Below are 57,671 nucleotides of genomic sequence, written 5' to 3' on the forward strand. Positions count from 1 at the left end.
ACAAATTAAACAATAAATAGATATTTGAATTTACAGCAATAAAACATTAGTAATAAAAAAGAGGCTGATCATGATTTATGATACAGCCTCTTTCTTTTTGAGCACTTATAAACACACTGTTTTTCAAGATAAATAGCAAAAAACATGTAACGCTTTTAAATATCAGGTGTCTTTAATGCAGATAATGACCATGAAAAATAAAAACTTATATAGTGTACTGCTCCTTATGCTCAATATAGCTGCTTACGGACAAAATCCAGTTCAAAAGCGCCTCGACTCGATTATGCAACTCGCCCATACGCGCGGCATCTTCAACGGGAATGTGCTTGTTGCGCAAAATGGTCGGATTGTTTACGAACGGTCGTTTGGCTATGCCGATGGCAGCAAAACCAAACTGTTAACATCCGCTTATAAATTCGATATTGGCTCGGTCAGTAAAGAATTTAATGGTGCAGCCATTCTGTTATTGAAACAGCGTGGGGAGCTTAGCCTTGATGACCCGATCAGCAAGTTTTTGACAGACCTGCCCGAATGGTCAGCTAAAGTCAAAATCCGGCACCTGCTAACTTATACCAGCGGCATCCCAACGTATGATCCGATATCTTCAGAAGGCGATAGCGTGATACTGGCGAATCTAAAACAATTGAAATCGCTTAAGTTTGAACCGGGCACAGCATATCTTTATAACCATTACAACGTTTACCTGCAAATGCGGATTGTGGAAAAAGTAAGCGGCCAATCTTACGCAGGCTTTCTCAACAGCAATATATTTAAACCCTGCGGAATGAATGGCGCTGTAGTAGACTTGCCGGTGAGCAGCCCCGATATCGCTAAAGCATTTGACCAGGATTTTCACCCCACGCCTTATTTCCAAACGGTTAGCGGTTGGGTGAGACTGACGGCAAAAGATCTGTATCTATGGTCTGAGTGCCTGCACCAAAATAAGATACTGAATAAAAGTTCATTTGCCGAACTCGCGGCGGGTTTTCCAAATGGGGAAAGCAGCATCGGTACAACTGGCTTTTCGGGCGATACCCTCAGCTGGCACCGGCACCAGGGCTCTAACAGTAATTACGAAGCCTTGCTTTACAGTGACTTGAAGCAGGGGCTTACCGTAGTGATGATGACCAATAACCAGCAGATGAAGGTGGACGGCATAAAAAATGCTTTATTCGCTGCACTGTCCAAAGAGCCTGCAACGGTGCCTAAAAAGTCATTTTATCTGGAGATCCGGGAAAAGACGCTGGCTAATGTCGACCAAGGGCTAAAATACTACCAGGAATTAAAAGCTAACCAACAGGACACTTACGACTTCAGTTTCGAGATCGGCGACCTGATCAGTACAGGCAAATATTTACTGCGCCGCAACAAATTTGATGATGCCATTAAGGTATTTCAAACCGCGGTTGCACTGAAGGCAAAACCTGCAGATATTGCCTACAGCTATGAATTGATGGGTGAATGTTATCTCAAAAAAGGGGACAAAACCAATGCGCAAATCAATTACCGGCAGGCGCTGACCTTAAATCCGAACAACAAGAATGCCGCAGGAATGTTACAGCAGATCGATAAGTCATAAGCTTTAAATTACATCTTTACTGCTTTATTATACCATCAAACGTCATCTTAATCTGACGTGTTTTTTTTGTAGTTGCAGACCTCTCGAATTACACTTAATATACCTTCCAAATGTTCAAATGGGGCACCTCCTTCTCTGCAAATGTTCGCAAATAGCATGGTACGTTGCGAACGTTTTTTGTTTATTTTAATATCAATCTTCAAAAAAAGATATTCTGTCTTGACGAATATTTATGGTAATTTTTCTAATCGAATATCCGCGGGTTCGGGCCTTATCTATGATCATCATCTATAGCTATTTCCGGACGGGTCATTCCGTTAAATGTGATGTAGGTCACACAGCCTCCTGAATTTTCCTGCCGTACTTTGCTGTATAATTTTTAACAAACAAAAACAAACAACATGAAACGTACAGCAAATGCTCATTGGAATGGTAACCTTAAAGAAGGCAAGGGAGAAATATCTTCTCAAAGCACCATCCTTAATCAAACTCCCTATTCGTTCAAAACACGATTCGAATCAGGGATTGGTACCAATCCCGAAGAATTGATAGCCGCTGCACACGCGGGCTGTTTTACCATGTCGGTAAGTGCAACCCTGGAGCGCGCAGGCTTTTTAGCTAACGACTTGAACACCGAAGCCATTCTGGATGTGGATTTGACTGCCCTTAAGATCACCGGCATTCATTTGAGTTTGAAAGCATCGTTGATTAGCGGTGTATCCGCCGAGGCATTCCAGGAAATTGCAGAAGGCGCTAAAGCGAATTGTATCGTATCCAAAGCACTCAATGTGCCTATTACTTTAAATGTTTCCTATCAATAATGATGGGCGTTAACGCTCGTTGCCATTTTTATTCCCTGTGATTGTATCGCCAGTGATGGATGGCTGTTGCTTAGGAAGCCGGTATGCTCTAAGAAATATCAGATAGTTGCATAGCTGCAATTGTAACTATCTGATATGTTGTGGCAGAAACAGAAATAGAACAGCGTATCAGGATAAAGCGTTACAAAAAACAATAATGTTCAGGTATGAAAACAGAACCGGCCATAATGCTAAGAAATCCTGCTGACGGAGAATTGGGTTTCAGGATAATACACTTTGACGATGATAAACATTTTAACGAGGTGCAAAGGGTCCCCTGTTTTTCAATTATCCTGATATCAGAAGGAGACGGTGTATTAAAAGCAGACTTCACTGATTATCAAATTTCTAAAGGGGCAATATTGTTCTTTTCACCATATCAGCCATTTATGATAGATGGCGCAATGCTAAAAGGAATAATAATTAATTTCCACCCTGATTTCTTCTGTATTTTCAGGCATCAAAATGAGGTTGCGTGCGACGGTATACTTTTTAACAACCCCAATAATCCACCCTTTTTTAATATACCTGAAAATGAAAGCCATTCAATTTACAGCATCATAGAACACATAACAGCCGAAATGTCATTTGCGGGCCTTGCTCAGCATGATCTTTTGATCGCATATCTTAAAATATTATTGATCAGGGCTATTAGAATAAAGCTTCTAAAAAGTACAACATCTTTACCGCTTGATCAGTGTCCAACCGAAGCGGCACTTTTGCGCCAGCTTAACAGAATGATAGAGTTACATTTCAAGACCAAACATAGTGTAAGCGAATATGCAGAACTATTGAATATTCCAATAAAAACACTTGGCAGACTTGTCAAAAATCACTTCCAAAGAACCCTCACCGAAATAATAGCCGAAAGGATTATTATGGAAGCCAAAAGGGAGCTTAACTTCACGTCTAAGACTTTAAAAGAAATTGCTTATGACCTGGGTTTTAATGATGAATATCACTTTAGCCGGTACTTTAAAAATAAGATAAAGATTTCTCCCCAATCATTTAGGAATTCGTTAAGGAATATGTACGATTCTTCGCCAATGCCAGTCACATTGCCAAAAACCTGAATAGCAGATATTCCTTGTTTTTTAGAATTTTCATCGGCTGGCTCCTAATTATTTAAGCCGCTATCCCCAGGGAAAATCATCCATCATTTTGGGAAGTTTAGCCATTATAATGGCCGTTTTTTAAGGATAATTTCGTCTATTATTAATTCATAGTAAAATATAAAAAATGAAAATCGTATCTATTAAAAACAGCTCGTTAAATAAATATTTAATTGCAGCATTCGTTATTTTTAGCGGCCTGCTTATACGGGTTAACCCGGTAGCAGCGCAAAGCCATCCGATAAAAAACATCGTGATTGTACACGGCGCATTTGGAGATGGCTCTGGCTGGAGGGCCGTTTACAATATACTCACAAAGAAGGGCTATCATGTTACCATTGTTCAAAATCCACTGACATCATTAAACGATGATGTTGAAGCAACCAACCGTATACTTGCCCAGCAAGATGGACCGGTAGTACTCGTAGGCCATTCATGGGCCGGTGTAGTAATTACCCAGGCAGGTGTTGATACCAAAGTTGCGGCGCTGGTTTACGTAGCCGCCTTTGAGCCCGATAAAGGTGAAACTGCAAATCAATGGTCGGTTACCCAGCCAAAGGCACCTTCAATGCGGGTTACAGCTGATCCGAAAGGAGTTGTATTTTTTGACAGGACAACATTCCATGAGGGTTATTGCGCCGATCTTCCTAAGGCTTTGGCCGATTTCATGAACGCTTCGCAACAACCCATTGTGGGAGCATGTTTTGGCACTCCTGTTACCGAAGCAGCATGGAAAGATAAACCAAGCTTCGGCATAGTAGCTACCGAAGACCATGCTATCAACCCTACGATAGAGCGCAATATGTACAAACGTGCACATACTAAAATCACTGAGATCAAAGGCAGCCATGCGGTGTTCATCTCGCAACCAGAGGCAGTAGCCCAGGTGATTATCAACGCGGCTCAAAAGAAGTAAAAGATTGATGCCTTTTAATCAAAAGCCCGGGCTCCATTAAAAAAGGCCCCGGGTATTACACATCGTATGATATGAAACGATTTTTTTTAAATGTTGCCGGAATATTATTATTTGCCGGTGCTGCCAATGGGCAAACAGTGGGTGGCGCTAATGATTTTACCCCATTACCAAAACCTAAGGCAGAGGAAGCAGTGGCTACTTTTGGTGGTGGCTGTTTTTGGAGCATGAGCGAGGCTATGTATGAATTAAAGGGTGTAAACAGGGTAATATCAGGCTATGCAGGCGGAACGACTAAAAATCCAACTTATGACCAGGTGGCAACACAAACTACCGGGCACGCTGAATGTTCGCAAATTTATTATGATCCAAAGGTAATCAGTTTTACTACTTTGGCCAACGCCTTCTTTTTTGCCCATGACCCCACAGAGCTTAACCGGCAGGGACCTGACGAAGGTACCGACTATCGCTCCGTTGCCTTTTACCGAACGCCGGCAGAGAAAAATATTTTATTGGGGTTGAAAAAAAAGATCAACCAAACAAAGCATTATCCCAAAGCAATAGTTACCCAGGTTGTCCCATTTACTACATTTTATGCCGCCGAAAATTATCATCAGGATTATTACAGGCTCAATGGCGATAAACGATACATCGTACAGGTTTCAAAACCCAAAGTAATGAAATTCAGAAAGGTGATGAATGCCGAACTAAAACCGGAGTTTCAAAAATAATAGCAAAAATCCCTCTCTTAAAATGACAATATAATAATGAAAACAACAAATAGATTACTCAAAATTGCGGTAATGCTCATTGCATTTACTTTTAACTCTTACACCTCATTTTCAAGAAATGTTATTGACCAGGCTACAATAACTAACGTTACAAAACCAGCATTGCCGCCCAAAGGCTTTTCCAATCAATACGCCGTGGTAAACGGCGTCAAAATACATTACGTGATTGGTGGCCATGGAACCCCACTTATGCTGGTACATGGGTTCCCCCAAAATTGGTATATGTGGAACAGGCTACTTCCGGAACTGTCAAAGCATTTTACCATAATTGCTCCGGATTTGCGCGGCGTTGGTGAGTCTGGCAAACCACAGGGTGGTTATGACAAAAAAAATATGGCTATCGACTTGCACGAACTTGTAAAAAAGCTTGGGTATAAGAAGATTGACATAGCCGGACATGATATCGGTATGATGGTTGCTTATGCATACGCGGCGCAATTTCCTGAGGAGGTTAATAAACTCGCTTTATTAGATGCATTGATAGCCGGTGTTGAACCGGTTTGGAGCCAGGTTAAAGCCCAGGCATGGTGGTTCGGATTTTTTAGTCAGCCACATTCAGGAGAAGTTGCAGACGGAAGAATGAATTTAATTTTGGATGACTTTTTTCCGGCAGTAAGTTTTGTGAAGAATTCATTTACGCGCCAGGAAAAAGCTGAATTTACACGGGCGTATTCGGTAAAAGGCGCGGCGACAACTTCGTTTCTTTGGTTTGCATTTGAGCAAGACATTAAAGACAATCAGGAATTTAGTAAAAATAAGTTGGCGATGCCTGTATTGGCAATGGGATCAGACCATTTTGCGCCATTTTTGGGGGCACATGTCCGTTTGGTTGCTTCCAATGTAAAAGACTGTATAATTACAGGTTCGGGACATTGGATTGTCCAGGAACAACCTGGCCAGGTACAAAAGGGCCTGTTGGATTTTTTCATGGAAAAGTAAGTCCAGTTAATAATAGTATACCGACAAAGGATTGAAGTTTATATTTCTAAATCCTGTTGAGCTTTTTCAATGCAGCTATCAAATCGGTTAGCGAATTAATTTTCGCTTTTATAATTCCTGTTGATTTGGGGCATTTGAATTGGCGGTGGTTTTTAAATTACACCAACACCGTTTCAATAGCAATAGAATGGGTTAGTATTTTATGAACAGGGCAAGCATTAGCAACTGCCAATAGCCTGGCACGCTGTACTTCGTCAAGCTTGCCTGTAAGCTGCAGCTTCCTGACAAATTTAGTTTGCCCTGTTTCTTCAATAAGTTCGATAGCTGCATCTACGCTTTCAAGGTCCCAGCCTTTATGGTCGGCATACATCCGCAGCGTAGCACAGGTGCATGCGCCCAAAGCTGATACCAACAATTCTTTAGGCGAAAACCCTTTATCCTGCCCACCTTTTTCAATGGGTTCATCAGCGATGACCAGGTTGCCCGTTGGCGATTTAATTTCGATCCGGTATTGCTCATTGCCAATACTTGCTTTAATTGCTGCCATGTTGTTATTTTTTATTGAATGATGGATAAGGAACAAACTCTGTTTCATCCCCCTTTATTTTATCAAATGTTTGGGCTATCCATTTTTGCTTAGCTGCATTGATCAGCTCCTTATCTGTAGCAACAAAATTCCAGTCTATAAATCGTTCTTCGGCAAAAGGCTCTCCGCCAAAAATGTAGATTGTGCTGTTTGCTTCAATGGTGAATTTACACAAGGCGCTTTCTTTGGCTACCAATAATTGTTTAGGATGATAAATATTGCCTTCGCTTTCGATATTGCCTTCAAGTATATACAAGCCTGCTTCGCCATAAAGTTCATGACCAATATTAACTACCTGCCTGCTGGTGCTCTTTATTTCTATCATAAAAAGTTTGCTGTAAACCGGTACGGCAGATTTGTGGCCAAAGGCTTCGCCTGCCACTAATTTAAATTGCAGGTCGCCGTCTGTCCATGTTGGTAATTGCGCTCCGTCAATATGAAAAAACTCAGGCTCCATTTGTTCCAACTCTTTTGGTAAGGCTACCCATATCTGCAAACCATGCATTATTTGATCAATATGATGTATATATTCTGGTATACGTTCCGAGTGGACTATTCCTTTCCCGGCTGTCATCCAGTTTACAGCGCCCGGTTTTATTTCAACAACGTTACCCAAAGTATCGCGGTGCATAATGCTCCCTTCAAATAAAAAGGTAAGCGTAGAAAGGCCGATGTGCGGATGTGGCAATACATCAAAACTTTGGCGCTCATTCAATTTTACCGGCCCCATGTGATCAATAAAGATAAAAGGGCCAACCATTCTTTTTTCCCTGAATGGCAGCAGGCGGCCAACCATAAAGTTGCCAATGCTGGCAGCTCTTTCCTCAATAATAAGATTGATATTTGACATAACAGTATTATTTTATTGCTTCAATTTTAAGTGCCCCGTTTGTTTTACCATTTTTATGACTATAGTGAGCCAGGTGGCCAATACAAAGGGAAACGTTAAAGCGGGCAGGTTCATATGCCGCATTTGAACCATTATAAGAACGGACAATATCACAGATATTAACGCCATTATAATATCCGCCGCCTTGTTTCCTGCAAAGGTAATGGCACATAACACGGCGTTATAACTCAGTAATCCCAGGTAAATATCATTTGCCGGTTCTTTTAGCTGGCAGGCTATAATACTGCTTACAGCAATGCTAACGATAGCATAAATTGCAGCAATTGGGCGATTAATAAAAATACCTATCATAAAAAGTATGCCCGCCCAGATATTGCTTTGAAAAATTACCTGTCCAAAACCGTGTGAGAATAATACAGGATAATCATTTGAGGTAATACCGGCCAAAGCAGGCCGGGGCTGCACTAAAGCTGGGCAATAGCGAAAAACAAATAAAAATAACCAGGTGACCAGGATAAACGGAAATGTAAAAGCAGGGATTCCTTTTGCAATAAACAAGTGTTGTATAATGGTTGCCAGGGCCGAGCCGGCAACAATAGCAATCCAGATAATAATAGTTGATTGAAAGAAACAAATTAAAGCAATGCCAACCAGTGCTGCACTGAATCCATAAAGCCCGCTGCTGATTTCACCGTCGTCATATTTTAACAGCATTGCAGTAAATGTTCCTGTCATTACAGCTATCACGGCTGCAAGCCCCATTATTAACGAACCACAGCATATACCTGCCAAAAAAAACATCCCTGTCCAGGGGTTATTTTGCAGCATAATTTGCCCAATTCCTTTCAGAAAAGAGGTTAGGTGTGTTAAAAAGTTTTGCTTTTGATTTGCCATAGGTTCGGCCTTGTCATGTTAGACCAATAATAAACAATATAAGGCATTTTTGAAGACATTTTTAAACCATCAAAAAAAGCCAGAAATGGTATGCGGTGTTCAATTGTATCAAAGGAAATCGCTTTTAATTGCCCGTAAGATAGATTATAGCTAATTTCAGGATTTTTTTCAATCACATTTAAATTTGTGCTACAGGGCAAACGCATCTAATTGGGTTAACATAACTTAACACTTTTCAAATATGATACCTTATAAGTATATGATAATCAATATTTTATATTTTAACAGGGTTAACACTAAACTGGTGTATAACGCAATTTAGGTGTATCCAAATATTTGTGCCTGTTGTTTGCCAATACAAGTCCTTTGATACCTGGATCATACGAATTCATTACTGTGGGTAAAAGCGATTCCCTGCAATTGTATCCCTTCTCTCCGTACAATCAATTAAGATTGGCTACTTTAAGCATGTATGAAGTAGCTTTTTTTATAATACGGAAAAGGTAAAATACGCTAATGAACCTGTTAAATCAACCGGCCTTTAACATCCTGAGAACCTGTATCGCGGTCTCGTTTATCTTTCACGGTTTGCTTACCAAAGTTATAGGTAAGCGCTAAGGCAACACTTCGGGTATCGTTGTAATAGTTGTCCCGGATATGTAATTCGCCAAGTGTATAATTGTACCTATCCTGGTTGCTCTTTAAAAGATCCTGGGCAGATAAAGTAATATTGAACGGGCCTGCTTTTTTTCGCAATCTTATTTCAGTATCCAGCCGGTTGCCAATGCGGGTATTGACAATTGTTCCCGGAAACGAATTATTAATAATTAACGTACTGCTTAAACCTGCTTTTTTTGAGATAGTGAACGTTTGGTTAGTGGAGAGGATAAGCTGTAAAGTATTATTATTAATCAAAATGTTATTCGCGTATTCGCCCCTGCTGGCCACATATCCGGTTACAACCGTTCCTGAGAAACGCCACCACGTATTGAGCTGATTATTGTAACTGGCCGTTGCAGAGTAGCTATATTTGTTACCATAATTGGTTTTTCTGTTTATAATGGTATCACCTGAACTATACGGAAGGGCATAAATTTCACCTATAGTCTGGCTTGCGGCTAATTGCAGGGTTAATGATCCCAATTTGCCATTCAAGCTATGACTTAGTTCCTGCCGATAGTATTTTACGGGGTTCAGATATGGATTCCCGGTAAAATATGCCTGATCGGTAGTATAAGTACGGAAAGGGTTTAAATCCCAATAACCGGGCCGCGTGATCCTGCTGGTTACAGCCAGTACATATGAGCCCTTCTTTTTGGTGGTCATCTTCACAAAAGCTGTCGGAAAAATATTGGTATAATTCCTGTTAACCACCTGTTGCTCTTCCAGCCAACCTTTGGCTACCGTGTTTTCTAAGCGAACACCTAACTGGTAGGACCAAACTGTACTCATCTTATAGCTAAAATTCCCGTACATGGAATTTATATTTTCCTGGTAGCGGAAATTATTACTCTTATCCGGGTCGGCTATCCAAACGTTGTCCGGAGCCTGGTTTTCAAAAAGGAAGGTATTCCGGATCTTTGAAAAAGACGATTTTGCACCAAAGCCCAGGTTGCCTTTTTTGCTAACGGGCCAGTCAAAATCTGCTTTTATAGATTGGTTATTGATATTTTGAGGCGACGCGGTCCTGAAAGTGCTAACGTTATATAGTGGTTCGCCTGTTAAAGCATCCAGCTCTGTTGTGTAGCTGTTAGAATTATATTTTGACCGGTAAGCTAACGCATCATAATCCACACTTAGCGTTTTCCCTGAAGAATCAAGCTTTCCCTGGTAGTTAACATTCAGGGCATAGGTTTGGGAATTGACATTATCCTTATTATTAGTTTTTGACAGAGAATCTAAGCCGGTATAAAAATCACGACTGGTTGCGTTTCGGGTTTCTTTATGCCAATCGCCCGAGTAATCAAACAGCAAACCGATAACATTTTTCTTATTAACCTGGTAATCTGCCCCTACACTGGCCCCGGGATAAAGTTCCTGATACTGGTTATCAGAATGTATACTGCGCCGAATAATTGAGGTTGAAGATTCTACCGGAAAAAAAATATCCCGGTCGGTTACCGGCTTTCTGCTGCGATTGCCCATGTAAACCGTTGAATAAACATTCCAGTTTCCAGATCGTTCATTCAGATAAATGCTCCCGGCCTCAGAATTGACGGCAGTTTGCCGTGTGCTAAGTGAAACATTGCCAATCAATCCTTCTTCCTTGTTTTTCTTAGTTACAATATTGATGATGCCTGCCCCTCCCTCGGCTTCATATTGACTGGAGGGCGTCGTGATCACCTCTATGGCTTCAAGGTTATCAGAAGGCAAACCGCTGAGGTATGATTTCAATGCGGTGCCGGTAAGCACTTTCTTCTTGTTGTTAATGTATACAATAGCGCCCGTTGTACCGCTGATTTGTACTGAACCATCTTCTGACGTGGTAACCAAGGGTGTCTTTTCCAGTACATCCCATATATTATTACCGATAGCCAAATCTGTTTCAGCAACGTTAAACCGAAACCGATCCAGCTCCCGTTGAAAAATAGGCTTTTTAGCCTTTATCACAACCTCCGACAGCATTTGAGCGGATTTCAGCTGCACATTAATTGAGGTATCGGCATGAATCGAAACCTTAAAAAAAGTATCCCGGTAGGCTACAAATTTATAATTCAAGGTATATATACCCGCTTTTACATTCCTGAACTGGTAATTGCCATTACTATCAGAAACCGCATTATTTATCCTGCTGTTGTTTTGCAGTAAACCAATAGTTGCATACGGCAAAGGCTTTTGAATATGATCTGTAATTTTACCGCTGATGGTTATCTGAGCATTTGTAATTTGAGAAACAACCAACAGAATGGCAGTTAGAGGTAGTTTAATCATATGTATAATTTACCTTAAATATGGCCAAAAGGTTCCAACAATCAGCAACTGTTTAAAAACGATTTCGTAAAAATATTATGGCACAAAAGTAACCGTCATTGCGAGACAAGAAGCAATCCCCAGCTTACAGGGCGAATGTGCAAGCGCACCTGCTTATTGGGGATTGCTTCGTTCCTTATAATGACGCCCATGTAAGTTATTGATTATCAAATATGTTTTTTTTTGTAGAGACGCAATATTTTGCGTCTCTAGCTATACAGAGCGGATTTGCGTGGTGCATTTGCACGCGGGAGACGCAAAATGTTGCGTCTCTACACAAGCGCGTTAACGATGTCATCACTGTTTTTTTCAGGTGCGCCTGATGGTTACCCGCAATGACGATTCTTTTTGAAAACCATTTTTAAACAGCTTTTCACTATCAATCAGGGTTTATTTTTTACCCAACAGTTCTATGCTGTAACTGAAAGCAGTAGTTTTTGCAGGTACCCGATACTGCTCCAGAGGGCGCGGACCGCAACCATATGAGCCTACGCCTAATGTTTGATGGCTTATGCACAAAACAGTCCCTTTACTTTTTGGCAGATCTATTTTGTATTCCACATCCGTCATTTCTTCATCGCTGTAAGGCAATGCGGTTACCTGGAACAGGTCACCTTCTTTTTTAACAGATAAGCCTGATCCTTTTGCAGAAGTTACATTGGCCCATCTTACATCCTCGTGGTTACCGCAATCCATCGGTTTTTCATATGGCGTAAGCTGTTGGGCTATGCTGCTAAAGTAATGGCCTACATCAAAACCGCTTTTTCTATCGGCATAGTTTTCCATCGGGCCGCGGCCAAAGTATTCAAACTGATTAAGATCTTCCTTTAAAAACATCCTTACACCCAACCTGGCTAATACCAATTTAGCATCAGCATTAAAGCTTACATTGTTATCAACCTTAATAACGCCGTTACCGTTGATGGTATACACCACCTGGTGGTGTACAACAAAGCCGTTTTTGCCGGTGCCGGTAAGGTTTGCTTTTATCTCCACATTGCCGGTGGCAAGTTGCGCGGCTTTCACGTCGTCGGTTTTCCAGGCTATTTCTTTTAAGCCATACTTAACCCAATCGTCATAAGCCCACATATCATCTTTACGGTGTGGGGCACGCCACAGGTGCAGCATTGGGCCGCCATTGTCCCTTAAAACGTTCTCGCCATCTTTTTCCATTTTTGAAAAAGTGCCTTTCTCTTTATCAAACTCCAAACTAAAGCCCGGGCCTTTTACCTTGATATCGTCTTTTGAATCAGATAAGGTTAGTTTACCGGCTACCGGTTGTGCCGCAGCGGCAGCAACACTGATGGGTAATTCTAATTGCTGAGCGGCAACTTCAAATCCTTTTTTAGCCCAAAGCTTATCAGTTGCCAAATCAAATGATACCCTTAAAAAGTATTCGGCCCCTGGTTTTGGTGTAATGCTATACGGGATCTTTACATCCTGCTCCTGTCCTGGTTTAATTTCCTTTAAGGCTAAATTGCCCGATGATATGGCAGTTCCATTTTCGGTTACTTCCCATTTAGCCGTTAAACCATTAAGGTTGATGAACTGGTAACGGTTTTTAATAGTAACGACACCGTTTTTCAGGTCTTTTGGTTTGATGCTGATCCATTGATAAGCATGCTTCAACTCAGGATAGTGGGGTTTTAAAGAACGATCTGAAAACACAACACCTTTATGAATAAAGTATTGATCATTTGGATACTCACCAAAGCCACCCCCAAAAGCGGTTATGGGGTGTTTAGGGTCGCGGTTGTTGTAAATGCCCTGATCCTGCCACTCCCAGATTGCACCGCCTAATAGCTGCGGATATTTATCAAACAAATCATTGTAAATATCTACCGAACCCATGGAGTTAAACATGGCGTGCGCGTATTCGCACAAGTAAAAAGGCTTGGTGAGTGTTTTGTCGTTGGCATTTTTTTCCAGGTTTTCTACATCGGTATACATTTCGCTGTCCATATCGGCAGGATTATCTTTACCAATACCAAAACCCTGGTAATGCCTTGGGCGGGTTGGGTCAATATCTTTGATCACTTTTAATATCGCACGGAAATTTGATCCGCCGCTGCCACACTCATTTCCCAACGACCAGATGATCACCGATGGATGGTTTTTAAAATTCTGCACATTGGCCACGTTACGGTCAATCAACGCGGCTTTGATCCTTGGCTCTTCGTTAAACTCATCCCAGGCACCGTGGCTTTCCAGGTTAGCTTCTGCAACCAGGTAAATGCCATATTGGTCGCACAGTTCGTACCAACGCGGATCATCAGAATAATGACAGGTGCGCACATGGTTACAATTGGCTTGTTTAATCAACACAATATCCCGTATCATTTGCTCTTCGGTAACCGCATGGCCATCGTTGGGCCAGTTTTCGTGCCGGTTAACGCCTTTTAGTTTGATAGGCACACCATTCACCAAAAACAAACGCCCCCTGATCTCGATGTTCCTGAAACCGGTACGTGATGATATGGTTTCTACCGTTTGGCTTCCGTCGGCTATTTTTACAACTGTTGTATAAAGTTTGGGTGTTTCCGCGGTCCACTTTTGTGGGTTATTTACATGGAAGGTAGCCTCAACCACCGCTTCCTCACCAGGTTTTAAAGCCGGGATAGCTTTTTGGGTGGTAGCCCCTGGCACAGGTACCAACCCATTGTATAAAGCCACATCCAACAACCTGGCTTTAACCGCCGTGGTGCCGTAGTTTTTTACTTTGGCTGATATTACCACATCTGCATCCTTGTATTGTTTATCTAAATTAGTTTTTACAAAGTAATCCCTGATGTGTTCCTGCGGCGTGCTCCAAAGCGTTACATTCCTGAAGATGCCGCTCAAACGCCACATATCCTGATCTTCCAGGTAGCTGCCGGTGGTAAAACGGTAAACTTCAACAGCTAAGACGTTTTTGCCTGGTTTAATGTATTTGGTTAAATCAAACTCGGCAGCGTTACGGCTGTTTACGCTGTAGCCTACCTTTTTACCGTTTACCCAAATAAAGAAACCGGCATCCACCCCATCAAAGGTGATAAAGATGTGACGCCCGGCCCAGTCCGCGGGTACGGTAAAATCACGGCGATAACTGCCTACCGGGTTGCGCTCTTTGTAGGCCGTATATTTTTCGGGCGGGGTGCTCATCACCCTCGGAAAATCCTTTTGAAAAATATAAGTAAAGTTGCTGTAATATGGTGTACCATAACCTTCAACCTGCCAGTTTGAAGGCACTTTGATATCTTTCCAGCCCGATACATCGTAATCGGTTTTGTAAAAGTTAACAGGGCGTTTTTGAGGCCAGTCTACCCAGTTAAATTTCCACAAGCCGTTTAGGCTACGACTAAACGACGATGCATGGCGGTTTGCCGCCAGCGCTTCTTTTAAAGATGCATAAGGCATTAGCGTGGCATGACTGGCTTCTTTGTTGATGCCGATATTTTCGGGGTCTTCAATTTCTTTGGGTACAAACGCGGTATCAGATTTGGAGAGCCCGGTACTTTGTTGTTGCTGAAAACCGGCGCTCATTTTATAACTAAAAATAAAAACGGCGACCAGCAAAAGTTTAGCAAATTGTTTACTAAAAAAAGGGTTAATCATAGGTGTTTATGGTAAATTGTAATTGGTTGCAAAGATGAATGTTTAATTAAACAAAGAAATAGTTTTGAACCCGTAAATTGTCATTATAGGTAACTAATGGCGGGCACAAATTAGCAATAAGTATTCAAACAAGTGGCTGTCCGGGCGCTCCAAATTTTGTAAATTTTGGACAGAATACTGTAACAAGCGCGGCAAGCAGCGGTGGTAAATTTGTATCATAAAACAAATCCCCATGCAATCCACCACACAAACGCTCACATTCCCCGTTACCGGCATGACCTGTGCGGCTTGCGCCATGAGTGTAGAATCTATCATTGGCGCGCAAAAAGGTGTAGATAAAGCAGAGGTAAACTACGCCAGCCAATCCGTTAAAGTAGCCTTTCATCCCGATAGCATCCAACCCGCTAACCTTCAAAAAGCAGTACAATCAATTGGATATGACCTCATTTTAGATATCAAAAATGGCAAAGCTTTACAGGACGAAGCGCACCGTATTAGCTACCACCTATTAAAAACAAACATCATTTGGGCTGCAGCATTAACTATCCCGGTTGTTATGATCGGTATGTTTGGGATGGAGCTCCCTTACGCCAATTATCTCATGATGGCGTTGACGGCCCCTGTGCTATTCCTGTTTGGGCGCGGCTTTTTTACCGGGGCCTGGAAACAAGCCGCTCATGGCAAAGCCAATATGGATACCCTGGTTGCCTTATCTACAGGCATCGCCTTTCTATTCAGCGTATTTAACACTTTAAACCCCGATTTTTGGCACAGGCGCGGGCTGCATCCCCATGTATATTTTGAAGCAGCCGCGGTAGTAATCGTTTTTATTATGCTGGGTAAACTGCTGGAAGAACGGGCCAAATCAAACACCTCATCGGCAATTAAAAAGCTGATGAGCCTGCAACCCAATACAGTGTTGTTAATTACTGCAGAGGGAGAAAAAGAAACCGCGGTTTCCGCCGTTCAGGTTGACGATCAAATCCTGGTACGGTCTGGCGAAAAGATACCTGTTGATGGTGTTGTATATAGCGGCTGGTCTTTTATTGACGAAAGCATGATCTCGGGCGAACCGGTGCCTGTAGAAAAAAAAGAGGGTAGTTTGGTATTTGCCGGCACCATTAACCAAAAAGGCAGCTTTAAGTTTAAAGCACAAAAAGTAGGCAGCAATACCTTGCTGGCGCAAATCATCAGGCGGGTACAGGACGCGCAGGATTCAAAAGCGCCGCTTCAAAAACTGGTTGACAAAATTGCCGGGATTTTTGTACCTGTGGTTATGGGCGTTGCTTTGTTAACTTTGGGTACCTGGCTGTTTTTGGGTGGTCAATACGGGCTATCATACGGCTTATTGGCTATGGTAACGGTATTGGTTATAGCCTGCCCTTGTGCTTTGGGGCTGGCCACTCCCACCGCCATCATGGTTGGCATGGGTAAGGGTGCAGAAAATGGAATACTCATTAAAGACGCGGAGGCGCTTGAACTTGGGCATAAGGTGAATGCCATTATATTAGATAAAACCGGAACGCTAACAGAAGGCCACCCCCAGGTAACAGATTTCTTCTGGTCGCCCACGGCAACCAACCGGCAGCAATTGCATGCGGTGTTCCTGGAAATGGAGAAACAATCGGAGCACCCTTTGGCAGCAGCTATTGTAGCTTACCTGCAAAAGGATCAACCTATAACTATTCAAATTGATGGCTTTGAAAGTTTAACAGGCATGGGTGTTAGGGCCAGGTTCGCGGCAAACAGTTACCAGGCTGGCAGTCATAAATTGGTGGATCAAAATCAACTCACCATACCTACCGCTTTAAACAACAATATTGAAGAGTTACTAAAGCAGGCCAAAACGGTAATCTATTTTGGGAATGAAAAAGAGGTATTGGCTATAGCAGGCATTACCGACCGGATTAAAGAAAACTCTGCCAAAGCCGTAAAAGCTTTAAAAGATGAGGGCATTCAAGTTTACATGCTTACCGGCGACAACAAAGTAACAGCCGCGGCTATAGCTGCACAGGCAGGAATTGAGCATTACCAGGCGGATGTACTTCCCTCGGCAAAAGCCGATTTTGTAAAACAGCTCCAGCAGCAGGGCAAAGTAGTTGCCATGATTGGCGATGGCATTAATGACAGCCAGGCATTGGCACAGGCCGATGTTTCCATAGCAATGGGCAAAGGCTCAGATATAGCAATGGATGTGGCGAAGATAACCATCGTATCTTCCGATCTGTTACAGGTACCCAAGGCATTGAGGCTTTCTAAGCTAACAGTACAAACCATCCGTCAAAATTTGTTCTGGGCATTTATTTATAACCTTATTGGCATTCCACTTGCCGCCGGCATTCTTTATCCCATAAACGGCTTTTTACTAAACCCAATGATAGCAGGGGCGGCTATGGCGCTTAGTTCAGTATCGGTTGTTGGTAACAGCCTGCGCTTAAAACTGGCAAAACTCAGTTAACAATTTATTCATCAATTTCAATTATGGAAACTTTAAAGTTCAAAACCAATATTAAGTGTGGCGGCTGTATAGCCGCGGTAACACCTATATTAAATGCATTAAAAAACGTAAAACACTGGGAGGTAGATACCAACAATCCCGATAAGATCCTGACCATAGATGCCGAAAGCGGCCTTAATGAAACAGACATTGTAGATGCGTTAAACAGCAAAGGTTACATGGCTGCCAAAATATAAGAAGCTGTTTAAAAATGATTTCACAGAATATTATAGCACAAAAATAAGGCGACTTTGCGAGTTTTAAAATCCGGAGGACTCTGAAAGTGGGAATGACGTTAATAAAAAGGGTGTCATGAGTGATAAAATCCGGCGGACTCTGAAGGTGGAGGTGACAATCGCCTTTAACCCACTGTCATGCCGAACTTGTTTCGGCACCCCACTCGCTAAGTATACATCATGCGGATTACCTGTCCTGTGGGGTCCCGAAACAAGTTACCCATGACAAGTCCACCATGTCATTGCGAGGCACGAAGCAATCGCATGCTCTACAGGGCGGATCTGCATAGTCCGCGATTGCTTCGTTCCTTATAATGACGTCCATGTAAGTTATTGATTATCAAATATGTTTTTTTTGTAGAGACGCAATATTTTGCGTCTTTAGCTATACAGAGCGGATTTGCGTGGTGCATTTGCACGCGGGAGACGCAAAATGTTGCGTCTCTACACAAGCGCGTTAACGATGTCATCACTGTTTTTTCAGGTTACCCTGATGGATACTCGCAATGACATAGCTTTATATTGTCATTTCACCTTCAGAATTTCGCGAAATTTTATAACTCAGAATGACTTCCTTTTTTATAACTTGTCATGCTGATCAATGTACTAACAGAAACTTTTATCGGCATTGCATGTTGACAGCATTAAGGTTGTTTCTCTGACTAACCGCAGCGACAAAACCGGGCCCCGAAAAAGAGGCCTTTAAATTATATAACAAATTTACAGAATTCTGTAAAAAGGCAACTTACAGAATATAGTATATTTGTGTAGCAATGAAAAGAGCAGCAATTATCAGCATGGCAGCATTTTACCTGTTACTTACAACAGGGATGTTTGTTTGTATTGTTCATTGCAGCGCTCAAAGCCTTGTTGCAACGCCGCATATGGCCAAAACACATGCAGGTATGGATATGCACGGTGGCAAAAAGCATTGCGATGGAAACAAAGATTGCGGCTGCTGCAAAAAGCATGGCAATTACGTTATTAAAGAAAACATTAAGCCGGGTTTTGAAGTGCAGTTTGCACAAACGGCCAGCCCTGTTGTGCAACCGGTTACCCTTTACTACTATCCCAACCTGCCTGCTATCAGCACCACTTCGTGGACCGAAGGCAAAGCCCCACCAGGGAAAACGGGCAGGCTCATTTCTATTCAATACCACTCACTCCAAATTTGATCCAGGCAGGCCATAATTTTTGGCAGGGACAACTATTGTCTGATTTTTATTGCTTGAATCAAAAAACATGAAATTACATATCAAAAATATGGTTTGCGACCGTTGCATTATGGTGGTACACCAACAGTTACAACAGCTGAATTTACAGGTAGATGAAATTACTTTGGGAAAGGCTTCTGTAAGCCCCGATCCGGATGAGAGCCAGTTATTGGCCATTGCAGCATCTTTAAAATTGATGGGATTTGAACTGATTGACAATGAGAAACAACAGCTTATTGAACGGATCAAAAACATCGTTATACAACAGGTCCATCATACCGATCTATCAAAAAACCACATCAATTTTTCGGACTTAATTGCTGCCCAGCTTTTTAAAGATTATGCTTATTTAAGCCGGCTGTTTTCTGAATATGAGGATATCACCATCGAGAAATTCATCATTCAGCAAAAGGTAGAAAAGGTAAAGGAACTGCTGGAATACGGGCAATTAAACTTAAACGAGATAGCCTACCAAATGGGCTATAGCAGCAGCGCCCACTTATCAAGCCAGTTTAAAAGTATAACAGGCCTTACCCCAAGCCAATACAAAACTGATAAAAACAACGGGCGCAAACCTTTAGACAAAATTTAAACAACCATTAATTTATACCATCATGAAAATCATTAAAATCGCTTTATTAGCACTTACCTTTTCAGGGATATTTACACAATTAAAAGCACAGGATGCCGCAGCAATCGGTGCCGTAAACAATGTTATTACAGCTTATTTTGGCGTTAAAAACGCGCTTACCACCGATAATTACGAAGGCACTAAAAACAAAGCAAAAGAATTACTAACGGCTATTAACGCGGTACCGGCCGATAAGCTGAGCGCCGACCAGAAAAAGCTATGGACTGCTTACAGCGAAAAACTACAATTTGATAGCAGGCACATGAGCGAAGCGCCAGGCCTTGATCATCAGCGTGAGCATTTCACCAGCCTGTCAAAAAACATGATTGAAGTAGTAAAAGGTTTAAAATTGAATACCGTCGTGGTTTATGAGCAATACTGCCCAATGAAAAAAGCAAGCTGGCTAAGTGAATCGGCTACGGTTAAAAACCCTTTTTACGGCAAACAAATGCTTACCTGTGGTAAGGTCACAGCTACACTGGCCCCTGCCACAAAATAAACTTATAAAAGCCGGCTGCAATGCCGGCTTTACCGTATTATGAAAATCCGTTTTTTAATTATTGTTAACCTGCTTTGCTCGGTTGCTGCTTTTGCGCAGCACGGCGGCATGTCCATGAAAATGGGTAATAAAGAACCTCAAAAAAGGCTGCCGTTTTTTATCAAAATAGGCAAACGGGATATTTACCATCTGTACATTGCCGATACTACCGTAAATTACACCGGTAAACACAGGCCCGCCATGGCCATCAATGGTTCTATCCCTGCCCCAACCCTTACTTTTACCGAAGGTGATACCGCCGAAATTTATGTTCACAATGAAATGATGATGGAAACGTCCATTCACTGGCATGGGCTGATATTGCCCAATCGGTATGATGGCGTTTCTTATTTAACCACGTCGCCGGTTAAGGCTGGCGAAACGCATTTGTATAAATTTCCGCTGGTACAAAATGGTACTTACTGGTACCACTCGCACACCATGACCCAGCAGCAAAGTGGCATGTATGGCGCTTTCATCATCCATAAAAAAGAAGAAGCCGCCATGCCCAATTATACCCTGCTGCTGAGCGACTGGATTGACGAAAACCCCGAACAGGTGCAGCGCTCCCTGCATAACGCTACCGACTGGTATGGTATTCGCAAAGGCAGCACTCAAAACTACCTGGAAGCTATAAAGGAAGGTCATTTAAAAACCAAGGTAACCAATGAGTGGAAACGAATGATGGCTATGGATGTAAGTGACGTAGCTTATGACCGTTTTTTCAGCAATGGAAAAGTAGAGAGTCAGGCACCGCAATTTAAAGCCGGTGATAAGGTACGCCTGCATATTGTTAATGGCGGTTCATCAACTTATTTCTGGCTGAAATATGCCGGAGGAAAGATCACCGTAGTAGCCAATGATGGTGAAGATGTACAACCCGTAGAGGTCGACCGGCTGATTATTGCCGTGGCCGAAACCTATGATGTGGAGGTTACCATCCCCCAAAATGGCAGCTATGAGTTTTTGGCAACGCCGGAGGACCGTACAAAATATACCTCATCGTGGCTTGGCTCCGGCGAGAAACATGCCGCTGCCCGCTTGCCAAAATTGAAATACTTTGAGGGTATGAAAATGATGAACGGCATGATGACCATGAATGGCGATATGAAGGAAATGGACGGCATGGTGATGAACAACCAGGTAATGGATATGAATACCGTAATGTATCCCGAAATTACCGGGGATGCTAAACCGACCTCATCAACTGCTGCCATGAAAGATATGCCGGGGATGGATATGAGCGGTGGCTCAGCTGCCGATAAGGGCATGGCAAATATGAATATGAGTAGTAGTTCACCTACCGATATCGTAACGCTTAATTACGGGATGCTAAAGGCAACAAAACCAACCACCTTACCCAGCGGCCCCACTAAATTACTCCGGTTTGATTTAACCGGCAACATGAACCGCTACGTTTGGACCATCAATAATAAAACCGTATCTGAGGCGGATAAAATATTGATTAAGCAAGGCGAAAATGTGAGGATCATCCTGTATAACAACACCATGATGCGGCACCCGATGCACTTACACGGGCATTACTTCAGGGTATTGAACGGGCAGGGGGAATACTCCCCACTAAAAAACACGCTGGATATTATGCCCATGGAAAGAGATACCATAGAGTTTAGGGCTACAGAAAGCGGGGATTGGTTTTTTCACTGCCACATCCTTTACCATATGATGAGCGGGATGGGGCGCATTTTCAGCTATGAAAACTCGCCACCAAATCCCGAGATCCCGAACCCGGCCCAAGCCATTAAAAAGATCTATGCAGATGACCGACACTTTTATGCCACAGCCAAATTAGGCCTGGAAAGCAACGGTAGCGACGCAACAGCCTCGTTAGCCAATACCCGCTGGAAAATATCAACCCTATGGCACCTTGGCTTAAATGACTCTAAAGGTTATGAAAGCGAAACCATGGTTGGCCGTTACTTTGGGCAGATGCAATGGTTATATGCCTACGCTGGCTTTGATTATCATTATAAAAAGGAAGCTATTGGCGAGAGAAACCTTTTTGGGCAGGTTAGCAATAAAAACAACCGGCACACAGTGGTAGCTGGTTTGGCTTATACCCTGCCCATGCTATTTGTAGCCGATGCCCGTATAGATGGTAACGGCAAATTAAGGTTTCAGTTAGGCCGGGACGATATCCCGCTCACTAGTCGCTTGCGTTTTACCGTTATGGGCAATACCGATAAAGAATACGCTGTTGGTTTCAGGTATATTATGACCAAGTATTTTTCATTATCAACCCATTATGACAGTGACATGGGACTGGGTGGGGGGCTTACCTTAACCTATTGATATGTTTGCTTAAAAACTTGCGAAGTTTTGAAAATTTCGCAAGTTTGAGATATTTTTTGAATTGATTTATCATCGCCCAGGACTTCCATTAAAAAATGACTTGTACCGCGTAATACGCATTTATTGGGATAACGGTATTTGACCTCACAGGTTGTTCCCGTACATATTTTTTACAGTCTCTTATTTCCCGGCTTTAATCCTCACAATGCTCAATGAATAAGCTGGTACGGTAAATTTCCATTGTTTTGGCATATTTATCACTGTTGTTTTAGGAAGCACTTCGGCAGGATGCGCAGCGGTATTTGCAACCTTAGCATCGCCACAAATTATTGTAAAAGTTGCTTTCTGCGCTAATTTGCCCAGTTTAGCTAAGTTGGCTGTGCCAAAAAGTTGTGTTGAACCAGCATTGGCAATTTTCAAAATAACATCTCCCGTAACAGAATCCTTTACACAAGATGCCCCGGCGGTTGTATCTGCCGATGTAAAATTAATTATCCCCGGCAGGTACTCATCGCCTGCATTACTGGCAAACTGCTGCTGCACATAATAATTCACCGTCGGAAAAACGTGCTTCCCGTCAAAATAAATGAGGTTGGGATTCCATGACGTATGCCCTATCCTGGCTATAAGTGGCGCGTATGAGGCCATGCGTACTACATCGCCATTGCGCTCTAAATTAGTCATGTAAACAGCCTCTGCAAGGGCATTAAACAGGGTGTTACCCCATGAGGCGTATTCGCCAACATATACTTTTGAATTGAGCCTGTTATAGCCATCATAGCGAGACGTGTTTTTTAAAAACCATTCGGGCTTCTCGTAATAATGTTCGTCCACCGTGCCTACAGCAAGCTGATTGGCCAGTTTCCAGCCCTTATCAAAATCCTCCCCGTTAGGACTCGGTCCTACCGTACCTATAATCTTAATTTCGGGATGCGCTTTGTGCACAGCATCGTAAATCATTCTGAAGCGTTCTTCAAACACACCGGTAATCTTATCTTCGTTGCCGATGCCCAAATATTCAAGGTTAAATGGTGCGGGATGACCGGCCGCTGCCCGCTTGGCCCCCCAGGTAGAGGTTACAGGGCCGTTGGCATATTCTACCAGATCGAGGATATCCTGCACATAGGCATCCATGTCTTCCATCGGGATACCTTTTTGCCCGGTTGAGCCAATTTTCCAGGTACCCCCCGAATTTTGGCAGCTTACGCCAGCCGCAACTACCGGCACCGGTTTGGCACCAATATCTTCACAAAACCTAAAATACTCGTAATAACCTATACCAACCGATTGGTGATAGTTCCAGATATTGCGCTGCTCTACCCTTTGTTCAACAGGACCAATGGTATTTTTCCAATGGTAAATATTGGCAACACCATCCCCATGTGTAAGGCAGCCACCAGGGAAACGCATAAACTTAGGTTTAATATCGGCAATGGTTTGTGCCAGATCTGCCCGCATACCGTTTTCACGGTTTTTAAAAGTTTCTTCGGGAAACAACGACACCATATCAATACCGACTTTACCAGGTGATTTCACCAGTAATTGCAGCATTGCACTATCCTCATCAAAATTCACTTTTATTTTTTCCGAATATTTCTTCCAACCTTTGGCCGATGCTGTAAACGAGGCTGTACCAAGCTCCCGGCCCTTTGTATCAACCAGTGAAACGGTTAAAGGTAAAGGCTGTGAAGAGATCACGTTCAAAAACACAGAAAAATTATAATACTTTCCCCCACGTACAGGTATGCCATCAAAGCCACCGTTTTCAAGTCCTACCCCCTTTTGTCCGGCATCCTGAATATCCAGTAATATATAATGCGGATTGTTCTGATGGATTGGGTTTGCCGTCTCTACCGAAATAGTGCCATACCCAAAGCCATCGGTTTGATATTTCCACGCAGTCATTGAATTCCAGTCGCGGTTATCGGCAGGATTATATTCAAACGAACGGTTTTGTACCAGTTCGGCATACAAACCACCATCGGCTGCATAACTCAGGTCTTCAAAAAAGATCCCGAAAAGATCCGGGCTTATTTTTTTAGGTTTTGCATCAATAGCTTTTTGTTGCGCAAAGGCATCAAACTGCATCAACGCCGCCATTAGCAGCAAGGCTCCGTATCGCATTTTTATCAACATAAATGTTTATTATAGGAGTTTTTGTTTCGTCAAACAATTGCTGTCCGCTCCCGGAAATCTATCGTATAACATTACCGCAAGATAAAAAAGGTTTTAATATTAATTGTGAAAACAACAATCAATATTAAAACCTTTTTACTTTTTTTCTAATTTCAGGGCCTTACTTAATAGAATCTAAAATGGCATGATCAATTGCCGTGATCTCATTTTTATCTGTTTTAATAAGCTCAAGCACCACTACTTCATTATTACCATGCTTCAACCATTCGGCAGGCACGTATAATGTTTGCTGCGGACCAACATACCAGTACCGCCCAAGGTTATGCCCGTTTATCCAAACGGTGCCCTTACCCCATTTACTCATATCCAGGTAAGTATCTGCAACCTTGTTAAGGCTAAACGTTCCTTTTTTGAGAGAGGGCTGGCCTGCAATTTTTGAAGCTGTTTTTAAACTGACTTTAGTAATATCGTCAAAAGGCAAGCCATACATTTTCCAGTTTTTAAGCTCTTTGCCGGCAAATACTACGCTTTCGGTAATGCCCTTGGTATTTTTAAGTAAGTACGGACCAAAATTGATACGGCCAAGATTTTCAACCAATATATCCAATACCACTTTGCCTTTGGGCAGGGTGAGCGAAGCGCTATCCAACTTATTACGCCTATCCAATATAGCTACGCGTTTGCCATTTACATATACCAAACCGTAATCGCGCAGGCCATTAATTTTAAGTGTTCCTGATGCGTTGCCATTAAGTGTTGTACGATATAACACAAAGCCGTATGCCTGGTTAAGATCTTCAAAAGTTAACGGCGTAGCATTTAATTTAGGGGCAGGTAACAGGCTAAACACGCTTGCCGATTGGGTAAGCTTAACAGCCGCGATACTCATTGACGGCTTAGCCTGCGGCACCGCGGGCAGGGTTTGCCCGGTAGGCAGGTGTTTGGCAATCACCGCGCGAAATTTCATGTACTTATCGGTAGCGTTGCCTGCTTCATCAAGCGGGGCATCATAATCATAGCTGCTAATCTGGGGCTCGTACGGGTCTTTGTCGTTATAATTAGCACCGTTCATAAAACCGCGGGTGGTACCGCCATGAAACATATACATGTTGATAGAAAGACCTGCACCTAAAACGGCATCCAGCGGGGCCAGGTATTTTTCGGCCGGTACGGTGTGGTGTTTAGTTCCCCACCAATCAAACCAGGCCGGGTACCACTCGGCTATAAAGTAAGGCCCTTTACCACTATGGTTTTCGCCTATCAGCCTTTTTACCTTGGTTACATCATCTACGCCGTTAATGGCGGGCAACAGGCCTGGCAGGTGACCGTCTTTAATGGCTGGCTCCGGGTCGCAGGTGTATAGCTGTCCGTCAAAGCCGGCATCGATGAACATTTTTTGGTTAAGTGCCAGGTAATCTTTATCGCTGCCGTATGATCCGTACTCGTTTTCTATCTGCACCATCAAAATATTACCGCCGTGGTTTACCAGCAATGGCGATAGCTGTTTACCTACCTGGGTAAGGTATTTTTTATAGGCCTCCAGGTATTTAGGCTCTTTGCTGCGCACTACCAGGCCTTTTTCTTTTTCCAGCCAGTACGGGTAGCCACCAAACTCCCATTCGGCACATACGTAGGGGCTTGGCCTTAGTATTACCCAAAGACCTTCTTCCTGCGCGGTTTTAACAAAGGCGGCAATATCGTTGTTGCCGGTAAAATCGTAGTGCCCTTTTTGTGGCTCATGCACGTTCCAAAAAACGTAAGTGCCAATGGTGTTTAAGCCCATGGCTTTGGCCATGCGCATACGCTGCCGCCAGGCCTCACGTGGTACACGGGCATAATGCATTTCGCCCGAGATAATTTGTAAAGGCTTGCCATCAAGCAAAAATGTACTATCGCCAAGGGCAAAGGTGTGTTTAGCATTTTGAGCTTGCAACCCTGCCGACTTGAACAGGATCACAAACAGGAACAATAATTTTATAAGCTTCATAAATTAAAAAGTACAGGATATAGTTTACAGGAATGAGGGAATTATTATTTTACAGTTAATGTTACGGTTGATGATTTGAGTGTGCCGGCGCTAAACTGCACCTGCACAGTGCCTGGCTTGCCGGTTGTTTGCACATAGGCTATTAAACGCCCGTGCAAAGCTTTACGCTGATTGGCCTGGTAGCTTTCATGGCTACTATTGCTGCCGCTTTCCAGGCCCAACAATTTAGCCGGACCGGTAATGGCTACCGAAACTTCATTAGCAGCATTAAATACCCAGTTGCCATCTTTATCGGTTATATAAATCTCAACCTGGCTCAAACCCTTTGTTTTGCTACCAAACACATCATTATCCACTATCGTGCTAATCTGATAGGCCTCGCCGGTTGTTTTGATGGGATAAGCACATGCCTCAGTACCATTATTATACCCTTTAGCTACCAATTCGCCGGGCTGGTAGTCAACTTCCCACGAGGGTACGTGGCCTTTTGCCGTGGCACGCGATTGACGGCCAAGCGATTTCCCGTTCAGGAACAGTTCTGTTTCCTTGCAGTTGGTAAAGCAATCCACTTTTACTTTGCTGCCCGCCTGCCAGTTCCAAACTGGTTCGGCAGTGCGATGGCTCCAGATGCCTTTATCTTCGGCTTTGGTAATTTCACGGGCACCTATGTACACCATTGGCTTTGCCGACCATAAGCTTTGCCTATAAAAATATTCGGGCTTTTTAAACCCTGCTAAATCGATCAAGCCGGCACCGTTACTGCGTTGCGGCCATTTGCCGGCCTCACCCAGGTAGTCAATGCCGGTCCACAGGTACTGGGCCGAAATGTATTCATTACTGTCAACCGCGGCCCAGGCCTGCTGTGCCATGCCGTTTTCGCTGCCGTAAATAATGCGGTTAGGGAATTTTTTATGATCATCGGCGTAGCGGTATTCCTGGTAATTATAGCCCACTACATCTAATTCTTCGGGGTAACCTACCTCGTTTGACATGACCACACCTGCCAATGCCGCTGTTACCGGGCGGGTGATATCAACAGCTTTTACCGCTTTTACCAGTTGATGCGCTATCGGCGTTAATCCGCTGGCTGCCGGGTGATCGGGCAGGTAGCCTTTGCCATAGATCTGTGGGTTGCGGCCCGTATTTAAAACTTCGTGGGTATATGGGTCATTCGGGTAATCTATTTCGTTACCAATGCTCCACATAATGATTGATGGGTGGTTACGTGCCCGCATCACCATATCGTTTACATCCCTATCGGCCCATTCTTTAAAATATTCGTGGTAACCGTTTTTTGAGGGCGTGCCCACATTCCAGCCGGCAACCCATTTATTTTTGCCTATCTCCCACTCGTCAAAAGCTTCATCCATTACCAAAAAGCCCATTTGATCGCACAGGTTGTACAAATAATCGGCATGTGGGTTATGGCTTAACCTCAATGAATTTACGCCTGCATCTTTCAATATCTTCAGCCTGCGCACCCAAACCTCCTCAGGAACGGCAACACCTAAAGCGCCCGCATCGTCATGGATACATACGCCTTTTAGCTTGGTGCTATTATCGTTTAAAAAGAAACCCTTGTCCTTATCAAAACGGATGCTGCGGATACCCACAGCCTGTGTAACCTGGTCGGTTATTTTGCCATTACGGTTGATAGATACCTGCAATTGATACAGGTTAGCATTTTCGGTATCCCATAATTTAGGCGATGTTAAAACCTGCTCAAACTCCACATCGTGCTTACCGGGTTTTACACGGACTTGCTTTTGCAGCGATAAAGCAACTTGAGCATTGGCATCAAGCAGGTTAATTTTTGCGGTGACCAATGCCGTAGCTTTAGTACTGTTGGTTATGGCTACTTTAACTTTTATAAGCGCTTTTTGTGCCGATACTTCAGGCGTAGTAAATGCTACATCCCATGGGCCGGTATGCACAGGATCTTTTACAATAAGATAAACATTACGATAAATGCCCGAGCCGGTGTACCAGCGCGAATCGGCAAATTCACTGTGGTCAACTTTAACTGTGATAGTATTTTTACCCTTAAAACTCAGATAAGGATTTAGCTCATACTGAAACGAAATAAAACCATTAGGGCGCTTGCCTAACAGGTGCCCATTGAGCCATACTTCGCTGTTTTTATATACGCCATCAAAATAAATATATACCTGTTTACCCTGCCAATTGGCATTGCCCGAAAACGTTTTAGTGTACCAGCCAATGCCGCCGGGCAGGTAGCCGGTTGCGCTTGCCCATTCATCACTAAAAGGCCCTTCAATACTCCAGTCATGCGGCAGATTGATGGTTTTCCATTGCCCTTCGGCCTTTACACCGGTGATACCATCGGTGATATCGCCTTTGTGAAAACTCCAGCTCGAATTAAATAATACAGGTGCGCCGGTTTGTGCCTTTAACACACTGGGCGAAAGGGTGAGCACAAGGGCAGAAAGAAACAGGTAGATTTTATTTTTCATGATAGTATAGATGCGAAGTTTATTTGACAACACCGGTAAGGGTAATCACTGAACGCCCCGGTACAACGTTACTGTCGCCCGTTATTTTACCGGCCTTCAGTTCGGCATCTGCCGATGTAAGGTACGATGACGTAAACTGTATTTTTGACTTCCCTGTATTGAAAACTGTTGTAATATTTTCATTACCAGGGTTGATGATAACCACGGTTACATTCTTCCCGTTTTGATAGGCCGAAACCAAAAGCGATTGGTTCCCGGTAGATGATGAAACAGCATCAACCCTTAATGCGCCGGGCCGGATGAAGCGGCTATAGTTACCCAATGCCCAAAGCATTTTACTGGCGTAAAAATTACCATCAGTTTTATTTTTGTCGATGTAGATCAATCCATCTTTATAATCATAGGCCGATATCGCCGTCCACCATTGCCAGGCAGATGCGTTGGCGACAGTCAAATCGGTATGGATAACGGATGCTAAATATAATGCGGCGTTGATACCCAGGTCGCGGTGGTTACCATCTATTTCGCCGGCGTTATCGCCCAAAATACAATATTCAGATTGCCAGAAATTCAGTCCTTTAATAGCGGCAATCGTGTCTGCCAAGGCCTCGCGGGTTTTCACGGCCAAACTCATTGGAGATGTAGTGAAATAGCTATGGGCAGCTATCGTTTTGCTTACGGCCAGTAGGTCGCCAATATAATTGGGAGATCCCTGTCTGAAAAAATCATTTACCTGGTTGCCCTTACCCGGCTTATCGCCGGTGGTAAACAGGTAATTGATACTTCCGGCTTCGCCTACCAGGATCTTCGAATCCAGCTTATTACTTACAAATTCTTTATTAATTGAGCGCATCACACCCGCTATCTGGGTGTTGGTGTAGGGGTTTCCTTCCTGGCCGCCATCGCTCCAATCCCACTGGGGCTCGTTGATGGGGCTTATATAATCAAACTTAACCTTACTTACTTTTTGTACGCCGTTTACAACATCATAAATATACTTAGCAAAGGCATCATACTTATCGGGCCCGATATTTACTTTACCGCCATTGGCAAACGCTTTTCCGTTAAGCGTAAACTGCACCGGCGGACTATTAAAAAAACCTAAAAACTGTTTTACACCACGCTGTTTGGCGGCCTTTAAAAACCACACCTGCCCGACCTGATTTTGCCAGTTGTAGCTGCCATCGTTATTTGTAAATGACTCTGCCCTGCGCCACTCATCCTTTATACCGCTGTCGCCACCATGCTGGGCGCTGCCTGCACCAAAATTAAAACGCCATAAAGAAAGGCCAATCCCTTTGGGCGATCCATCGGCGCTGTTATCAAGACTAAAGAGCAGATCCGCAATTTTCCCGCGCTTTTTATCCGGCCAATTCCCTACAAACTGGCACGACCATGCATCTGACGCGGCAAAATTGCTGATGATTTGATGTGTTTTATTAAGGTTAATATCAATTGTAACCTGTTTGATTTGGCCGCTTGCCACAAGAGTGTTTAAGCCCAACGCGGCAATAATTACCAGTACTTTTTTTTGTTTAGTATATCGTTTTATCATCATGTATAAGCAGCAAAAGAACAGTGCTGTAGCGCACCGTTCTTTTACATTATTTTATTGTTGTACAATTTGCCATTGCTGGTTATTGGCACCGCTATACGGCCATTGAATAATGCCCGCGCCATTGGTTGTAGATGCGCCGTTAACATCAAGCGCAAGCCCGCTGTTACGGTTAATAGCTTTGTAAATGCCGGTATTTGTTGAAGTAAGCGCCCATTGCTGGTTGTTACCGCCATTCCATGGCCATTGGATAATGCCGGCTCCGTTAGTTGTTGCCGCGCCGTTTACATCAAGCGCCTGACCGCTGTTACGATTGGTAATTTTGTAGTAGCCGCCGCCATTATCGGTTATTACCCATTGCTGGTTGTTGCCGCCGTTTTGTGGCCATTGTATAATACCCGCGCCATTAGCGGTTGAAGCCGCGTTAACATCAAGCGCCTGCCCGCTGTTTAAATTAAGCAAACGGTAGTAAGCCCCGGTATAAAACACATCGGTACCACCAGTACCTACACCCCAGGCATATTTAAGCCTGCTTAAACCGGAAGCATTGGTATTTGATACAGTAAGGCTTGTGCCGCTACCTCCCAAAGCTTCCATAGCATAACTGTCGCCGGTACGGATGCCGGGCCAGTATACCGCGCCCATGCCAAATGAACGCACCTGGTTGGTTAAGCCTTGCAGGTAGGCTATCTCCTGGTCGCCGCCGATAGCACCGGTATAATTTTTACCGCCATTCATAGGTACACCAAATTCAGTTAATACGGCGCGGCTGCTGTAGCTGCCAATATTACCCCTTAACCTGCTTTCCCATTGCGCAGCGGTGGTATTGGTACCGTTACTAAAAAAGGTATAATCATGTATAGATAACAAACAGCCCGAAAAGCGGCTGTCAGCCCCTACCCCGGTAATATCCTGTGAATAAGAAGTACCGCTGATTAAGATCCTACCCTGCGGAACTGAAGGGTAATTGCTGAGCCATTGGGCACAAATGGTTGTCCAGTCGGTTAATGAATAACCGTGTGGCTCATTAAATATCTCAAAGTATACGTGTGTATTGCTGCCGTACTTGGTAACAATGGTTTGCCACATTGACCAAAACTGGGTGGTGTTATCAATTTTGCCATCCTCAGATGAACTGCCTTCCCAGCAGCCCAGAATCACGTTCATCCCTTTACTAACCGCCTTATCAATTACGCCGGTATAAGAGTTCCACCAGGTTTGTGATACGGTTGAATAATTTACGGGAATCCTAACCGTGTTTGCACCGGTATTGGTTTGGATGCCACTTAACACGGCATCGGCCTTGGCAGATACAGTTGCGTAACTATCTGCCGAACTCAAGCCACTCAACACTAAAATGCCATCGCTGAAATTATCGCCATCGGCAGCCCAGTTCACGCCTTTCAGCGCGCTTGCCGGTGTCGAATCCAGTTTAATATCGGCATTGCCTGTTTGTGTTTCTGTTTGAGTTGTGGCTGGCTTGCTTACTATCATATCCTTTTTACACCCTGCCGCAAGGCAGCACATCGCCAATAATAAAATACGTTCCTTCTTCATAATTTTATAGGTTGATATTGGGTTTAGAAAAAAGGGAGAAGAAAAGCTTCTTCTCCCTGGTGATATGATGGGTTAATATCCAGCGTTTTGCTGCAACTGCCCGTTAGATGCCTGGATCTCGCTTCTTGGTATTGGTAACCAGTAGTGCTTGGTAGCAAAGGAGCGGCCATCTAAAGCAACCTTTGGTGTATAACTAAATGTGCCATCGGCGTTTTTGGTGATAATTACACCTGCTGCCGGTTTATTTTCGGTAACATCGGCAATTTTCCAACGGCGCACGTCATAAAAACGGTGTTCTTCAAATGCCAGCTCAACACGGCGCTCGTACCTAACAGCATCCCGCATTTGTGATTGGTTTAATCCCGATGCTAATGCCGGCATATTAACGCCCGGCCTTGCCCTGATCATATTAATGGCCTGCCTTGCAGACATGGTTGAACCAGCCGGCACAACATCGGCACCATAAGCCTCATTGGCAGCTTCGGCAAAGTTCAGCAGGATCTCGGCGTAACGGAAATAGATCCATGGATGGAAACCCGCATTGCCCCATGGGTTTTGCAGCGGGTAAGCATCGTCCATGTATTTACGCAAATAGTAACCTGTTTTAGTTGTATTCCAGTTGCTATCTCCATCCTTGCTATCTTTTCCGCCCGGTATAAAGGCTTCCACACTACGCTCCCTATAAGCCGATCCATTGTGCAACACGGTAGCATCAAACCTTGGGTCGCGGTGATCATAAGGGTGGGTTGGGTCATAGCCTGATGTAGGATCGGTAATGGCTTTACCGTTATCCATTTCATAATCATCAACCAGGTTTTGCAGCGGGGTATTACCTGCCCAGCCTCCGTAACCGTTTGGCCCGTTGGCAATTTCCATATGGGTATGGTTGGCGTTTTTGGTATACAAACGCTCAAAAATAACCTCATTGGTTTCGTTGGTTAAAAACATGTTATCATAACCGCCGGTATAAATTCCGTATTTATTAAGGCTGATAACCGCTTGTGCCGCCGTAACCGCATCGGCCCAGGTACCCGCATTATATAACGGACTTGCCGCGTAAAGTTTAAACCTTGATTTAAGCGCTAAAGCAGCGCCTTTAGTGGCACGCCCTAACAGCCAGGTACCATCGTTGCTTAACGGCAGTTTTGATGCAGCGTCATCAAGTTGGGCAGTAGCATAATCAATACTTTCTTTAATGGTTGCCCGTTTAAATAGTGTTGGGTCCTGTAAATTATCGGTAAGATTAACTACCCTATCACCCATTAATACCACCCCACCGTAGTTACGGATCAAATCCTGGTAACGGAAGGCACGGATAAATTTCAGTTCGCCTTCTATACGGGTTTTATGCCCGGCGCTAAAAGGTAACTTTGGCAAAAGGCTTAACGCGTAATTACACTCCCTGATGCTGCGGTAGCTTCTGCCCCATAATACGCCTGCCCCCCCAAGGTTTTCGGGTGCTAACTGCCCGCGCTGTACCAGCCAGGTAGCATCATCGTTGTTGTAAATAGATTCGTCGGTAAGTGAGCTCCACATACTGTATTCAAAACCGCGACCAAAGCCAGGGTTTGATCCATCGCCTTCTTTATCCTGTAATTTTGCGCCAATGTAGCGGTTGGTTACATATGCTTCGTAAACCGCCGTATCTGATTCAATGGCCGATGTAGCGATCCTATCTGTCGGCTGCACGTTTAAAAGGTCTTTTTTACATGCCGTAGTGAACAGCATGCCGCCTAACAAAAAGTATAGCGGGGTTTTATATTGTAATTTCATGATCTGTTCTTAATTAAAATTTAACGTTAACACCTAAGTTGATAATTCGTTGCTGCGGATAAAACTGGCCGCTACTGTAACTACCATTCGGGTAGCTTTGACCGCTGCCGTTGGTTCCTTCCGGATCATAATCCTTAACCTTGGTAATGGTGAACAGGTTGAAAGCACTTGCATAAACCCTTAAGCCACTAATTTTAAGTTTTGACAGGAACTGGGTATTGAAATTATAGCCTAACTGAACGTTTTTTAACCTGATGAAAGATGCATCGTTAAGCCAGAAAGTGTTATTATACTGGCCCCCGCTGATGGCGTTTGATGCACGGTCTGTTACCCTTGGATAGCTCCCGTTAGGGTTTGCTGCACTAAACCTGTTATCGGCCCAGCTGCTGTAAAAGTTACCAATGCTGCCGGCTTCTGGCAATACGTACTGGCTAACCTCGGCCTGCCCGGCAAACAATACCGATAAGTCGAAACCTTTATAGGCTGCGTTCAACGCAATACCATAGGTAATTTGTGGGATGTTGCCGTATTTGCTGCGCGTTTGGTCATCGGCGGTTATTTTGCCGTCGCCATTGTAGTCCTGGTATTTCAGGTCGCCAATTTTAGCGCCCGATACGTGTGGATAGCTGTCAAGATCGGCCTGGGTGCGGAAGATGCCGATGCTGTTGTATAACAAATAAGTATTTAACGGCCGACCGGTTTGACGCTGGTAACCTAAAGTACCGGCGGCTTCGTCAATAAAGATGATCTTGCTTTTCGCGTAAGTAAAATTGCCGCTTACACCCCAGCTAAAGCCAGATGATGAATGATTGTAGGCTAAAGTACCCTCAAAACCCGCGCTGTTAACTTTACCAATATTTTCAGATGGCACAAGCGGATCAGAACCGTAAGGGTTTACGATACCTGATGAGCCTGGAAGCGATGCATTCCTGGTAGTCAAAATGCTTGATCTTTTTTGCTGAAAGTAAATAGCCTCTATGCTAAAGTCATGCAGAAAAGTTGCGTTAACACCAATATCCAATTTTTTGGCAGTTTCCCAGGTAATATTAGGGTTTGCCAATTTCACAAGGTTAACGTTTGGCTGAATGGTATTTGAACCACTACCCGGAACGCTGGCCACAAAACCGTTGTTTACCAATACGTAGTTATCAAAATACTGGAAACCGTTTACGTTATCATTACCCAATGAGCCGTATGATGCCCTTAGCTTCAAATCGTCAACAAAGCTAACGCTGCTTTTAAACCAATTTTCTTTTGACACCCTCCATCCCACAGATGCCGATGGGAAATAGCCCCATTGTTTACCCTGTGGAAATATCGAACTGGCGTCTGCACGGAACTGGCCTTCAAAAAGGTACTTTTCATCGTAAGCATAAGCTAAACGGCTGATCACGCTTCGGCGGTTATAGTTTGAGCTGTAACCCGAGTTGAGGTAATCTGTTGCGGCACTGCCACCTTGCGATAACTCTGGCAATTGTGATGACAGGTAGTTATAACGTGTCGCGTCAAAATACTCCAGGTGGTTTTTGCTTTGTTCATAACCTACAAACGCGTTGATATCATGCGCGCCAAACTTGCGGGCAAAATTCAATTTGATGTTTGAGGTAAGTAGCGCCTGATTATTTTGCGATTCAAACAACGTAGCGGCGTTATTGTTACCACCAACCACAACTTTGTTATAAGTTTGTGAACCGGAATCGTAGTTATATAGAATGTAAGGCTTGCTGAAGTTTTTATCAAAAGCGTATGATTTATCCACAGAGAAGAAACCATCTAACGATAAGCCTTCAATGCCAGGTAAAGCATAGCTACCTTTTAAAATACCATTAAAAACCTGGGTTGGGTTATTATTGATACCACCAATATCGGTTACCTGTACGGCAGGATTGTTGTTTTCAATACCTGTGGTTGGCAATCCGTTTGGATAGTATGCGCCAACTATAGGTTTTGCGCGGTAAACAGAGCGGAAAAGATCGCCTGCGCCAACTTCAGGATATTGCCTGTCTTCTTCACGGCCGGAAAGCGACAAGCCAACTTTTAAACGCTTGGTAACGTTGGCGTCAATATTTGAACGGAAGTTGTATTGGTGATATTTGGTAGCACCGCTTTTGTAGATCCCATCCTGGTAAATAGTGCCAAGGGATACAAAGTATTTCACATCATCGCTGCCGCCGGCCACTGATAGGCTGTGCTGGTTTTGTAAAGCTGTACTTTTTAAAGTTTGTTTTTCCCAATTGGTATTTGGATAGTTTAAAGGATCTGAACCATCCCTGAATTTCTGGATCTGTGCTGCCGAGTACGACTGATTTGAGCCACCGGTGGGGTTCGAATCGAGACTGATCTCGTTCATGATCTGGGCATAGGTTGCCGCGTCGGCCATTTTAGGCAAACGGGTTGGCGAGCTGAAGCCCTGGTTAAAGCTGTAGTTAATAGTTGGCTTGCCCGTTTTACCGTGTTTGGTGGTAATGAGGATTACACCGTTGGCCGCCCTGTTACCGTAGATAGCAGCAGATGCATCCTTCAATACCGACATGCTTTCGATATCATTAGGATCAAGCCTTTCCAGGCCACCTATCTGGCCGGGTACACCATCAACAACAATCAACACATTGTTACTACCTGTTGTAGCCAAACCACGTATGGTAATATTTGAACCATCAGCACCAGGCTCACCACTGCGATTGTTTACAATTACACCCGGTATACGGCCAGCCAATGCATTTGATACGTTAGGTGCCGGGCTTTTTACCAGTTCGGAACCTTTAACCTGCGATATAGATCCGGTTAAGGTAGCTTTCTTTTGTGTGCCGTAACCAACCACCACAACTTCGTTCAGCGATTTGGCATCGCCGCCCAACTGTATATTGATGGTGGATTTTCCGTTTACGGCTACTTCCTGCGATGTATAGCCTATAAAAGTAAATACCAGGTACGCGTTCTGATCCTTAACGGTAATAGCGTATTTACCGTTAACATCAGATATGGTACCTTGAGTAGTGCCTTTTACACTAACGGTTACACCCGGTAAAGGTTCTCCCTTTTCGTCGGTAATAACACCGGTTACCGTTACATCGGCATTTTTGGCGCTTTTTACAGTGAAGCTGTGGTTAATTGTTTTGGCCATTGCGGGCGAGGCCAACGGAATTGCAGCAACAAGCAGCATACCAAGCGCCATTTTTGCGCTGCCATGCGGTGAAAATTCTTTCAGTAAATTTTTTCTCATGTTTTTGAATTTTTCGGTTAATTATTGGTTATATCGGCGCACCACCATTGCTACAGAAATAATCCGCAGATTGGTTACAGTAACAATAAATAGAGCGCAGATACTTGGTTTATGAAGGCTAATGTCGAAGAAAACTGATTACCCGAAGGGGGGCTAACCCTCATATAAAAAGGGGTAAAAAGGTATTTTTATAGCGGAAAGGCAGTAAAAAGGCAGTTTTTTGAGTTTATGCCCGTAATAATTAAAAACTGTTGTTCTGAGTTGTAAAATTTCGCGGGACTGTGAAGGTACAATGACAATATAAAGCGATGTCATTGCGAGGAACGAAGCAATCGCGAACTGTGCAAATTCGCCCTGTATAGCAAAAAACCACCTGTCATCCTGAGGAACGAAGGATCTATTCTACGCCATGTCTATTTGCCCCGAAAGTTTGTGAATAAATGCTTTGTGCCTGCCATTCACAAGGTGTAGATCCCAAACTTACGAAGTTTTTAAAACTTCGTAAGTTTTCGCCCGTTTGTCATTCCCCTTCAAAGGCCCCGGATTTTATTACTCAGCATAACGGGTGGCGAAGATGTGAAAACCCAATTCCTCTTACTTTCCCCGCCCAAACCTGGCAAGCACCCAGTTGCCAACCTGATCCCCTTGTAATTTACCGTTGGTAATGCCATCTTCAAAGTGAATCCCTCCCAGCAGGCGCGAAAAGCCGGCTTCTTCGGCCGCGCTTTCAAAGGAGCTGAATTTGCGCGGCGATATACCAAAGGCTACCTCAATATTATCGGTATAACTGAAATGATTGCCAAAATACGACGTAAGGATAACTGCGGCTGTTGATGATATTACAGAATGCCCGCTTAAGTATTCAGGAAAAGGTGGCGTTTGCAGGAAAGACCGCCATTTAGGGTCGAGGTATTGATGGATGGCAGTTTCAGGTCTGATGCGGTTGGTTTTATATTTCTCGTTCCAGCAGCTGATAAAGCTATCCATTAAGCCAATGGCCACAACAGAATGCACCACCAGCGATTTTTCGAAACTCAAGCCCGCCTGGCTGCAGGCTATGCCGGTGATTCCCATCCAGTGTGCCCCCGGCGAGATCTTTTTTAGGCCGATAAGCATATGCCCGTTATCCTGCACCGCAAATGGATTGCAATCCCAAAAACCAGCAATCGTTTTCTGGGCTGCGGTTAAGGAGTCGGCATCATATTGATGGCATTGCTGCATGTATTTATAAAATACAGACCTTTTATCTGTAGAGAAAGCAACCGGCGGGGCAGGCACAAACTGGCCACACGATGTTAAAGTAAATGGCCTTACCGTGGCAAAGTAGGGTTCAACAGGCGTCATATAAGCGGGCGGCGTGGGGCTCCAGGAACCGGGTGTTTGTTTCAGCTCGTAACGCTTATAATTACTGATCTTATTGTAACCATCGCTTTTGGCGTATGCCAGCACTTGTTTGCTTACCTGCTGCGCGTACTTTAAAGAACTATCAACCTGGCTTTTAGTAAACCCGGCCTTAAGGCATGAATCTATCAGGTTGGTTTCAAAACTTTTAAGCAACGCGCCGGAAGGCTGTACTTTTGCGGCGGTTTCGACAATTGCCAGTAAAGCACTAAGCCTAATGTTGTACCCCGATTTCACGGTTGCTTTTTTAATATCAGGATATTGATTGATCACGCGGGATAACTTCTGCAATGACCCGTCGTGCTGCGATAAAACCTCGTACCCCGAAATGCACGCGTATGAAAAAAAGCGCGCTGCCAGTGGAGGGTTGGTAACATCATGCACCATTACAAGCGTCATTTGGTCAACAGCTTTGGTAATATCTGCCGATGTGAGTTGGGGAGCCGGGTGGGCCGACCGACAATTGATATTCACACATGCCAATGCAAAGCCAATAATTAACAGGGATATCTTTTTCATCGGTTCATCAATTGATAGGCCTGCATTTGTTGTTGATTAATGCTGATGAGCAGTTTGTTGCCTATCGGGGTAACGCTCCGTACATCCCCGGTAATCTTAAACCCGGATGCCTGCTGGCTAACCGCCGAAAAACCTCCGTTCCGCTCACCCTTTAACAGCAAGCCAAAATTCGCGTCAGATTTCCCAAAACGAAGCCGGGCCTGGCTAATGTTACCGCAAAACAACAGATCGGTAATGCCATCATGATTATAATCCACGGGGGTAATGGTAAAAACAGGCGAAAACTGAACCTCGGGAGGCAGTTTTACCTCGTGCAACCTGCCCGATTTATCACTTAACAAATAGGTTGTTGATAAAGTGTTGGCTGTTAAATGACCGGCACCCTGTAATTCGGCAGGTGTAAATACGTCGTTAATTGTGGCATCGGCGTATGATTTATAGTTGGTAAAACGTGGTCGCATCATACTAATCTGCTCCAGCAATTCATCGCGGGTAACATAAGGGTAGCTTTTGTGATTAATGTAAAAACACAGGATGGGATCAATCGCGCCATTGTTGTCAAAATCTTTAAAATACATTTCGGCGGGTTCTGTGTCACTTACTTTGCATTGCGTGTTGGTACCCTGGTTGCCTAATATAAAATCGGGGTGGCCATCTTTATTAAAATCGCCGGTTGTAATGCAGTTCCACCAGCCGGTATATTTTTTAAGCAGGTACCTGCCTGTCTGATCTTCAAATTTTCCGTTCACGTTAATAAAAATGGTTACCGGCATCCATTCGCCAACCACCACCAGGTCAGGGCGGTTATCGCCATTCATGTCTATCCATGCGGCATCGGTAACCATACCCAGGTTTTTAAGTTGGGGCAGGTACTTTTGGGTTTCATTTTTAAAATGGCCCTTACCATCGTTAAGCAATAAATAGCTTTGCGGCGCTTCTGGATATCTGCCTGGCACTACCCGACCGCCTATAAACAGATCCTGGAACCCGTCGCCATTAATATCGGCGGCTTTTACACAGCTTTTACTGGTGTACAGCGCGGGGATAGCATTAGCTGATTTTACAAAATTGCCGTGGCGGTCATTGAAATACAGGTCGTCGGCAAGAGAAGCATCGCCGGGCTGCAGGTCATGATATCCGCCCGATGCACAAAGCAAATCGGGATACCCATCGTTATTGGCATCAAAAAACAGCGGGATAACCTCGCTTTTGGCTCTGCTTTTTTCAAATACCTGCTGATCCTTCTTAATAAAACTGCCATTGGCCTGCTGTATAAAAAGCGCGGATGGCTGCCCGTTACCGCCACCTATAAAAACATCTTCAAGACCATCTTTATTTACATCGGCCTTAACCACATGCGGCCCCGAAAATGAGATAGGGTTAACTAAAAGCGGCTGCCGTTTAAAATCGTTAATACCATTAACCGGCTGACTAAAATTAACAGGGCTGGGCACCTTTGTATAAAGAGCATTTACCGGCGGCTGTGGCCTGGTATTTTCCACAGCGTTTACTTCAGATAAAGTAATGACGCGATTAGCCGCTGGCTTTTTAACAACCTGCACTTTACCCAGGGCCCATTGCACCTTTACAGAATCAACCGATTTGCTTTTTCCCAACCCAAAATGAATCACTGTAGTAACGCAGCTTTGGTAGCCCCTTGCCGGCATTTGCTCAATAGTTTGCTGCTGGCCACCGGCATATAATGTTACGGTGGCACCTATACCATCGGTATTTTTACCCGCACCTTTTAGTTTAATATCCAGGTAATGGTTACGTCCCAAGCTGTTCGCCTTATTTTCAAATATCGATGCAGGCTCGTTCACGTTATTGGTAACCAGGTCAAGATCGCCGTCGTTATCCAGGTCGGCATAGGCGCTGCCATTGCTATTTGATGGTTCATCAATTCCCCATTTTGCCGATACATCCTGGAAAGTAAAGCCTCCTTTATTTTTAAACTGGTAATTTTTCACCTTAGATGCCGGCATTTCTTTAACCAGGTTCAACAGGTCTTCCCGCAAAACGGTACGGTCTTTCAGTTTATCGCCCATGTACTTCAAAAAGTCCATATTGGTATAGTCCCGCAAAAAGCCGTTAGATACAAAAAGGTCTTTCCAGCCATCGTTATCATAATCGGCAAATAGCGGCGCCCAGCTCCAATCTGTATTAGAAATGCCCGATAGCTGGCCGATTTCGCTGAAAGTTCCATTCCCGTTATTAAGGTGCAGCATATTGCGCATATACTGGTAATAAAAGCCGGCCTTAACATTCATGTTAAAAAACTCGTAGTTATCGGTGCCCATCAATAGTTTTTGGCGATGGTTATCCTCGGGTAGCATATCCAAAGTAAAAATATCCGGTTTGCCATCATTATTAATATCGCTAATCTCATTCCCCATCGAATAAAACGAAGTATGGCCAACCATCTGTTTTAGCTGATCGGTAAAGGTTCCGTTTTTGTTGTTGATGTACAGCTTATCGGGGATGCTGTAATCATTATCCAGGTAAATATCCGGCCAGCCGTCATTATTTACATCGGCAATGCCGGCCGCAAGACCATAGGATACTGTACCGTTCTCTATCCCGGCCTGTTGGGTAACATCAACAAAATGGTCGTTATCGTTACGCAGCAACCTCGATCCCCGTTCAGGGTCTTTGGTTTTCACCAGATCCTTCAGGGCAAAAACATCAATATTGTTTAACCGCTCGGGACTATGATTTACCAGCAACAGATCAAGATCGCCGTCATGATCGTAATCAAAAAAGTAGCCTTGTGTAGTGTATGATGAAAAGTTGAGCCCGTAAGCCTCGGTCATATCTTTAAACTGCGGAATGCCCTGTGCATTATTACCCTGGTTAATGAGCAATTGATTTACCCGTTTTTCGGGCCTTAGTTTACCCGAATAACAAAGATACAGGTCTGGCAAACCATCGCCGTTTACATCGGCCACGGTAGCGCTGGTTTTCCAGGGACCGGGGCGACCAGCCACGCCAGCCTCATTGGTGATATCTTCAAAATGCATTTTCCCTTTGTTGAGGTACATCTTGTTATCAACCATGTTGCCGGTAAAATAAACATCCTGCAGGCCATCGTTGTTAAAATCGCCAATGGCTACGCCACCGCCATTGTAAAAATATTCGTACACCAGTACGTTGGTATTTAAACCTTCGTCAAGCTGATTGATAAAACCTACATGGGTTTGGGCGGTATCTAATTTTTGGAACAAAGCACCGGATTGGCCTGCGCCCTGCGAATCATTCGTTCCGTTATTACATGCACTCAAAAAAAGAGTACAACATAGCAAGGCAGCGTAATTCAATTTTATTCGCGGCGGTACAGGTACCCGGATGTGCAGCTTCATACAGTAATTCACCGGCCGGTACTACCAGGCGGCATATTGGGTTAATGGTTAAATAATTGGTGATGCAATATAGGCGTACTCAGTTTTTGCCATGAGGGGCAAATCATTATAAATAGGGGGTTAATATGGTAACCGGATAGGCCGGTGTTAAACCGTGCTTGGTCGTTTTTTTGTTCCTGATGTCATTAAGCTAAGGAATTTGAAATGCACCGTTAGGTGCAAAATATCGGTAGAAAATATAATCACAAATAAAAAGCGTGCCGTTAGGTACGCAACATCGTCAGTTTCGTACCTACGGCACGGAGCGTCGTTTCTTATTAGTTCTACAAAGCTTTACCCCCTACGGGGGAGAAGACCCTTAACTTAAATTAATAACTTGCATCCTTCCCCCAAGGCTACTGTGTGTACACATCTTTCAAAAAAAGAAAAATGTCATTTCGATAGAGCGAAGGAGGGGTATGAGACGGGGACGAAAGAGAAATCTTATGCAAGCGAATAGCAAACGTAGCCTGTTGTATAAGATTTCTCACCCTTACCCAGCAAAATCCCGCCCTTCAAGGGTTCGAAATGACAACGTTTTTGTTTGATGATACGATTTCAAAAGATGTGTAGTAGCCCTCAAGGAGGGAATCGCACAGTTCCACCGCTTTAGCGTTAAACCTTGTTTTTGCCCGTAAACTCGTTAGTTACCATATCTTCTGCCAGGTTTTTGCGGTACTTTTTCATGTACTGCGATGGGTTAATGCCAAATACCTTTTTAAACTGCTCCCTGAAATACTTAATATCATTAATACCCACCAGGCCCGAGGTTTCAAAAATATTATGCCGTGTATTGATCAATATCTCGGCAGCCTTACGCAACCGGATGAACCGGATAAAACCGCTGGCCGATTGCCCCGAAATAAACTTAATTTTTTTATATAGCGATGAGTGCGAGATCCCCAATTCGCCGGCCAGGATCTGAATGTTAAAATCGGGGTCCATAAGGTGTTTCTCAACAATTTTGATACAATTATCCAGAAAGATTTTGTACTCCGCAGGTATTTTCTGGTTGGTGGCGTTTAGGGTGATCTCGTTATAAAAATACTTTTGTAAATTGTTTTTGTTCCTTAAAATTCCGGCTACGCGGGCTTTCAGGATTTCTTTATCAAAGGGCTTGCTGATATAATCATCGGCCCCGCCCTCAATGCCTTTCAGTTTGATTTCGGGAGAAGAGCTGGAGGTAAGTAAGATCACGGGTACGTGACTAATACTGATGTCCTCGCGGATGGCGGTACAAAGCTCGATACCGGTCATGCCATCCATCATCACATCGCTTATCACAATATCGGGCAATACATCTTTAATAATGGATAAACCTTCCATCCCGTTATTTGCCGAGTAAACTTTATAGTCGGTTTTAAAAAGCAGTTTAAGGTATTCGCGCAAATCATCATTGTCATCAATGATCAGGATAGATTTAAGATCGGCCGTAGCCTCCGGGTCTTCCAATAAATGTTCTTCCTCGGCATTTATCGGCATTTCGTTTTCAATTAGTTCCTGCAATATCACCGAGCTTGTTTCATCGTCCTCATAGATCGCGTTTCTCTTTAAATGATCTGTACCTTTCAACAGGGTAACAATGAACCGCGTACCACCACCAGTATTGTTTTCATGACGAATAGAACCCGAATGACTTTCAATAAACTTTTTAACCAGGAACAGGCCGATCCCAAATCCACCGGTTGACGGGCCTTTGCTGTTTTCCTGCTGATAAAACTGCGAGTATAACTTATCTTCCGTTTCGGCTTTGATACCCGGCCCCGTATCATGTACCTCCAGGTTTACAAATTGAGCCTGCTGACTGATCATCACTGTTACCTTACCGCCAACAGGCGTAAATTTAATGGCGTTTGACAGTAAGTTAAACAATACGATCTCTACCTTTTCCCTGTCGGCAAATACTTCGATGTGCTGATCGGTGCAAGTAAATTCAAAATCAAGCCCTTTGGCTTTGGCCTGGTAGGTAAAACACAAAAAAACCTCCTTACACAATTCAACCAGGTTAAGCCTGAAAATGGTTAAGGTACCTGCATCCGAATCGGCCTTACGAAATAACAATAACTGATCAACCAAACTCAGCAGCCGTTTGGCGTTGCGGTACACAATATGAAGACTGCTGGTATCAACCTCCCGCTCATGATACAGCAACTCCTTAATAGGGTTAATGATCAATGTTAGCGGGGTACGAAACTCGTGCGAAATATTGGTAAAGAATGAGAGTTTCCGCTCGTTTAGTTCTTTGTCTTTTTCGGCCGAGAGCTGGGTTAATTTAATCTCGTATTTTAACCGGGCCTGGTTTGCCCTGTACTGCAGGTAATAATAAACCAACAACCCACCCGCGGCTATGTAGCAAAAATAGGCCCACCAGGTTTTATACCATGGCGGCAGTATTTTAATTTGCAGGGTGGCATAATCATTAAACCAAACACCATCCTGGTTTGAGCATTTAACCCTGAAGGTGTAATCGCCGGGGGCAAGGTACCTGTATGTGGCAGATCGCTGGTTACCTACAAAATTCCAGGTTTTATCCAGGCCATCCAGTTTATAGGCAAATTCGCCCTTTTGCGGGTAAGCGTAATTTAAAGAAGTGTATTGGATAGAAAATACCGCCTGGTCTGGCTGTAATACCAACTGCTTGGTTTCGTTTAAAGCTTGCGAAAGGACTGGCACATTACGCCCGTGATCGCCCACCTCAACCTGGTTGCCAAATATCTGTAACCCGGTTATGATAACTTTGGGCTTAAAATAGCTTTTATTAACCCCATTGGGATTAAAAACGTTAAGCCCTTCGGTACCACCAAAATACATCGCGTGATTTCCCTTGTCGTAAATAACCGAGCCTACGTTAAACTGTCCGGCTTGTAACCCGTCGGACTGATCAAAGTTAGATACCGTGTTTTTATCCAGATCGATGTTTGACAAACCTTTATTGGTACTTATCCAAACCGATTTATTATCTGCGTTTTGAATGGCATAAACGGTATTATTTGCCAACTTGTTCTTTTCATTAAAATACTGAAAGGTTTGTTTGTCGCGATCATAAACAATCAAACCATCACCTTCGGTACCTAACCAAAGTTTATTGCGAACATCTAAATAAACAGCAAAAACCACCTGGCCGGGCATAAATCGTTTTTCTTCGGCAGCATTAAAAAACCGTGTAAACTGCTTATATTCAACATTTAAATAATTCAATCCGCCGCCGTAGGTTCCTATAAAAAGGTTACCGTTGGTATCCTCTGTTATAGCCCTTACATCATCAGAATTGATTGCGCTGGTTGCAGGATTATAGTTGGTAAAAGTTTGGCTCGCAGGGTCAAAAAGGCTAAGCCCGCCACCGTTAGTGCCTATCCATAGGTTTTTACGCTTGTCCTGGTAAATTACCCTTACATCATTCCCGCCCAGGCTTTTACTATCGCCGGGTTTATGACTGTAGTTTATAAACGAATCTGAACGGCTATCATACCTGAATAATCCCCTGGCATAGGTGCCAAACCACAGGTTATTGTCCCTATCGCAATAGCCCGATAAAATGGCATTATCAGTTAAACTGCCCGGCCGGCCATCGGCGTAGTAATGTTTAAGGATGGTACCATCGGGCGCGGTTTTAAAAAGGCCATCGCCATCGGCACCAAACCATAACGTGCCTGTTTTATCCTGGCACATGCCATAAAACCGCATCAGACTTTTGCCCGATGCATCTTCATGGATCTTTTGAATCAGGGTAAATTTTTCGCTGATGCTGCTAATCATGTACACTCCTTCGCCATAGGTACCAACCCAAATATTCTGATGCCTATCCAGGTAAATGGTTTGTACAGATCGCTGGGTCATGTTATATCCATCGTCGCCCGCCACAGGGATAAGGGTAAAACTCTTTGGATCGGGCGTAAAAGATTTAAGGCTAAGCTTGTACAAACCACCATCCTGTAGGCCGATGAGCAGGTTATGTTGGCCATCTTCATTCAGGGCGAGGTAGTTATTACTTTTTATTTGCGCCTGTTGTGTTTGAAAACGGGTAAAGCGGTTAAGCTGCCTGTTATAATAAAGCAGGCCGTTGCTGGTGGCTATCCATATGTTGTGAAGATGATCTTCAAAGATCTCGTTAACCCGGCCTATGGTAACATCATCAAGCTTTAACAAACTGTTGGCTTTGTCTGTTATATGACCACTTGTTTGATGGAAAATATTGATCCCCCCGCCAAGTGTACCTATCCACAATAGCCCTTGTGAATCTTCAAAAAGCGAAACTATCCTATCGCTTGATAACTGAGGCAAATTTTTCCGGTTATAACTTATGGTGGCGGAATTTTTAGTTTTAAAATACGAAAAACCTAAACCGTACGACGCTATCCAAAGGTTACCGTTTTTACTTTCGATGATGTTATCTACATCGTTTTTCACAAGGTGATTATTGCCAAGCCGGTAATGGGTGAATTTTTCGGTGCGGGTATCTAATTTGCTTAAACCGTTTCTTGATGACACCCAGATGTTGCCCGAATGATCGCCGAGTATTTTTTGAACAAAATTGCCCGAAAGGCCCGTCGAGTCGCCCTGTATGGTTTTAAACACTTTGAAAGCCGATCCATCAAAACGGTTTAAACCATCGCTGGTAGCAAACCACATAAAACCATTTTCGTCCTGGGTAATGCTGTTCACTATGCCAAACGAAAGGCCATCCTTTAGCGAATACTTGAGCACCTTGTTTTTCATGGGTGCCTGTCCGTAAGAAAAGGAAATAAACAACAGGAATAATAACAGCAAATAAAGTCTCTTCATCACATCTAAATCAGCCACATATTACATACATATCCAATAAGTGCATACATTAGTTATCAAACAAATTGAGGTTGTTACCTTGTTCAGGTTTGCTATTACCTAACTTGCAGGATCGAATAGTAAAAGTCGGAAGTAATTTATAATTAGTGTTAAAATAACATGTAATTAAAGAGATTTGCAATTATTTATGAAAATTTCATCCTGCGGTTTTTTGCCGGTTATTGAATTATCGGCAGCACCCTTGCAAATCAGTAATTAAAAGTAAAGCCTATAGATGTTTTATCTATAGGCTTTACAGAGTGATTTGAGAAATGCAGGTTCACGAAAATTACCCCGCTTTATTATATTGACGGCTGTTAAGGCCGGCTTTCTATTGCATCCATTTTAATATTAGCCTAATTGCCCGTGATAACCAGGTTCCCCGGTTTTAACCCTAAACCAGTGGCCGAAATATAAATTTTTCCCGCATGCTGCCCTGCTTCTACCAGGAACGAGGCTACACCTGCTTCACTATTGCTCTCGCTATCTCCTACAATTTGAGCAGGTCCGCTTAGTTTGAGTTTTACAGGCATTTTTATACCGGGTACCAGTACACCGTTCTTATCAACAATTGAAGCGTAAGCAAAAACCGCGTCATTTTTACCGGCATTGAGTTTCCGGCCGCTATAATCAATGGTAAGCTTAATGGCATACGGTTGCCCCGGCGTAAGACGGGTTGCCGAAGAAACCAAATGCCCTTTTATATAGCCATTTGCTCTTAGATTACCAAGCTTATAATCTACATTAAAGGTAAAAGGTGCATGCTTCAGGTTGTTGCTCATGCTACCGGTATCCGGTTTTTGTTTGCCTATTGATTGGCCGTTTAAAAACAATTCCACCTCATCGCAGTTGCTGTAAATTTTTACGCTTTTTGTTGCAGGGTCGTTCCAGTAATTAGCGATAAATAGCATCGGCTTGCTTTCCCCAGCGTCGCGCTGACTCTGGTAAAAATAATACGCGAATTTGGGTAGCCTGAAAATGTCCATAATGCCCGATGATTCAATATCCGGCGCGTAGCCACGTTTATAATCAAACATGAGCCAGTTGGCATCACCGGCAATGTTCCCGGTAAGATTATCGTTGTGGGCTTCCTGGAAATTTACAGCCTGTTGCAGCATTCTTTTTTCGCCATCACCACGCAGCTGGCGCGATGTTTTTTCCTCGGCAGTTAAATCTTTGTATTGGGTTTGGTTAAAGCCCGCGTTTTGCGCATAGTATTCCCAGTCGCCATATTCTGCTATCAAAATAGGTTTGCTGTTAAACTTTTTCCAGTAATCGGGGGCTTTGGCATGTTGCCGGGCAGGAATAAACACATCATAAACCGCATTCATCCAGCCGCAAGTATACGTATCGGCGTAGGGTAATTCCGCATGCACAATAGCATGGGCTTTTTCCATGTAATCGCGCTTCATGTCGGTTTCGTTCAATGATGCTTCCCATAAAATAATAGACGGATGGTTTCTGTCCCGATGGATCATGTCGGTAATGTTTTGCAGGCTGTTTTGCTGAAAGGTAGCATCGCCAAAAAACTGCCAGCCGGGGGTAGAATCCATTACAAAGATACCCAACTGATCGCAAGCCGCTAAAAACGCGGGCGATGGCGGGTAATGCGAGCATCGTACAAAATCAAATCCGGCCTGTTTTATTTTATAGGCGTCGCGGTATTGAGCGTTATCTGATAAGGCATAGCCTATATAAGGATATTCCTGGTGGCGGTTGGTACCACGCAATACATATTTGCTGCCGTTAAGGTAAAACCCATCAGTCTTAAAGCTTATAGCCCTGATGCCGGTTTGTATAGACACGGAATCTACCAAACGCCCATTGCTCAATACATTCACCACAAGCTTATACAATTGCGGATGCGCCGGCGACCATAAGGCAGGGCTCAGCACGTCTAATTGCTGTTGTATGGTAGCAGCGCCATTTGCATCAATAGCATTCAACGCGGTAGTACTGGTAACAATTTGCTTGCCCGAAGCATCATAAAGTACAGATTTAAGCTGCACATGCTGTGCTTTAGCTAAATCGTTTTTCACCTCGGTTTTTATATGCAAGGTTGCTTTTGCCGATGAAATATTTTCATAATGGATCAACAGGCCACCGCTATTTACATGGTTTGCTTCTACAGCATCGCTTATGTATACCTTATTTTTTTTGATAACCCAGGCGTTGCGGTAAATGCCGCTGTAAAAATTAAAGTCGAGGTCTTTGATGGGTTTGCCCGGCGGAATTACCGGGTTATCCTGGTTGTTGAGCCTGATGAGCAGGCAATTTTGTTTGCCAAGCAATGCCTTACCCGTAATATCTATATAAACCGGCAAATAGCCGCCGATGTGTGTTTGCAGGAGTTTGCCGTTCAAATAAACATCGGCCAGGTTCATGGCCGCGTCAAGGCGGATGGCGATATGCTTGCCGGCATCGCCTTTACCCAGCGTAAAAAACTTGCGGTAAAAACAAATGCCCTGCCATTGCTGCACCGTTTTAATAACCGGCTCAATGTTGGCAGTATGTGGCAGACTAACCGCCTGCCACGCTACCGCTGTTTTAAGGGGACTAAAAAGTTGTTGATTAATACTGGTATCGGCATTTTTTACAAACTCCCAGTTATTGTTAAAAAGCGTTGTTGATATGGCCTTATCTTGCTGCGCTTTGGCAACAGCCGCTGTAAAAGCGATAAGGGATATTAAAATAATTTTCTTCATTTAAGTGTTACTGGCTGATGTGATAAGCTTTGCTGATGTCATCATAGGTTTTGATGAACGCGTTTGTATTGCCCTGTTTATCAACAAAGGTTTCGCCCCAGCTAAAAGGTTCCCAAATAAATGAACCTTTCACTTTATTGCCCGGCAAGGATAGGGCAATGTCATTTACCTCCCGTTTATGCTGCGAATATTCGGCTACTATTACATCTTGTTTGTAGCGGGTAGTTAAGTCAGTAAGGTTTTTCTTCAGGCTATCGGGCGTGCCGTGCCATTCGGGGTAATAAGATTCGCCGATGATATCAAAACTCACACCCCGTTTAAGCATGTTATCTAAAAAGTATCTCGATTCGGCATTTTGGCCACCACAGGCTATGTGCAGCATAATGCGGATACGCGGATCAAAAATCCTAACGGCGTTGGTGCCTGCTTTTAAAAAGCCGGCCAGGGTATCCAGGTTTTTGAGTTTGCCATCGGGCCATAAAATGCCGTGGTTAATTTCGTTACCTACCTGCACCATATCTGGCAGGGTACCCTGCTTTTTAAGTTCTTTTAAAACCAAGGCGGTAAAAGCTTTGATAGAGTCCTGTAACTGTTGATTGTTGGCGTTTTTCCAGACTGCCGGTTTATATTGTTTTCCCGGATCGGCCCAGGTATCGCTGTAATGAAAATCGAGCAGGAAACCCATCCCGGCCGCCTTGATCCTTAGTGCCATTTTTTTAGTATCAGCCAGGCCGCAATAGCCCTTGGGCGAATAACCGCTATCGGCCCTGGGATTGTTAAAAATACGTAGCCTTACGTAGTTAAAGCCATGATCTTTTAAAATGGTAAAGGGATCTTTATTTACACCATTATCATAAAACTTGCGCCCTTCGGCTTCCAACTGGGGAATAAAAGAGATATCGGCACCTACAATCTGCTTAAATTTAACAAGTGGTGTATGAGCCGGCGATAACCTGTAAGCCGATAAAGCGCCGATAGCCAGCAACCCTGCCACAAGGGCTCCTAACCTGTTAAAAGTGATTTTCATTTTCATATAATTATGGTATAAATTTAAAACAAACCGGGCGTTTTGTTATACGCCCGGTTTTATCAATTAATGCACAAATGCATCCATAGCAACTGTGGGTTTACCCGTGCTGTCAAAAGCACCCATGGTATATCCCTGCCAACTGCCGTAGGCTTCGGGTTCCCAATAAAATACCCCCAGGCCACCTGATACCGATTTTGTTTTGGTGATCAGGTCGGCCAGGAACGATTTACAGGTTGACGCGGCGGTAACATCCATCCCTGCCTCACAAATCATCACCTGTTTGCCATAACGGCTCACCATATCCTGCATATTGGCCAGGCACTGGGTATTGATGGATGCCCAGTTGCTGGTTGACGGATAAATAGAGAACCCGCAGATATCCCAGCTGGCACCATTGGCTTTAAGGCCATCAAAAATCCAGCGGGTGGTGGTATTGTTAAAGCCATTAGCCACATGTACAATAACTTTTGCCGATGGAAAAACAGCCTTGGTAGCATTATAGCCACTATTAACCAGCCAGGCAAAGTTTTTAAAATTGGTAGCCGATACCGATGCATGGCCATCCTGCCATAACATACCATCGCTGGTTTCATTGCCTACCTGTACCCAGGTTGGGGTAATGCCCGCGTTTTTTAACGTGGTTAACGTATTATAGGTATAATTATACATGGTGTTCATCAGGGTGGTAAAATCAAGGCTTGCCCAGGCGGCTGGCTTGGTTTGATTACCCGGGTCGGCCCAGGTATCGCTGTAATGAAAATCAATCAGGATGCTCATGCCCGCCGCCGCCGCCCTTTGCGCTTTGGCTACCACATCAGCAGTGCTGTTGTAGGTTGATGATGGGTTTACCCATACCCGTAAACGGATGGCGGTAATCCCTTTTCCTTTCAGCACGGTAAACAAATCCTGTTGGGTGCCGCTGCTGTTATAAAACTTTTTGCCCGATGCTTCCATCTGCGTAACCCAGCTGGCATCAGAGCCATAGGCAAATGTGCTTGTAGCCTCCGTTTTTAATTTAGATGCGGCTTCGGCAACGGCTGTCGTGCTACTTTGCTGTTTTGCGCCTTCTTTTTGGCAACTCATGCCCAGGCAAAGCACAACGGCTGCCGATAGGGCGGTGATTTTTCTCATAATGGATTGTTTTTTGGTTTATAGATTTGGTTTTAATTGCTATTTAAAGGCATCCAAAGCAACCGTTGCCCTGCCCGAAGTATCAAAAGCGCCCAGCCCATAACTTTGCCAGTTGTAGGCTTCCGGTTCCCAATAAAATACACCCAATCCCTGGCCACCGCTCACCGTATTTACTTTGGATAACAGATCGCTTAAAAACGCTTTGCAAGTTGCGGCCTCCGTAGCCGGCATCCCTACTTCAACAATCATAGATGGTGTACCGTACCTGGTAAACATATCATTCATGTTGGCCTGGCATTGCATGTTATAGCTTTGCCAATTTGTTGTCGACGGATATAGCGACATGCCTATGATATCCCATTTTGCGCCGTTGGCTTTTAGCCCATCAAAAAGCCAGCGGAATACGGCATTATCATAACCATTTGCCAGGTGTACAATTACTTTGGTGCTGCTGCTTACAGATTTTACCGCGTTATAACCGCTGCTTATCAATGCCGCGAAACCGGCCATATTGGTTGAAGCGCGGCCATCTTCCCACAGCATGCCATCGTTGGTTTCATTGCCTACCTGTACCCAGTCGGGTGTGATACCCTTTGCTTTCAGCGCGTTCATTACAGATAGCGTGTAAGTGCTCACAGCGGCTTTTAATCCCGCAAAATCCAGGCTTTGCCAGGCTACAGGCTTGGGCTGTTTGCCCGGATCGGCCCAGGTATCACTGTAATGCAGGTCGATCATGATTTTCATACCTAACTTTTGCGCACGCAGGGCTTTGGCTATTACATCATCGGTGTTGCACCAGCCGTCGGCCGGGTTAACCCATGCCCTTAGTCTAATCGCGTTCATGCCTTTGTCTTTTAGCAAAGCCATGCAATCCTGCGCAGCGCCATCACTGTTATAAAACTTATAGCCCGATGCCTCCATTTGCGTCAGCCAGCTTACATCGGCGCCTTTAATAAGCGCCGATGTATTGGTTTGAGTGGTATCTGTTGTATTGGTATTTTTGGTGCCCGATGCCGGGTTATCCTTTTTACAGGCCGCCAATGCCAGCAGTACAACAAATGCTATTATATTTTTGCCTTTCATATTTGGTTTAGTAACCGGCTGTTTGTGTTAATTTGCCCTTACTGGCTGTAATTTCATAAGTAGGAACCGGGAACAGGTACGGACCAGCGGTTTTACCAACCGATGAAAGCGCGTTTTGCCATTGGCCATGCCTCACCAGGTCCATTTTGCGGTAACCTTCAAAGTATGTTTCCCAGCCTTCTTCTTTCAATATCCAAGTATCAAAAGCTGCTTTGCTTGCCGTAGCCGATAATGGCATATTACCTATTGCCGCCCCGCCATGAGCCAGTCGCACCTGGTTTACCAGGCCAATAGCTTCGGCAGTTGGGCCACTGTTTTGGTTAATAGCCTCGGCTAATAACAGCATTACATCGCCCAGGCGGGCTTTAGGGATATCATTGCCCTGGTAAGCGTCAATAGTAGCGCCACCGTTATCAGGGTATTTGGCAACAACAGGGCCCGATAAGCCATTGGCCTGGTTGCGCACCACACCGCTTTTATTAGTATAACTGGCCACTAAAAGCACGCGGCGTTTATCGGCCGCATCAAATGAATTGTAAAACGACCATGTACATGATATGGGCGCATCGCCACCTGCAAAAGAGTCTTTTACACGGTTGCCGGGATAATCTTTAGGATAGGTGTAAAAATCCCAGGGGTTAAAGCTGGCGTGGTTCTCGTTACCATCTTGATCTGGCACGCAGGATACCGCCCACATGGTTTCCGTATTTCTTTCTGTCGATTCATTAAACAAACTGGCATAATCATTCACCAATGTATAACCCATGCTAATGATCTGCCTGCCTGTTTTTTCGGCATTCACAAAATCTTTTTCGTTCATATAGGTACGCAATAGCACGGTTAACGCTATGGCCTGGTTAAACCTGCCATACTCTGAAGGTGTTTTTGGCAAATTGGCCGCGGCATAAGTTAAATCGGCCACAATAGATGCCAGGAAGGCATCCCTTGTAGGGCGGGTTAAATCAGTTTCGGCTGCGGTATTTATCTTGCTGGCGTCCAGTATCACCGGCACCGGGCCGTATAGCTGTAACAGGTAATACATGTTCCACCCGCGCGACATGCGGGCTTCGGCAGTCAGTTCTTTTTTGGCATCGTCACTGATGGTTGATTTGTTGACATCATCGATGATCTGGGTAATGCGGGTAACAAACCTTATTTTTTCAAAATGGTTGTTGCCCGTGCCCTGGTTAGCCAAAAAGGTAAAACTGGCGGTGCTAAACTGGGTAAAAATGCCACCCCAGCCCGTCCATATGTTTAAATTATCAGTAGGATAATCAAACATCATAATATCGCCATACTCGGGGCTAAACCAATCGTTCTGGTAACCTGCCGGATCGTTATAGCCCCATTTAGATTGAAACGGCTTGTAAACCTCGGTGACATAGTTCACAAAGTCGGCCTCGGTTTTTGGAAAGTTGGTGGTAGATAGCGAACCATAAATTTGCGGCTCCAATCCTTTTTTACAACTGCTTACGGTTATCGCGGCAGCTATTAAACATATGCTTATAATTTTTTTCATGTTGATTGCTGATTATAGATTAGAACCCGGCCTTTAAGCCAAAAGAAAACGTCCTGAACATGGGGTAAGGCGCATAGCCACCTTTTACGCTGGCATAGCTCACCTCGGGGTCAACACCTTTGTATTTGGTAATGATGAACAGGTTTTGCGCATCGGCAAAAACACGTACCGATTTGGCGAACTTGTTTAACCATGGCGAGTTGATGGTATAGCCCAGTGTAAGGTTACGGCAGCGGATAAAATTGGTGCTCACCAAATTAATATCACTCCCCTGCGGCAAGCCTGTAGCGTTTTCAATATAATTAACACCCGGCCTTGTACCGCTTTGGTTGGCCGATGTCCAAACGTTAAGCGCCTGCACGGTACCACTTTGGGTGCTTGATACTATGCTTGCCGGATCGGCCCAGGCGTAGTTGTAGTTGATAGATTTACCGCCAAACTGGCCATAAAAGAAAATGCCCAGATCAAATTGTTTATAGCGAAAATTGTTACCAAAACCAATGCTGATTTTGGGATCGGGGTTAAGTTTATAAATATCGCTGCCGGTAAGCTTGCCGTCGCCATCCGCATCAACATATAAAGGCGAGCCCGGTAAGTTGGCACCACCTGCGGTAGGCTGCGATGATGGTATGGTTTGCCCGGCCTGGATCAGGCCCTTGGTTTTAAAATAATAGATCTCATCTACCGGATCATTAACCGCCTGATAGGTTACGCCCTGGTAAGTAAGCAGGTTATCATACACAAAACGGCTTTTCCATTTGTAAACGTAGTGCGATACGTTGATCACTGAGTTCCAGCTAAAATCTTTAGATACCAGGTTTTGCGTATTTAATGAGATATCATACCCTTGCCTGTACTGGTGCCCGCCATTAACCGGCTGGGTTGACAGGTAAGATAAGGGCGCGGTTGGACCGGCTGTTCTTAGCAAATTGGTGATATCATCTTTAAACACATCAACAGAACCTGTAACGCGGTCTTTAAAGAAACCAAAATCAAGGCCGATGTTTTTGTTCTCGGTTTTTTGCCAGGTTAGTTCCGGGTGATCAATAGCATAGCGGGCAATGGTAGCGTAGTTGGCACTGCCATTGTTAAAGAAAAGCGTATTGCCATCCGGCGCATAACCGCCGTAACCTGCCGCGCCTATGGTGCTGCCTGTTGTACCGGCACTTGCACGCAATTTAAGCTGACTTACAAACTGCACACTTTTCATGAACTCCTCGTTGGTAATTTTCCAGCCGATAGATACCGAAGGGAACGAGGCATATTTGGTGTTAGGGAAAAACAAGCTGTAACCATCATAGCGGTATGATAGTGTTAACAGGTACTTATCCAAAAAGCTAAATGAGCTACGCGCAAAATATGAACGTGTTTTGCTGGCAGTTTTTAAAGATGTTATACCGATGTTGGCAGTTTCGGCCGATAAATTGGTAGCCCCTATTACATCGGCACCACCGGCACCCTGGCTACCAAACGCGTTGTAAGTACTTTTATACTGACCAGCGCCTGCAACCGCGTCGATATTTAAAAAGCTGGTTACATCTTTTTTGAAAGTAATGGTAGCTTCTAAGGTCTGGTTTTCGCGGTTGTTATAGTTCATGGATGCCCTTGACAGGTTTTGCGAAAAATAGAAAACCGTACTTGGCACAAAAAAGCTGCGGTTGGCAGCCTCATAATTATCGCCAAACAAAATATGACCGGCCAAAACACCGGGGATAACTTTCAAATCGGCCGATAGATTGGCGTTCAGGGAATGGTAGTTGGTATTGTCCTGCACATCAAGTAATGATACCGGGTTGGCAATGACGCCATAACGGGTATAAGCACCAGTAGCGTCTCTTACTGGTACAGTTGCGGGATAACCTAAAGCGGCCTGTATAATACCAAAGCCCTGAGTACCCGAGCCACCGGTTTGCCCACCCGATGACGAGTTCATATAACTATTGGTATTACCGGTAAAGTTGGCGTTAATGGTTAAAAACTTAGTGGGCGTAAATGACATATTAGCCCTGCCGGTATATTTATTAAGTCCCGCCCCTTTTAAAGTACCTTCTTCATTATAATATCCGCCAGATAGGTAATAGGTGGCTTTTTCGCTGCCACCATTAATATTGATCTGGTGATTGTTGATGTTACCTGTACGGAAAATCTGGCCCAGCCAATTGGTGCCGTCGCCTGCGGCAGCGATATCGGCAGCCGAAAACTTAGGCGCAGGAATGCCCGATTGCGCATTTGGACCATAAGGCTGCTGTTGTTTACCAGCCAGGTACTGATCGGTGATCAGTTGGTTATACAGGGTTTCGTACTGGTTAGCTTTAAGCGGCTGTAGGTAGGGGTAGTTTTTTTCGAAAGAATAGCTACCATTATAAGTGATGTTTAACCTGCCCGATTTACCTTTTTTGGTAGTGATGAGGATAACACCATTAGCTGCATTAACACCATAAATGGCGGCGCTCGCGTCTTTCAATACCTCTATAGATTCTACATCGTCGGGATTTAAGCCGGCCAGGCCGCCACGACTTACGCCATTGGTTTCGCCGGCAATAGTACCGTTACCCGGCTCCAACGCGTCGCCCGGGAATATCACACCATCAACCACATAAAGCGGATTGCCACGGCCCCTGATAGATAGGTTGATGTTACCGCCCGGCTGCGAACTGCCCTGCGCTACCTGCAAACCTGCCGCCCGGCCAAACAATAATTGCGGAATAGAGTTATTGGCCGATTGCGGAATTTTTTTAGGATCAACCTTGGTAACCGCCGTAGTAATATTTTGGCGGGTAGTTGTACCGTAGCCAATCACAACCACTTCGTTAAGCCCGTTTTGACGGGTATCTAATACAAC

The 57,671-nt window shown here is 44.1% G+C and carries 33 protein-coding genes (1 of these 33 running past the window's edge); 12 read left to right on the forward strand and 21 right to left on the reverse strand.

The genetic code is table 11. The features are described from left to right. Window positions 1-190 precede the first annotated feature (190 nt). The 6 genes from FHS10_RS20595 (at window position 191) to FHS10_RS20620 (ending at window position 6,194) form a co-directional block, all read left to right on the forward strand. Entirely contained in the window at window positions 191-1,579 is a 1,389-nt protein-coding gene (locus FHS10_RS20595; protein ID WP_259094152.1) for a serine hydrolase domain-containing protein, read from the forward strand. Between the two features lie 401 nt (window positions 1,580-1,980). Further along, a complete protein-coding gene (locus FHS10_RS20600; RefSeq protein WP_259094155.1) occupies window positions 1,981-2,400 on the forward strand; it encodes an OsmC family protein in 420 nt (139 codons plus the stop codon). Between the two features lie 206 nt (window positions 2,401-2,606). Continuing rightward, window positions 2,607-3,512: a helix-turn-helix domain-containing protein gene (locus FHS10_RS20605; protein WP_259094158.1), complete on the forward strand. Its 906-nt coding sequence runs from the start codon at window positions 2,607-2,609 to the stop codon at window positions 3,510-3,512. Between the two features lie 166 nt (window positions 3,513-3,678). Beyond that, window positions 3,679-4,467, forward strand: a complete 789-nt coding sequence (locus FHS10_RS20610) for an alpha/beta hydrolase (protein ID WP_259094160.1) — start codon at window positions 3,679-3,681, stop codon at window positions 4,465-4,467. A 71-nt stretch (window positions 4,468-4,538) separates the two neighbouring features. Beyond that, complete coding sequence (msrA, locus tag FHS10_RS20615; protein WP_259094163.1) at window positions 4,539-5,195, forward strand: peptide-methionine (S)-S-oxide reductase MsrA; 657 nt, start codon at window positions 4,539-4,541, stop codon at window positions 5,193-5,195. A 36-nt stretch (window positions 5,196-5,231) separates the two neighbouring features. Beyond that, window positions 5,232-6,194, forward strand: a complete 963-nt coding sequence (locus FHS10_RS20620) for an alpha/beta fold hydrolase (RefSeq protein ID WP_259094165.1) — start codon at window positions 5,232-5,234, stop codon at window positions 6,192-6,194. A 157-nt stretch (window positions 6,195-6,351) separates the two neighbouring features. Here the strand turns inward: FHS10_RS20620 and FHS10_RS20625 are convergent, their stop codons facing one another. From FHS10_RS20625 to FHS10_RS20645, 5 genes are all read right to left on the reverse strand, one after another. Continuing rightward, a complete protein-coding gene (locus FHS10_RS20625) occupies window positions 6,352-6,741 on the reverse strand; it encodes an OsmC family protein (RefSeq protein ID WP_259094168.1) in 390 nt (129 codons plus the stop codon). A gap of 4 nt (window positions 6,742-6,745) precedes the next feature. Continuing rightward, on the reverse strand, window positions 6,746-7,630 hold the full coding sequence (locus tag FHS10_RS20630) for a pirin family protein (protein ID WP_259094170.1): 885 nt from the start codon (window positions 7,628-7,630) through the stop codon (window positions 6,746-6,748). Between the two features lie 12 nt (window positions 7,631-7,642). After that, window positions 7,643-8,524 carry an urea transporter gene (locus tag FHS10_RS20635; RefSeq protein WP_259094172.1) on the reverse strand — a complete coding sequence of 294 codons (882 nt, stop codon included), beginning with the start codon at window positions 8,522-8,524 and terminating at the stop codon, window positions 7,643-7,645. 525 nt (window positions 8,525-9,049) lie between these two features. After that, complete coding sequence (locus tag FHS10_RS20640; RefSeq protein WP_259094174.1) at window positions 9,050-11,455, reverse strand: outer membrane beta-barrel protein; 2,406 nt, start codon at window positions 11,453-11,455, stop codon at window positions 9,050-9,052. A 429-nt stretch (window positions 11,456-11,884) separates the two neighbouring features. Then, window positions 11,885-15,088, reverse strand: coding sequence for a glycoside hydrolase family 2 TIM barrel-domain containing protein (locus FHS10_RS20645; RefSeq protein WP_259094177.1), 3,204 nt, complete (start codon window positions 15,086-15,088; stop codon window positions 11,885-11,887). A gap of 232 nt (window positions 15,089-15,320) precedes the next feature. Between FHS10_RS20645 and FHS10_RS20650 the strand changes: the two genes are divergently transcribed. From FHS10_RS20650 to FHS10_RS20675, 6 genes are all read left to right on the forward strand, one after another. After that, window positions 15,321-17,546: a heavy metal translocating P-type ATPase gene (locus FHS10_RS20650; protein WP_259094179.1), complete on the forward strand. Its 2,226-nt coding sequence runs from the start codon at window positions 15,321-15,323 to the stop codon at window positions 17,544-17,546. A 23-nt stretch (window positions 17,547-17,569) separates the two neighbouring features. Further along, the gene (locus tag FHS10_RS20655; protein WP_259094181.1) at window positions 17,570-17,782 is read left to right on the forward strand and encodes a heavy-metal-associated domain-containing protein; all 213 of its coding nucleotides are present in this window, start codon (window positions 17,570-17,572) and stop codon (window positions 17,780-17,782) included. 812 nt (window positions 17,783-18,594) lie between these two features. Then, a complete protein-coding gene (locus FHS10_RS20660; protein WP_259094182.1) occupies window positions 18,595-18,996 on the forward strand; it encodes an HYC_CC_PP family protein in 402 nt (133 codons plus the stop codon). Between the two features lie 67 nt (window positions 18,997-19,063). Continuing rightward, complete coding sequence (locus tag FHS10_RS20665) at window positions 19,064-19,627, forward strand: helix-turn-helix domain-containing protein (RefSeq protein WP_259094184.1); 564 nt, start codon at window positions 19,064-19,066, stop codon at window positions 19,625-19,627. Between the two features lie 22 nt (window positions 19,628-19,649). Continuing rightward, on the forward strand, window positions 19,650-20,165 hold the full coding sequence (locus FHS10_RS20670) for a DUF3347 domain-containing protein (RefSeq protein WP_259094186.1): 516 nt from the start codon (window positions 19,650-19,652) through the stop codon (window positions 20,163-20,165). A 39-nt stretch (window positions 20,166-20,204) separates the two neighbouring features. Further along, a complete protein-coding gene (locus FHS10_RS20675) occupies window positions 20,205-22,517 on the forward strand; it encodes a multicopper oxidase domain-containing protein (protein ID WP_259094188.1) in 2,313 nt (770 codons plus the stop codon). A 180-nt stretch (window positions 22,518-22,697) separates the two neighbouring features. Here the strand turns inward: FHS10_RS20675 and FHS10_RS20680 are convergent, their stop codons facing one another. The 16 genes from FHS10_RS20680 to FHS10_RS20755 form a co-directional block, all read right to left on the reverse strand. Further along, window positions 22,698-24,653 carry an alpha-L-arabinofuranosidase family protein gene (locus FHS10_RS20680; RefSeq protein WP_259094190.1) on the reverse strand — a complete coding sequence of 652 codons (1,956 nt, stop codon included), beginning with the start codon at window positions 24,651-24,653 and terminating at the stop codon, window positions 22,698-22,700. 160 nt (window positions 24,654-24,813) lie between these two features. Beyond that, window positions 24,814-26,640 (reverse strand): glycoside hydrolase family 35 protein, encoded by a 1,827-nt coding sequence (locus FHS10_RS20685; RefSeq protein ID WP_259094192.1) that lies wholly within the window; start codon window positions 26,638-26,640, stop codon window positions 24,814-24,816. Between the two features lie 44 nt (window positions 26,641-26,684). Next, window positions 26,685-29,114 carry a glycoside hydrolase family 2 TIM barrel-domain containing protein gene (locus FHS10_RS20690; protein WP_259094194.1) on the reverse strand — a complete coding sequence of 810 codons (2,430 nt, stop codon included), beginning with the start codon at window positions 29,112-29,114 and terminating at the stop codon, window positions 26,685-26,687. A gap of 19 nt (window positions 29,115-29,133) precedes the next feature. Continuing rightward, window positions 29,134-30,672: a glycoside hydrolase gene (locus FHS10_RS20695; RefSeq protein WP_259094196.1), complete on the reverse strand. Its 1,539-nt coding sequence runs from the start codon at window positions 30,670-30,672 to the stop codon at window positions 29,134-29,136. Window positions 30,673-30,723: 51 nt separating this feature from the next. Continuing rightward, on the reverse strand, window positions 30,724-32,226 hold the full coding sequence (locus FHS10_RS20700; RefSeq protein WP_259094197.1) for an RICIN domain-containing protein: 1,503 nt from the start codon (window positions 32,224-32,226) through the stop codon (window positions 30,724-30,726). 72 nt (window positions 32,227-32,298) lie between these two features. After that, window positions 32,299-33,999 carry a RagB/SusD family nutrient uptake outer membrane protein gene (locus FHS10_RS20705; protein ID WP_259094199.1) on the reverse strand — a complete coding sequence of 567 codons (1,701 nt, stop codon included), beginning with the start codon at window positions 33,997-33,999 and terminating at the stop codon, window positions 32,299-32,301. Window positions 34,000-34,012: 13 nt separating this feature from the next. Beyond that, entirely contained in the window at window positions 34,013-37,222 is a 3,210-nt protein-coding gene (locus tag FHS10_RS20710) for a SusC/RagA family TonB-linked outer membrane protein (protein WP_259094201.1), read from the reverse strand. A gap of 594 nt (window positions 37,223-37,816) precedes the next feature. Further along, window positions 37,817-39,142 (reverse strand): vanadium-dependent haloperoxidase, encoded by a 1,326-nt coding sequence (locus FHS10_RS20715; protein WP_259094203.1) that lies wholly within the window; start codon window positions 39,140-39,142, stop codon window positions 37,817-37,819. Next, entirely contained in the window at window positions 39,139-42,501 is a 3,363-nt protein-coding gene (locus tag FHS10_RS20720; protein WP_259094205.1) for a VCBS repeat-containing protein, read from the reverse strand. The genes FHS10_RS20715 and FHS10_RS20720 overlap by 4 nt, the downstream gene beginning before the upstream one ends. A gap of 654 nt (window positions 42,502-43,155) precedes the next feature. Next, entirely contained in the window at window positions 43,156-47,322 is a 4,167-nt protein-coding gene (locus FHS10_RS20725; RefSeq protein WP_259094207.1) for a hybrid sensor histidine kinase/response regulator transcription factor, read from the reverse strand. Between the two features lie 395 nt (window positions 47,323-47,717). Then, window positions 47,718-50,066, reverse strand: a complete 2,349-nt coding sequence (locus FHS10_RS20730) for a glycoside hydrolase family 2 TIM barrel-domain containing protein (RefSeq protein ID WP_259094209.1) — start codon at window positions 50,064-50,066, stop codon at window positions 47,718-47,720. A 7-nt stretch (window positions 50,067-50,073) separates the two neighbouring features. After that, window positions 50,074-51,093 carry a glycoside hydrolase family 53 protein gene (locus FHS10_RS20735; RefSeq protein ID WP_259094210.1) on the reverse strand — a complete coding sequence of 340 codons (1,020 nt, stop codon included), beginning with the start codon at window positions 51,091-51,093 and terminating at the stop codon, window positions 50,074-50,076. 66 nt (window positions 51,094-51,159) lie between these two features. Then, complete coding sequence (locus FHS10_RS20740; protein WP_259094212.1) at window positions 51,160-52,227, reverse strand: glycoside hydrolase family 53 protein; 1,068 nt, start codon at window positions 52,225-52,227, stop codon at window positions 51,160-51,162. 39 nt (window positions 52,228-52,266) lie between these two features. Further along, entirely contained in the window at window positions 52,267-53,310 is a 1,044-nt protein-coding gene (locus tag FHS10_RS20745; protein ID WP_259094214.1) for a glycoside hydrolase family 53 protein, read from the reverse strand. A gap of 7 nt (window positions 53,311-53,317) precedes the next feature. Beyond that, window positions 53,318-54,829: a RagB/SusD family nutrient uptake outer membrane protein gene (locus FHS10_RS20750; protein WP_259094215.1), complete on the reverse strand. Its 1,512-nt coding sequence runs from the start codon at window positions 54,827-54,829 to the stop codon at window positions 53,318-53,320. Between the two features lie 19 nt (window positions 54,830-54,848). Beyond that, window positions 54,849-57,671, reverse strand: the 3' portion of a protein-coding gene (locus tag FHS10_RS20755; RefSeq protein WP_259094217.1) for a SusC/RagA family TonB-linked outer membrane protein. 294 nt of this gene lie beyond the right edge of the window; only the last 2,823 of its 3,117 coding nucleotides appear in the window; the start codon falls outside the window, past its right edge; the stop codon is at window positions 54,849-54,851.

It is taken from the genome of Mucilaginibacter dorajii, from assembly GCF_024808255.1.
Lineage (GTDB): Bacteria > Bacteroidota > Bacteroidia > Sphingobacteriales > Sphingobacteriaceae > Mucilaginibacter > Mucilaginibacter dorajii.

Bases quoted from the DNA above. Each gene is read 5' to 3' on its own strand.
- FHS10_RS20595 (WP_259094152.1), top strand. From the start codon at position 191: ATGAAAAATAAAAACTTATATAGTGTACTGCTCCTTATGCTCAATATA.
- FHS10_RS20600 (WP_259094155.1), top strand. From the start codon at position 1,981: ATGAAACGTACAGCAAATGCTCATTGGAATGGTAACCTTAAAGAAGGC.
- FHS10_RS20605 (WP_259094158.1), top strand. From the start codon at position 2,607: ATGAAAACAGAACCGGCCATAATGCTAAGAAATCCTGCTGACGGAGAA.
- FHS10_RS20610 (WP_259094160.1), top strand. From the start codon at position 3,679: ATGAAAATCGTATCTATTAAAAACAGCTCGTTAAATAAATATTTAATT.
- msrA (WP_259094163.1), top strand. From the start codon at position 4,539: ATGAAACGATTTTTTTTAAATGTTGCCGGAATATTATTATTTGCCGGT.
- FHS10_RS20620 (WP_259094165.1), top strand. From the start codon at position 5,232: ATGAAAACAACAAATAGATTACTCAAAATTGCGGTAATGCTCATTGCA.
- FHS10_RS20625 (WP_259094168.1), bottom strand. From the start codon at position 6,741: ATGGCAGCAATTAAAGCAAGTATTGGCAATGAGCAATACCGGATCGAA.
- FHS10_RS20630 (WP_259094170.1), bottom strand. From the start codon at position 7,630: ATGTCAAATATCAATCTTATTATTGAGGAAAGAGCTGCCAGCATTGGC.
- FHS10_RS20635 (WP_259094172.1), bottom strand. From the start codon at position 8,524: ATGGCAAATCAAAAGCAAAACTTTTTAACACACCTAACCTCTTTTCTG.
- FHS10_RS20640 (WP_259094174.1), bottom strand. From the start codon at position 11,455: ATGATTAAACTACCTCTAACTGCCATTCTGTTGGTTGTTTCTCAAATT.
- FHS10_RS20645 (WP_259094177.1), bottom strand. From the start codon at position 15,088: ATGATTAACCCTTTTTTTAGTAAACAATTTGCTAAACTTTTGCTGGTC.
- FHS10_RS20650 (WP_259094179.1), top strand. From the start codon at position 15,321: ATGCAATCCACCACACAAACGCTCACATTCCCCGTTACCGGCATGACC.
- FHS10_RS20655 (WP_259094181.1), top strand. From the start codon at position 17,570: ATGGAAACTTTAAAGTTCAAAACCAATATTAAGTGTGGCGGCTGTATA.
- FHS10_RS20660 (WP_259094182.1), top strand. From the start codon at position 18,595: ATGAAAAGAGCAGCAATTATCAGCATGGCAGCATTTTACCTGTTACTT.
- FHS10_RS20665 (WP_259094184.1), top strand. From the start codon at position 19,064: ATGAAATTACATATCAAAAATATGGTTTGCGACCGTTGCATTATGGTG.
- FHS10_RS20670 (WP_259094186.1), top strand. From the start codon at position 19,650: ATGAAAATCATTAAAATCGCTTTATTAGCACTTACCTTTTCAGGGATA.
- FHS10_RS20675 (WP_259094188.1), top strand. From the start codon at position 20,205: ATGAAAATCCGTTTTTTAATTATTGTTAACCTGCTTTGCTCGGTTGCT.
- FHS10_RS20680 (WP_259094190.1), bottom strand. From the start codon at position 24,653: ATGTTGATAAAAATGCGATACGGAGCCTTGCTGCTAATGGCGGCGTTG.
- FHS10_RS20685 (WP_259094192.1), bottom strand. From the start codon at position 26,640: ATGAAGCTTATAAAATTATTGTTCCTGTTTGTGATCCTGTTCAAGTCG.
- FHS10_RS20690 (WP_259094194.1), bottom strand. From the start codon at position 29,114: ATGAAAAATAAAATCTACCTGTTTCTTTCTGCCCTTGTGCTCACCCTT.
- FHS10_RS20695 (WP_259094196.1), bottom strand. From the start codon at position 30,672: ATGATGATAAAACGATATACTAAACAAAAAAAAGTACTGGTAATTATT.
- FHS10_RS20700 (WP_259094197.1), bottom strand. From the start codon at position 32,226: ATGAAGAAGGAACGTATTTTATTATTGGCGATGTGCTGCCTTGCGGCA.
- FHS10_RS20705 (WP_259094199.1), bottom strand. From the start codon at position 33,999: ATGAAATTACAATATAAAACCCCGCTATACTTTTTGTTAGGCGGCATG.
- FHS10_RS20710 (WP_259094201.1), bottom strand. From the start codon at position 37,222: ATGAGAAAAAATTTACTGAAAGAATTTTCACCGCATGGCAGCGCAAAA.
- FHS10_RS20715 (WP_259094203.1), bottom strand. From the start codon at position 39,142: ATGAAAAAGATATCCCTGTTAATTATTGGCTTTGCATTGGCATGTGTG.
- FHS10_RS20720 (WP_259094205.1), bottom strand. From the start codon at position 42,501: ATGAAGCTGCACATCCGGGTACCTGTACCGCCGCGAATAAAATTGAAT.
- FHS10_RS20725 (WP_259094207.1), bottom strand. From the start codon at position 47,322: ATGAAGAGACTTTATTTGCTGTTATTATTCCTGTTGTTTATTTCCTTT.
- FHS10_RS20730 (WP_259094209.1), bottom strand. From the start codon at position 50,066: ATGAAGAAAATTATTTTAATATCCCTTATCGCTTTTACAGCGGCTGTT.
- FHS10_RS20735 (WP_259094210.1), bottom strand. From the start codon at position 51,093: ATGAAAATCACTTTTAACAGGTTAGGAGCCCTTGTGGCAGGGTTGCTG.
- FHS10_RS20740 (WP_259094212.1), bottom strand. From the start codon at position 52,227: ATGAGAAAAATCACCGCCCTATCGGCAGCCGTTGTGCTTTGCCTGGGC.
- FHS10_RS20745 (WP_259094214.1), bottom strand. From the start codon at position 53,310: ATGAAAGGCAAAAATATAATAGCATTTGTTGTACTGCTGGCATTGGCG.
- FHS10_RS20750 (WP_259094215.1), bottom strand. From the start codon at position 54,829: ATGAAAAAAATTATAAGCATATGTTTAATAGCTGCCGCGATAACCGTA.